Source organism: Chryseobacterium sp. YR221, assembly GCF_900176315.1.
Classification (GTDB): domain Bacteria; phylum Bacteroidota; class Bacteroidia; order Flavobacteriales; family Weeksellaceae; genus Chryseobacterium; species Chryseobacterium rhizosphaerae.
Window position 1 is genome coordinate 57100 of sequence record NZ_FWXM01000004.1, and the last position, 57671, is coordinate 114770.

The window sequence follows — 57671 nt, forward strand, 5'->3', positions numbered from 1 at the left end:
GAAAAACTAGGGTTCAAGCCAGGAAGTCTGATGTATATTGTGATTGGAAATTCTTTCTCATGGATTGATATTTTGTGCTATGCCGTAGGGTGTCTGTTTCTATATGTCCTTGTACAAATAAAGCCTCCAAAAAATTGAAGGCTTTCTATTTAGATTGATGTATTCTATTTTACAGTCTTAAAAATCAGTGGCTGTCTCATTCTGACCCTCACCTTTTCCCCATCTTTTTCTCCGGGAATCCATTTGGTATTTATTTTTTTGAGTGCTTTTATGAATTCATCCCTTATGATTACATTTTTGTAAGATTCTATTTTTATATTAGACATACTGCCATCCTTTTCTACAACAAACATTGCGGTAGCAGAAGCTTCTTGAATACCCAAGGCAAGTAATGGCTGTGTTTGGAACTGACTTACGAATTCCTTTCTAAAAGCCTCTAACCCACCTGGAAATTCAGGATTTTTATCTTTTACTTGCGTGTTGACAGGAGAAACAGAACTCGCTTTCGGACGTGTGCTAGTAAGTGATTCCCGTTGGGCCTTGGCAGAAAATAAGCCTAAAAATACAAGGGATAAAAGCAGATGTTTTTTCATTATTTTAATTTTATCTTCCAAAACTGTCATATTTATCCTCTGCATATTTTGTAAATCGGTTTAGTAAGGCAACATTTTCTTTTTCCAGAGGAGAAAGTTCGTTATCAACGTTATTGGAAACCGGGATATACCAGTCTGTTTGTTCAAAGAAATTTCTGTAGGTTTCTTTTTTGAAAGAATAACCATGTCTGGCAAATACAGAGTTTTTAATGATCTCGAGATCCAGTTTTCTTAGGTTTTTAAGATCTTTTTCTGTCAGTTTCTGCTTAGATGCATTTAGCTCGAATATGGCTTCAGAGGCCACTCTGTTTTTAGAGGTTTTATAGCTTTCTGTTTTTCCGGTCTCCTCATCGGTATATTTTTCTACAAATTCTTTCGGATTAGACCAGTCTACCAGATTAGAATCTTTATCCAGCATGAAATTCGGATTATAAACAAATTCTTTTTTGGTTAATTTAAGTGTTTTAACAGGTGCTTTTACAGCTGTTTTATTGAAAGCGTTCCATTTTCCTGTTAAGCTGTCACCGTTGAGTTTTACTTCAAACCGGCCATCGGTTTTATCATTTCCCGGCTCATCCAGCACAAAGGATTTTGAAGTTTCATTAAAGACCCCTCTGAAAGGACGTTGATTTCCACTTACAATACTTTGTCCATATACGCTGTCCTTTGTTATCCTGTTGATCTTTAAGGAAATTCTCTTATAGGATCCCCCTTCATACTCGGAACCATCCGATTCGTCAATCATTTTTTCCATACCGGCAAATTCACCGGTATACACTCCATAATATTCTTTATAGATTTCCGGGATTACCACAGAATCTTTTTTTGCGGTCAAAGAATCTTTTCCTGATTCACTGGTTTTTCCATCTTTTTTACAGCTTATTAAAGAAACTGCCAATAGAGCGGTAAGGGTGTAATTTAAAATTTTCATATCTGTTTTTTGGTAATTAAGTATTCAATCAAAAGGATATTGGGAACCCAGCCCAGCCATGCAATGACCTGATAGACATCCATAGGATTGGGATGGAATAAATATACGATAATAACTTTCCACATTCGTAGGGTAATCGCAGATAAAGTAAGGGCAAAGCTCCGCCACATCCATTGCTTATGCTCTTTAAACTTTTTCTGCCTTGCAAGCTGATACGCTTTATACGTCGAAAACCACCATAAAAAGCCTAAAATAACAAATGAAACCTTTGAAAAAAGGCCTCCGTTAGCAAAAAATCCCATATAAATACCGGATGGGGCAGCTGTGATGAGAATGAGAAAAATATAAACCTTTCCCATATTTCTATGAAAATTACGGAGTCCGAAATTTTTGCGGATAATAGATAAAAACCCGGAAAGAAGAACAAAAATACTGGTATAAACGTGAGCATAGAAAAAAATGAGATATTCAGGTCTCTGTACTACCTCAGTCTGTTTGATCATTAAAAAACTCACATTAGGATCCAGCGGAATATATTCCAGGGTTATTTTAAGCATCAGCCAAAAGAAATACGTAAATCCGATAATAAAAAGGATTCTAAAGAAAATTGCCGTATTTCTTCTGGTTGAAAGCATTTTAGTTAATCAAAATGGGCAATAAAAGGAACAGTAAACCAATATTTTACAAGATTTTCCTGATAAGAAGCCGGTGTCCATTTGGTTTTCAGTGATGTGATGGCTCTTTCTACTTCTTTGTTAAAAGCTTCATTGCCCCCTGTTGTTGTAAGACTTTCAATTTCTCCTTTCACATTAATGGCAAACTTTGCATAGGATGATAGCTTACCACTTACTCCCCGGATAGACTTGATATTTATATTTTGTGCGATTTCTTTTCGAAATGCATTCATTCCTCCCGGATATTCTGCGGGTTTTTCAGCTGTTGGATCAAGATGTTCGCGGTCAGCTTGATGTACGGTCTCCTGTGTTTGAGAAAAAGCCAAGGTAGCTCCTAAACACAGTATAATTGTCATTAGTTTTTTCATCGTTATAGGGTATTTAAGTCTTGTGCAATCAGCCAGCCTTCGCTCCAGCATGCCTGGAAATTAAAACCTCCTGTTACGGCATCTATATTGAGAACTTCTCCGGCAATATAGAAATTAGAAAGGATTTTTGAAGACATATTTTTGAAGTTAATCTCTTTTAAATCAACACCTCCGGCGGTTACAAATTCATCTTTGAAAGTTGATTTTCCGGTTACCTGCAGCTTTTTTCGGCAAAGACTTTCCAGGATTTTCTGCATTTCCTTTCCGGAAATATTGGCTACCTGCTTATTAAGGTCAATTTTTGAAACCTCCAGTATTTTTTGCCAGAACCTGTTTGTGATATCATAGATCTTAGCTTGTCCAATAGTCTTTTTAGGATTGCTTTCCTTGAAACGCTGAAATATTTCCTCTGCTTCATCCATCGGTTTTGAGATGAAGTTAACTTCAATTTCAATATTGTATTTAAGCTTGGCAAGACTAATAGCTTCCCAGGCAGAAATTTTTAAAACCGCAGGTCCCGAAAGCCCCCAATGTGTAATAAGGAGAGGCCCGCTTTCCTCTGTTTTCAGTTTGGGTATTGAAATCTCTGCATTTTCAAAACTTGTTCCCGGCAAATCTTTCAGCAGTTCGTCTTTGATATTGAACGTAAAAAGAGAAGGAACAAGATCAATAATTTTATGCCCCAGAGTCTCAATAATTTTCAGTGATTTTGGAGAACTTCCGGTAGCATACACAATATAATCTGCCTCAAAATCCCCTAAACTGGTTTTTACAATGTACTTTTCATCTGTTTTTTCAATCTCTTTGACCACACATTTTGTCTTTACAGAGACATTTTTCTTTTGAGTCTCATTCAAAAAAGTATTGATAATAGTCTGTGAAGAATTGCTTTCAGGAAAGGTCCTGTTGTCGTTTTCAATTTTCAGTGGTACGTTGCGCTGATCGAACCACTCCATGGTGTCACCCGGTTGAAATTTGGTAAAAACACTTAATAGCTCTTTATTTCCACGGGGATAAAACTGTACCAGTTCTCGTGGGTCAAAACAGGCGTGGGTCACATTACAGCGTCCACCTCCGGATATTTTCACTTTCTGAAGGACATCCGAGTTCTGTTCCAAAATGGTAATATTATATTTCTTTTCGTCAAGGTTCGATGCACAGAAAAAGCCTGCTGCACCGCCTCCGATAATAATGATCTGTTTCATGTATATGCAATCCTATGCTGAAGATTATTTTTCCAAAAGTACAATTTTTATAAACCATCTTATTTGAGTATTTTTGAAGAATATAATTTTATGATCCTAAAAACGATTTTCAAATGATATTTTACCATAAATTCGAAGTACGTTGGAGTGATCTTGATGCCAACAAGCATTTAGCCAACTCATCATATGTACAATATTGTGCTCAGGCCAGAATGGCCTTTATGACCAAAGAGAAAATGGGAGTTACCCAACTAAGCAGATGGGGAATCGGCCCGGTTATGCTGCACGAAAGATATTCTTTCTTTAAAGAGATCTATGCAGATCAGACGGTTATCGTAAGCCTGGAAATAGACGGTTGTTCAGAGGATTCCTCTATCTACCGTTTTGTTCATAAATTCTATACTCCGGATGGGGCACATTGTGCAACTTCTGAAGCTACAGGGGTATGGATTGATATGATGCTGAGAAAAATGACAACTCCTCCAGATGATGTCGTGGAGGCTATGAATAAATATAAAACCCCGGAAACCGTGGTGCTGTCAAAAGAGGATTTCAAAAAATTCCCTTTCCACCCACATAATATTGATCCGGCGGAATTTAATCAATAAATAAAAGTTCAGCGTTTAATGTCGTTAAAACGATTACTTCATTGAGCTTTGTACAAAAAAGAAATTTTATGTTTGAAGATAAATCACAGGAGCTGACTCCCATTTCAAAATTAGGAGAGTTTGGTCTTATTAAACATCTGACAGAGTATTTTCCACTATCCAATGAATCTTCGGAACTTGGAGTAGGAGATGATGCGGCAGTTATTAATCCCGAAAATAAAAAAGTAGTCCTTACAACAGATGTTCTGGCGGAAGGAGTGCATTTCAATTTGGGCTATGTTCCGTTAAAGCATTTAGGCTATAAAGCTGTTGTAGTAAACCTCAGCGATATTGCAGCCATGAACGCGGTTCCTACTCAGATTCTTGTATCTCTGGCCGTTTCCAGCCGTTTTCCGGTGGAAGCTTTGGAAGAGCTTTATGCAGGAATTCAGGCAGCATGTGCAAGATATAAAGTCGATTTGATTGGAGGTGACACGACGAGCTCCAATTCGGGACTGGTCATGAGTATTACTGCTGTAGGGATTGAAAATGGGGAGAATATTGTCAAAAGAAGCGGTGCAAAAGCCAATGACCTTCTTGTGGTGACAGGTGATTTAGGAGGTGCTTATATGGGACTACAGATTCTGGAAAGAGAGCATGCTGTTTTTCTTGCCGACCCTAATATGCAACCGGAAATGGAAGGCTATGATTATATCCTGGAAAGACAGCTGAAACCTGAAGCAAGAACGGATGTGAAAGCTATTTTGGAACAACTGGAGATTAAACCAACTTCCATGATTGATATTTCAGACGGTCTGGCTTCTGAGATCCTGCATCTTTCAGATCAGTCAAAAGTAGGATTCAGACTTTATGAAGAAAAAATACCTATGGATAATCTTACCATTACGACTGCCGATGAAATGAATCTAAATCCGGTAATGACGGCATTAAGCGGAGGTGAAGATTACGAATTGCTGTTTACGATTTCTCCTAATGACTTTGATAAGATTAAAAATCATCCGGATTTTACGATTATAGGTCATGCTGTGGAAAAAGAAGACGGAAACTTTATGGTAGCAAGAGGATCAAACCAATTGGTGGCCCTTACAGCTCAGGGCTGGGACGCTTTTTTAGGCAACCAGCAGAACGGATAAAATTTATTTAATTGTAAATATTGTAGGAGACCGCAGCTTTTTTCGCTGTGGTTTCCGTTTATATACTCGTTATTTCGCTATGAATTCATCAGAAAAAAATATTCCCGTTCATCATCTGACTTCTGAGAAATTTCAGTTGAGTACCTTACAGACGGGGCATCCGGAAAATTTTAATGATATCCACCGGCATAATTTTTTTGAAATTATATGGTTTAGTAAGGTTCCGGAAAACAGCCGTCTGGAATTGGATTTCGAAAGCCATCTTCTTCGTAACGGACAGATCTGTATCATTGCTCCGGGGCAGGTGTTTAATATGAGGTTACAGGGTGAAAAAGGATATGTCTTGGCGGTGACAAGAGAAATATTTAAAGAAGCCTGTGCTATTGAATCCATACTGACCGGAGGAACAGCTCCTTTTTCTTTAGACCCTCATAGCGAAAAAGCCTGTACTGCCATAATATCACTTATGGAACAGGAATATAAAGGGGCTTCAAGAATTGAACTGCTTAAAACGTATTTAAGAGCATTTTGCATTATCATTGCGGAACAGATCAATTTGCAGGATCCTTTAATGAAAGACAGGCAGCGGATCCAGAAGCTGATCAGTCTGATAGAAGAACATTACACTGTTCATAGGGATACCGGGTTCTATGCAGATAAAATAAAAATCAGTTCCCATCATCTTAATGATATTGTACGGTTGTCAAGAGCAACCACGATTAAGAAAATGGTGGCCCAGCGGCTTCTGCTGGAAGCAAAAAGAGAATTGAGCTTCGGGGCTTTAACGGTTAAGGAAATTGCTTTTAAGCTGGGATTCAGTGATGCGTCTTATTTCTCACGATTTTTTAAAAAGCATACGGGAGATAATCCTGACAGCTTTAGATCCGGAAAAGTCTAATCTTCAGAATGTTACTTTTTTCTTGCTTTAAAATAGCTCTAAAACACAGTGTGTTAAAAATAACCCTCAGTTTGTGCTAGTCTTTCTTCAGTTCCTGTCTTGGGTGTTTCTACTTTTTAAAGCAACTTTGCAGACAGAAAAAAACGCCTGTGAAGGCTTATACTATTTATGAAGAATTTGAATATTGTAGTGTTTATTCTGGCACTGCTGAATACCCTGGAGTCACTGAGTATAGATCTTTATCTTCCTGCTTTTCCAAGCATGGCCCAAATTTTTAACACGGATATTGGACATATACAGATCTCAATTTCTGTTTTCTTTGCCGGATTTGCCTTTGGTCAATTATTATGGGGACCCTTGTCCGATAAAAAAGGACGTAAACCCATGCTGTACTGTGGTCTTTTGCTTTTTATTGTAGGCGCAACAGCTATATTTTTCACATCAGATATTTATGTGTTATGGGCAATGCGTTTTCTGCAGGCCTTTGGAGGAAGTGCCGGGATTGTTATTGGACGGGCTATCATTATTGACCTGTATGATAAGCAGAAATCCGTTACTATTTTCTCCCAACAGTCCCAGATCAGTGGTATTGCTCCCATTGTAGCCCCATTACTGGGTAGTGTATTTCTTAAATTCTGGGGATGGAACAGCTCATTTGCATTTCTAGTTATTATGGGAATCATCACCCTCTTTATGGTATATCGATATGTTCCTGAAACTAATGCTAAAATCAGCCTTCCGGATCAGATTGAGAATGAAAAAGGGTTGAAGGATCAGCTGAAAATGATCATTACAAATAAAGATTTCATCAACAGTACCATGATTGGGAGTATTGCCTTTGCTTCGCTTATTATTTACATTTCTAATGCTCCATTCCTGTTTATGGAGATCCATGGATTTTCCAGCGGAGTTTTCAGTTTCATATTTGCTTTTAATTCATTAGCGTTGATTACTGCCGCTTATATTACTCCAAAGTTGATTAAAAGAATAAGTAATGCAAAGCTTTTATTGATTGCTACACTCGTGCTGTTGTGTGTCTGTGCACTCCATATTCTGATTGCTGCCGGAAACCTTTCTGTAGGATTGGAAATTGCAATGCTGTATTTATCATTATTGGCTATAGGGATTTTATTTCCTATTACCTCAGCACATGCTTTGTCTCCTTTTAAAGAAGGCAGGGGTACCGCTGCTGCTTTACTTGGATTTATGCAGTTGATGGTTACCTTTCTGATGTCAGCATTGATAGGTTTTTTAGAGGCAGATTCTATTATGCCGATGGTGATAGCGCGTACAGGAATTGCGGTGATTGCTGTTTGGTTTGGCTATCGTATTTTTAAAACTCAGAAAAGTGCTGCCTAAAACAATACAGTGATTATTATTTCTCTGCCAGGATAGGACTAAAGAAAGACATAAAATCTTTTTCCTGCTCTTTACCCAGAGAAACGGCGCCATAAGTATTAAGGTGGGAGGCATTATAATACATCAGCGTATCCTTGTAAAAGGGTATGCTTTTGAATATCTCCCCTTTAGACAGATCGTAGAGATAGACATTCTTATAAGTGGCAGCAAATTTTTCCAAAGCCAGCTTATTTTTTTCTTTACCGATGATTTTAAATGAGGCTGAAGTTCTTTTGATATAATCACGGTTTACTTTTACAGGATCCCGGTTGATAGATGGAAAAGTATTGAATACAATCAGCTTTTGATCCGGCCGTAATGATCCCGCAAGTTTTTCCAGAGATTCATAAGCAGACATAGGTTCTATAAAGGAAGAGCTGTTGATCATGATAATCCTGTTCTTTTGAATATTCTGTTGGGTAAAATCCACAAGCTGCTGGGCAGCATCATAAAACTTCACTTCATTGCTGGTGTAGTCCTCTCTTTTTACTCCTTTTAAAGCAAGAACACCATCAGTGGTCACCGTGGAAAAAGAAAAATCATTTCGTTGTCCTATATAGTCTAAATAAGGTTTAATGCTGAGTGCATGGCTGTCACCGATAAGTAAAATGCGATTGTTTTTTGACGTTTTATCTCCAAAAACTTCAATATTTTTTTCATTATGGGAAAGTAGTCCGAAGGTCGGAGAAGTATAGGCTTCCGGAATTTGGTAAACAGCAGTAGCTTTCGGAACTAAAAAAGCCATACAGATCAATAGAACGCCTCCTGAAATAGAGTAGCGGATAAGGGTGGTATTATTCTTTTTTCTAAAGAAATTCTCAATAAACCGGTAGGAAAACCAAGCTGAGATAAAGGTCAGAATACAGGTGAAAACAACTTCACCGGGACTTAGAAAATATTCATCATGATAATATCTTATAAAAGAGATGATGGGCCAGTGCCACAAATAAAGTGAATAAGACAGCTCTCCCAAATAAACGGGGATTTTTTTTGCAAAAAAATCAGAGATAAGATTGTTGCCGGTCACCAATAAGTTTGCTGTGGCGATGGTCGGAATTAACGCGATTACTCCCGGGAAAAAAGAATCTTTACTGATAAAAACAGCAGATAATATCAATACCAAAAGGTTTAGGAAAACAAAGATTGTATTGCCCGATCTGCTGAAATTGATTTTATTTTTAAATGCAAGACTGTAAAAACTTCCGATCAGGAACTCCGGAATTCTGGATACTAATGAAAAATAAGTCGAGGTATTGCTGTTATCTATAAACATCGAAATGCTTGTATAGGTGGTAAGAACAATAATGAGTAATACTATGACCGCAGATAAGTATTTTCTTTTAACCCAAATAAGCAGTAAAGGAAGTAACAAATAAAACTGCATCTCAATGGCTAATGACCATGTATGGAGAAAAGGGTTCTCATTCAATGCTGCTCCGAAATAAGAATCTCCCCTGGAAAATAACAGATTGGAAAGAAAAACAATGGAAGCTCCTGCAGACTTTTGAAGTGTCCAGATATCCCTTGCCAGATAAATAAAAGATCCTGCAAGTGTAGCCGCAATAATAAGAAAAAGATAAGCAGGAAAAATTCTTTTCAGACGCTTCCAGTAAAAATCATAAAAGCTGAAAATATTTTTATCCTTTTGATCAATAATGATAGACGTCATGAGATATCCTGATATGACAAAGAAAACATCTACCCCAATAAAACCACCCTGCAGCCAGGTGTAGTTTATATGAAAAATAAAGACCAAAAAGAAGGCCAGGGCTCTGATTCCCTGTATATCATTTCTAAACTGCATCAGATGATTTTATACTGACAAATATAACAGAATATAAAGACTTCATTTCAATGGTTTGTTGTTTTCTTGATCCTGTTATTTGATCCTCTTGTCATAGCATTCCGGCACTTAATCAAGTAATTTTTGTGAAGAATGGTCAAAGGGCTCTCTTTGTGTAAAATTTAAATTATGAAGAGAAACCTTTTGACGGTTTTCTGCTGTGTATTGCCATTAGGCTATTGGATCAATGCCCAATCCGGAATATCCGGTGAGCTTAAAACAGAATATATTGCTTCCTCCAGCTATATCCGTCCGGAAGACAGTGTAAAAACGGATTCCAAAAGTGACTTTAAAAGAGTAGACCTGAATCTTAGCATTCCTTTGTCCGTAAAAAAAGACACTAATGGTAAAGTAAAGGCCTGGTCCATGCTCCTCGGTGGATCTTATGCAAAGATGACCCATAAAAATTATGAGAAACAGCTATTTCCAGATCAGATGCTGAATGCCCAGATTGGAATACAGCATTTGAGGCCATTAGGAAAAAAGTGGAGTATGATGATGACCGCAACGGTAGGCGTGTATACCGATATGGAAGACATCAGTTTTGATGATGTACTGGGGCAGGGAGGTATATTGTTTATCAGACATTTTAATCCTAATCTGGCACTGGGTGGAGGTCCTGTTCTTACCACAGCATTTGGAGTTCCTATGATTATGCCCTGGATTTATTTTGATTGGAAGACGAATGGGAAAATTAAGTTCAATATCAATTTCCCGGAAGGAATGGAAGCCGGCTATCAGTTTACCGATAAATTTGCATTAAAAGCAGTGGTTAACCTCAGCGGAATGTCCGTAGAAAGGAATAAGGATGGGAAGTCTACCTTGCTGGGTTATCAGCAGATCACCGCCGGAATAAGACCTGAAATAAAACTTAATGACAAGCTGAGTCTTCGCCTTACAGGGGGAACAGCCTTATTGAGAAGTTTCAGTGAAAGTGACAGGAAAATCAAAAGTATCTTCAGGGAGAAGAAGGTTGCCGATCCCAAATTTGCAAGTACATTTTACGTCGCTCTTGCCTTACGCTGGAACTTACCATAACAAGACAGTTGAAGAGGGAAAGTATCCTATCATTCCCTCTTCTTATTTCCAAATTTTTCTATTTACTGATAAGCTTTTTATAGACAACCTGATTGAGCAGTTCTTCTTTTCGGGTACGGGAAATAGGAAGCTCTATTTTATTGATAAACAGGCGGCCTCCGGAAATCATATCAATATGTGTAATATTAATCAGAAACGATTTATGGATCCTGAAAAAATGTTCCGCAGGTAAAGATTCTTCAATGGCTTTCATGGTCTGATGAATGATCAGGGATTTATCTTTAAAATGAAGTTTGGTATAATTCTGCATACTTTCAACATATAGAATATCCACCCAGGAAACTTTGATAAAAGAATCAGACTGTCTTACATACAGAAATGGATCATCCAAAGGCGTGTTTTTTTTCAGTTTTTCACTGATGATAAACTGTTGCTGGGCTTTATTGACGGCCTGATAAAACCGGTTAAAAGCAATAGGTTTTAAAAGATAATCGGCTACCTGCAACCGGAATCCTTCCAGTGCATATTCGGAATACGCGGTGGTAAGGATACATAATGGAGGGTTTTCAAGTTGTTCCAAAAATTCAAGACCACTCAGGTAGGGCATATTGATGTCCAGAAAAAGAAGGTCAATTTCACTTTCTTTTACTTTGGAATCTGCCTCCAATGCCGTTGCACAAGTGCCTTCAACGGATAAAAAATCTATCTGATCTGCCAGTGCTTTAAGATGGAATCTGGCTAATGGTTCATCATCTATGATCAGACATTTCATTTTAGGGATATTATTGCTCATTCAGATAATTCTAGGGTTAAAGTGACTTTATAAACGTGGCCGTCAGATTCTATTTTTAAATCATGAGAATCCGGATATTGTAGTTTTAAACGTTTTTTTACATTTTGAATACCAATTCCTCCGGTTCCATCCTTCTTTTTGTACATTACCTTGTCAGAGTAAGAATTTTCTACATATAATAAAAGACTGTTGTTTTCTTCTTTACATGAAATTCTGATATATCCGGTTTGTCCGGGAAGACGGCAGACATATTTAAAGGCATTTTCAATAAAGGATACCAATAGCAGAGGAGCTATAGAGGCTTTTTTATGATCAATGTGCCAATGTGCCTCAACCTCCAGTTCATTTCCCCATCTTAATTTCTCCACTTCCACCAGGTTTTGCAAATATTCAATTTCTTTATCCAGAGGGACCAGGTTTTGATTACAGTGATAGAGCTGATACCTTAAAATATCTGAAAACTTCATCAGTAAAAAATCAGCGAGCTGAATATCTGTTTTCATCAGTATATGAATATGATTCAGGATATTGAATACCACATGCGGATTGATCTGATCCTGCAGCAGCTTGAGCTGGTTTTCCAGGTGAGCCTGCTGGAGAAGGATATGATCCCGCTCTATTCTTCCGTGTTCCTTATAAAATTTAATACCACAGGCTGATCCGTTAATCAGAAAAGAGGCGGGAAGGGCCATATAAAATCCTTGCCATAAAATAGGGAGATGTCCCCTAAAAGTAGGAGGAAGGTTCGTTTTAGGAGCAACTTCCAGATAAGTGAATATGACAGAATAAATGATACTCAAAAGAAGAATGACAATAGTGGACTGGATTAGAAAGCTTCGCATTTTTTTCGACCGTAAAGCCTTGGGAAGGAGTTTGGTGGTTAAAAAATGAGTGAACATAAATGAACTGAAGGTAATGATCAGGGATTGAATCATGGCCAGGTATTTCTCTGTAGCAATCTGAAAATTGCACCATAATACAACGGCAAAAACAAACCAGAAGAGAAAGGTGAAAATATATTCTTTTGAAAGAAAAGATTTTGTCATGAGAAGAAACGGACTAAGTTTATAAAAAAATAGAAACTGCAGAGACACAGTTTCTAATGGTAAAGATAATTTAAGTTTTTAGAATAAGAAATAACCTATCCCAAGGCTGAAACTGTGGGGCTTGGATTTAAATTCTTTGCTGATGCTTGAAAGTCCTGTTTCATACCTAAGGTCTACGGTGAAATTCTTATAATCTACACCTACACCCCCTGTAAGCCCGATATTGGATTTGTCAAACTTTTTAAAACCCTCCTGAAAAGCCTGGGGAGCTGAAAGGTTATTGTTAAAAGCATAGCTGTACACTCCACCGGCAAATACTCTTAGATTTACATCGTCTGTTTTAATGAGCTTATATCCCACTACCACAGGAATATCAATGGCATTCCATGTCAGCTTTGCTGAGGTTCCGTCTTTGGCTTCGTAAGATGTTTTTCTTTTGTTGAATAATGCTTCTCCTTGTACATAAAGACTGCCGATATCCATTCTTGTCATGATTCCTGCCTGATATCCAAATCCGTATTTTCCTTCCAAGGATGATTCCGTTGAGGTTTTTGTAAAATTTGTACCTCCTTTGACTCCGATGTGAAAAGCCGGGGTCTGTTGCGCCTGAGTATCTATTGAGCACGTAATGCATAATAATAGCGAACCGAAGGCTAAAAGTTGCTGTTTCATAAATTGATTGTTGTTAAAAACTTGGTGCAAAACAACAAATCGGGAGCGTGAGGTGAAACTTTATTTGATGAACGGTAGAAATACGGTGATAAGGCTCATCTTTTGGAAGAAGTAGAAAAGCCAGGGATAAAAAAAAATCGAAAGATTTTTCTTTCGATTGAGATGGTTAATAAGGTTGTTCTTCACAAATGATTGGTGGAAAACATCCACCTCCACCACCTCCTGGATTTCCTCCTCCCACAGCGATACATTGTCCCGGGCTGCCGTCCTCATACATTTCACAGGCTTTTCCATAAGCACATTGGCAGTCACTTTGGCAATTATAAGAATCGCCACCCATATGGCAGTTGTCTATTCCGTTACCAAGAATTGTGGACAGGTCTTTTCTCAAAAGCTTTTTCATGTTTTTCATAATGTAATTTGATGTTAAATGTTAATAGTTTGTTTATGAAAGTAAATATAATGAAAAATCAGATGGGTTTTGCTTTTAAGTATCTGTCAATAAGTATAATGTGGGAATTATGTTTGATATTTTCTGAAAATAATAATAAAAAATAAACCCACTTTGCAGTGGGCCTATATTTTATTTTTTAAATGTTAACGTCAAAGGAATAGAGACTGTAGAAGAGACCGGTTTCCCGTTGCTTTCTGCAGGTTTCCATTTACCTTTATCTCGGATACGGTAGAATGCCGCTTCAATAAAGGCGTTTACATCCTCATTATTACCTTTCACTTGTGGATCAAGCGCATTTCCTTTAGAATCTACTACGAAGCTTATGGTCGCTTTGTAAGAACCTGAAGCAAAATTCAGAAAATCAAGATCAGTTGCATCATGCAGAAGCTGATGAAAAGCTCCTTTCCCCTTTTCATATTCCGCTTCTTTGGTGACCTTGCCTTTTGTAGGCTGATCTAAAGCAATTATTTTCTTGTCTTCCGTGGAAAGCTGATCTAAAGCATTTTTGTATGATGTTATTTTTTCCTCAGTAAGAAGCCACTCCTTCTTGGTTTTTAGATCATTAGGCTTAGGGTATTTTTTATACAAAGCCGTTTTCTTTCTGTCATAGCGAGAGTCTGCTCTCTGAAATTCAGAAATTTGGGCACTGCTGAAAACAAAAACAAAAATGAATGCTAATGCTGAGAGTCTTTTCATCAGTAATTAAGCTTTTACAATATTAATGATTACTTCAGTTGCTTTTTCCATGCTTTCTAAAGCTACGTACTCGTAAGGTCCGTGGAAGTTGATTCCTCCGGCAAAGATATTGGGACATGGAAGCCCCATATAAGAAAGCTGAGCTCCGTCTGTTCCTCCTCTGATCGCTTTGATCTTAGGTTCAATACCTGCTTCTGTCATTGCTTTTGCCGCAAGATCTACAATGTGCATTTTACCTTCAAACTGTTGCTTCATATTTCTGTATTGCTCCTTGATCTCCACTTCAGCAGTTCCTTCACCATGTTTTTGGTTGAATTCAGCTACTTTTTCTTCCATGAATTTCTTTCTGGCTTCAAATTTATCAGCATCATGATCACGGATGATATACTGAAGTTTAGCTTCAGAAATATCAGCAGTGATATCCATTAAATGATAGAACCCGTCAAAACCTTTAGTGGTAGAAGGAGTTTCATTTGCCGGAAGGCTCTGTGCAAATTCGGCAGCTAAAAGCGCTGCGTTGATCATTTTTCCGTAAGCATAACCAGGGTGTACACTTAATCCGTGGATTTTCACTACAGCTCCTGCAGCATTGAAGTTTTCATATTCAAGTTCTCCAACTTCTCCACCATCCATTGTATAAGCCCATTCTGCTCCAAATTTTGCCACATCAAATTTGTGTGCTCCTCTTCCAATTTCTTCATCAGGGGTAAATCCTACAGCAATTCTTCCGTGCTTAATCTCAGGGTGAGCAATCAGATATTCTGCAGCCGTTACAATCTCTGCACATCCTGCTTTATCATCAGCACCCAGAAGGGTATTTCCATCGGTTGTAATTAATGTCTGACCGATATATTTTTTTAAACTTTCAAACTTTGAAGGGGATAAAGTGAATCCTGTAGTCTGGTTCAGCAGAAGATCATTTCCGTCATAATTCTTCCAAACCTGAGGATTTACATTCTCTCCGCTGAAATCCGGTGAAGTATCATAATGTGAAATGAATCCAATAGTAGGTCTGTCATCGTTTTCCAGGTTAGAAGGAATATATCCCATAATATAACCATTCCCATCAATGGAAACATCTTCCAAACCTATGGTCTTCAGTTCTTCAGTAATATAATTGGCAATATCCCACTGTCGTGGAGTAGAAGGTGTTGCTTCACTCTCAGCATCACTGGTTGAATATATTTTTACATAACTAAGAAAACGGTTCAGTAATTTCTCTTTCCACAAAGGGTTGAATTCTATTGTACTCATTAGATTAATCATAAATTTTAACAAAGTTAGCAAATTTGCCGCTCAGAATAGGTTATTTGCGATTGAATATCAGTTATTGAAATTTTACATCGGATATAAATCTTTGAAAATCAAAATAATGTTAGATTTGTATGTATCGTATACGAACTAGTTTAGTTTTATTATATTTGAGAAAATGAAAAGTACCAATGTTTCTAACTGAATGCCCAAGAGATGCCATGCAGGGATGGGGAGAGTTTATCCCTACCGAAAAAAAAATAGATTATATCAACTCTTTAATGGATGTTGGCTTTGATGTATTGGACTGCCTGAGTTTTGTTTCACCAAAAGCAATTCCACAGATGGCAGACTCTGATGAGGTTGCTGAAAATATTGATAAATCCCGTTCCAAAACTAAAGTTTCTGCAATTATCGGAAACTACAGAGGTGCTGAAAAAGCATTAAAACATGCTTCAGTAGATATCCTTGGATTTCCCTTCTCTATTTCTGAAACATTCCAACATAGAAATACAAACAAAAGCCAGGAAGAAGCTTTTGAGGAAATTATCAGAATGCTTGAGCTGACCAGAAGTGAAGGAAAGCAGCTAAACATTTATTTCTCCATGGCCTTTGGAAATCCATATGGAGAAATGTGGAAATGGGAAGATGTAGACCACTGGGCAAAAAGATTTTCGGAAATCGGTGTGAAAGATATTCTGCTTTCTGATACAACAGGAGTAGCGACTCCCGAAACTATTGCTCTTTTATTTGAAAAAATTCCTTCAAAATATCCTGAGATCAATTTCGGAGGACATTTCCATAACCGTTACGAGGATTCTTACTCGAAATTAAAAGCGGCTTACGACCAAGGTTGCAGAAGGTTCGATAGTGCAATTAAAGGAATCGGAGGATGTCCTATGGCTAAAGATGATCTGGTGGGAAATATGCCTACTGAGCAGGTGATCAACTTTATGAGTGTTGAAAAAGCAGATCACAAGCTGAACCTCCTAAACTTTGAAAGTTCTTACAATAAGGCTAAGGATATTTTTCATTTTTAGAATGAATTAAGAACCCAATCTCTCACAGATTCTGAGAGAAGTAAAAATATCAATAGGAGCGGGCTTTAGCCCGCTTTACTATATTCAAATATCAATGGTTTTAACCAAAATCTAATTATAATTAACCCCAAAAATCAACAAAATGTCTCCAATAATTTCACCTTCTGAATTAAAAAAACTAGCCACAGATAACCTTATTATTCTTGATGCGAGAACCGGAAAAGATGTTGTTCAGAACTATCTTGAGAAACATATCAAAGGAGCATTATTCATCGATTTGGATAATGATTTGGCGGAGATAGGAGAGAATGCTGCTTTTGGGGGAAGACACCCGCTTCCTTCCATAGAAAAATTTGCTGAGACCCTTTCAGACCTGGGAATTTCAGAAAATTCTGAGATTGTGGTATATGATGATAAAAACGCTTCCAATGCAGCAGCAAGAGCTTGGTGGATGTTAAAGTCTTTTGGGTTCGAAAAGGTACAGGTACTTGATGGTGGAATGCAGGCCGCGGAAAAGGAAGGCATGGAATTTTCGTCAGGAGAAGAAAGGGTTGAAAAGACTCCACTGATTAAAAAAGATCATTGGTTTCTACCTGTTTCAAAACTGGAAGAAGTTGAAAATGAATTGAAAAATGATTCTGCTACTGTTATTGATGTAAGGGATGCTTACCGATATAGAGGAGAATCGGAACCTATTGATCTGGTTGCCGGGCATATTCCGGGGGCAATCAATATTCCTTTTTCAGAAAATTTGGATGAAAACGGATTCTTTCTGAGCCCGGAAGTTCTTAAGGAAAAATATAAGAAGTTATTGGAAAATAAACCTGAAAACCTGATTATTCACTGTGGTTCAGGGGTTACGGCTTGTCATACGATTTTGGCGTTAGATTATGCCGGATTTACAATTCCTAATCTGTATGTAGGCTCGTGGAGTGAGTGGAGCAGGAGAGAAGGAAAAGAAATTGCAAAAGACCTGTAAAAACATAAACCTCAGATATTTCTGAGGTTTTATATTTTATAATAATTAAAGCATTCCCAGTTCAAACTTAGCTTCCTCGCTCATCATATCCTTGTTCCAGCTCGGTTCAAAAGTAAGCTCTAAATCAACACTTTTTACATGTTCTACTTCTCCAACTTTATCTTTTACTTCTTGTGGAAGCGTTTCGGCCACAGGGCAGTTGGGGGTAGTAAGTGTCATTACAATTTTTACGTCTACATCATCGGAGATCTGTACATCATAAATCAGCCCTAATTCGTAAATATCCACCGGTATTTCAGGGTCATATACGGATTTCAGTACTTTGATGATTTCTTCACCAATGTCAGCAATTTGATCGTCTGTAAATTTCATTTTTTAATCTAGATTGATATTCCTTTTCAACAAATCTTCCTGACGCAAGCGCCGGAAAATATTTGCCAAAGTTAAGACATCTTTTTCACAATAATCAACTATTCGCTGCAAGTCTTTTTCTATGTAGTAGATTGATGAAACCATTGACCCGTCTATATCGTCTTTTGGAGTAGGAATTCCAAAGACATGGGCAAGGAGTTCAAGGGACACAAAACTTTTATAATCTCCGAATTTCCAAAGCTCCATGGTATCGATATGAGGAATCTCCCAGGGCTTTTTTCCGAACATCTGAAACGGAGCCGGAGGCTGCATTCCGTTGATCAGATATCGTCTGGCAATCCACGGAAAATCAAATTCTTTTCCGTTGTGGGCACAGAGAATGACATCCCGGAGCCTTGGGCTGTTGAAAATCTCCCCAAACTCCTGAAGCATTTTTTTCTCATCATGTCCTGAGAAACTTTTGATCTTTAATGTTTCATTCTTTTCTACCATTCCAATGGTAATGCAGATGATTTTTCCGAACTCAGCCATAATGCCGGCTCTCTCGTAAAAGTCTTCTGCGGAAATATCTTCTTTTCTCTGAAACCTTGTTTTTTTGTCCCAGAGGTATTGGTCGGTTTCCGATAATTCATCCCAGGAACCAGCCTGTGGTACGGTCTCGATATCAAGAAACAATATTCTTTCTAAAGGTATGTTCTGTATCATGTGTGTTTTGGTTTGTTATCCTACCTGCATTCCGTTTTTGGTGGGTAAGGAAGGAGCCAGAAGAGTGACATCCTGCTTATCTTCACCATATAGCCCTAGTACAAGGCATTCGCTGAAAAAGTTGGCAATTTGTTTTTTAGGGAAATTAACCACAGCCAGAATCTGTTTTCCTATCAATTCTTCTTTCTGATAAAGACTAGTGATCTGTGCTGATGATTTTCTGATTCCCAAATCTCCAAAGTCTATTTCCAGCTGATAAGAAGGGTTTCTTGCTTTTTCAAAATCATTGACGGAAAGAATGGTTCCGCATCGGATATCTATTTTTTCAAAATCTGCCCAAGTGATGTCTGGTTTTACGGTCATGGTAATACGTTAATTAAATGTTCTACTTCAGTTTTCTGTTCTGCATATTTTTGCTGTAATTCTGAACCTTCTCCCATTCTTCTGTAATATTCAAGAGCTTTGTCTCCAAAGAATTTTTTATGAAAGTCTGAAACTTCAGGTACCTGGGGGAAAACTTTATGAAAAAGCATTTCGTAGTACGCCTGAAATTCCCGCTCATTTTTATCCTCTATTACCTGTCCTGGAGCTTTTTGTCTCACATGGAGCATTTCATGGGCAATCATATTCAAAACAAGGTTCAGATCAAAATCGAATAAATTTTTCGGGATCATGACCATCTGCGGACCTCCCAGTTCTCCTTCTGCCGTAAGAAGCATCGAAGTAGGGGAAAGCTCCTGCCTGAATCCAAACCCTGCAAAGTTCTCATGTTCCAGATGAAAAGAATGGATCAGGTATTTCGCTGCATCCAGGATCTGGTCATGTTCCTTATAAGCTTCAAGGTGGAGGTTGATCTGCTCGAAATTCATGCTGAATAGGTTTTAAACAAATGTATTAAAATATTGAGAATTAAAAAGTATGTTTTGAAGAGTAACAGTGTCAAAAAACTGAGATTTTGTATTGATTAAATTCTTCTCTTTCAATTGTACCCCTTCAAATAAAAAAATCTGTGTCTAATTCCATCCACCTATTCTTTGCAACTTTACTATAAGATAAAATCATAATAACAGACGCATGAAAATCACAGTAGTAGGCTATAAGAAAGAAGCGAGACTTTCACAGGGAGTGGCTAATGATGAAGATACAGAGCTCATTAGCTTTTTAAAAGATAGAGGGTTGGACGTTGTTCCTAGTATTTGGAATGATAAAAATGCAGACTGGAGCAGCTTTGATGTTGCCATTATCAAGTCTCCATGGGATTATCATAACCATCTGAATGAATTCCTAAGCTGGCTGGATCAGCTTGAAAAACTGGGTGTTAAGGTTCTTAACCCCGTGGAAATTATTAAGTGGAATAGCGATAAACATTATCTGGGGGATCTTGTGAAAAAAGAACTACCGGTAATTCCTGCAGAATATCTAAAAAAAGGGTCTTCTTTTGACAAGCGTTTTTTCGATTATTTTAATGCTGATAAACTGGTGGTAAAACCCTGTGTAAGTGCCGGTGCACAAAATACAATCACTGTTGACAGAAACAATTTTAATGAACGTTCTAAAGAAATAGATATGCTTCTGGAGGAACAGGATTATATGGTACAGCCTTTTGTAGAAGAAATCAAAAATGGGGAATGGTCATTCCTGTTTTTCAACGGAAAATATAGCCACTGTTCATTAAAGACTCCTAAGGAAGGGGATTTCAGGGTACAGCATTATCATGGTGGAAGCATCAGCTATCCAACACCTGACCCATTGCATATAGAGCAGGCCGGCACCTATCTGAAAAGCTTACCTCAGCCCACATTATATGCAAGAGTAGATGGAGTACTGATTGATAATAGCTTTAAGCTCATGGAACTGGAGCTGATAGAACCCTATTTGTTCCTGAATGGAGACACCCTTTTACTGGAAAATTACTACCAGGCCTTATTGGCTTTCATTTCTTAAAATATACTAAACCACCTCAGCTGTGAGGTGGTTTTTTTATTTACAGTTTTTCAAACTTTATAACCGGAATAACAGCTTTATCCTGAGGCGGATCAATCGTATTGGAGAAAAATAGTCCTCTTTTGGTCGCTTCCAAAAGAAATTCACCATTAGAAAATGTACCGTCATAATTGTCTGCCATCACAGAATAAATGACTCTTCCGAAAGTAAAATTATCATTCACTGTACAGTTCATATTTTTAATCTGATACACCTGTTCAGATGGAACCTTCTGACCAGATTCCTGCATGATTGTTTTTATGGTAGAACTCAAGGGATCAATAATAATATCTACTTTGACAGGTTTTTCCTGACGGTCTTTTGTGAAAATCATCTTATCAGATATCAATCTGAGCTTCTGTGTACATTGAACAGGATTTCCTTCCTGGCTGTTGATGACCTGGGCAAATGATTGTATATATCCAAAAAATAATAAACACATCATATACCATCGGTAATGAAAATGAATAGATTTCATAATAACTTATTTTGGTGCTTAGATAAAAATACAAATTATATCAAAATAAAAAGAAAGTTTTTAATTTTCAGATAAGATGAGGTGTCAATAAAAACAGGACCGGAGATTTTTCTCCGGTCCTGTTAAACAAGATTAAGTGTAAAATTTAGCCTTTAAAGGCAAAAAGGATAATTCAAATGTGTGCAGATTTTTATTGATTCTTAATCTATGTTTAAGGGAATTGATAATAAGGGGACTTTATTTTTATAAGCCATTATTATCGTTTTGCTTCTATGGAAAAGAGATTCCACAAGATTGTATTTATAAGGAACCATCGTCAGTAAATCCGAATTGGTAAGTTTCACCTCCTCTTCAATGGCCTTGATGATTTCAATAGATTGGATCATTTTAAAACTGTATTTAATATCATCAAGATCATATCCGGAGTTCAGATCAATGTCATGAATGACTTCTGTAAAATCTTCCAGTCTCTCACTTACATTGAACACTTCAATTTCAGCTTTGAATTCGTTGATGAAATTATAAATATCGTTCATGGCAGACCAGGTCATGCTTTTGTGGGTGTCATAGGCAAAAAGAATTTTTCGGATTCCCGTATATTCTATGTGGGCGGGAATGATCAGAATGGGCTTTTTGAGCCGATGGATCGTTTTAGTGACAATATTTCCCAGTAATCTTTGTTCAAGCGTTTTCTCCGCCATACCCATGACCACAAAATCACCACTGTTCAGTTGAATACAGTTTTCAAGTTCCTCAATAAAGTTGCCCGAAGCCAGATAATACTGTGTTTCCAGATTGTATAAACTTTCCAGCTCCGAAGCTTTCTCCGAAATTTTCTTTTGGTTTTTAAGCGTCTGTTCATGAAAAAAATCGGCAGAAGCCTGAGCATTTAATGCATGAATAGAAACGGTCTGTAAATGGAACAGAACAATTTTATACGTATTTTCTTTAGCCATAGAAGCTGCATAATGAGTGGCATTTTCTGCTTCTTTGGAAAAATCTGTGCAGACAATTATTGTTTTCATTGTACCAGAATTGATCCTGCAAAACTATAAGACAAAACCTTTCTATGGTATTAAAAAGATGGTGACATTGCATAAAATGATGATGAAATGTCTTTTTAAGGTGATGAACCGTTACCTTCCAGTTGAAGTCTCCTATTTTACGTTTCAGGTACCGTTTTGGCGGTCTCGTTTGAAATGAAAGATATTCTTATAAAATCTATTTTTATATTTACAGCCGTAAAGCTCCCAATATGAATAGGATTTCTACATTCAGAAAAAATATAGTCCGGAACAAAAAGATTCTTTCCGCAATGAAAAGAAGACTGGCTATATGGGCTGTAGCGGTGATTACCTTTTATGTTTTTTCCTACCTGATTGATCCGTTTGATCCGGCCTGGCAACTCTATTTAAAGGATCCCCTGAAGGTGATCGTGGAGGATATTCTGTGGATATTTCTCTTTTCCGTTGTTATTTCCGAGGTCAGTATATTTATTGACAGAATGCTCAATAAGCTGCTTCCCTGGAGCAACCGAACGGTAAAGCGTTTGCTTCTTCAGTGTATTATCCAGATTGTTGGAAGTGTACTGATTGTTATTATCATTAACTTTATTATTGATTGTACTTCAGTAAGTTTACCGGAAATGGATGCCCGAAAAGAATATACCCTATTGGGACAGTGGATTGCCACCAATATTGTGGTATCCCTTACCATCAGTGCATTTAATACAGTGGATTATTTATTGGAAAACTGGAAAAAAACAGCAGTGGAAGCGGCTCAGCATAAACTGAGGGCTTCAAAACATAAACAGGCGGCGATGGCGGCGGAACTTCAGGCTCTTAAGCTGCAGATAGACCCCCATTTTATTTTTAACAATCTCAGCGTACTTTCTGAACTTATTCTGGAAGACCAGCAGCTTGGGTATGAATATTCTGAGAAGTTTGCTAGGGTGTACCGGTATCTTCTCGTTAACTCTAAAAAAGATATTATAGCCGTAGAAGAAGAGCTGAAATTTTTAGAATCCTATATTTTTCTAATTGAAAAGAGAATTGGAGAAGGAGTTGTCTTTAAAATTGATATTCACGAAGACTACAGATCCATGTACACGCTTCCCCTTTCCCTGCAATTATTGGTTGAAAATGCTATTAAACATAACCAGACCTCAAAAGCGAATCCCCTGGAAATACATGTGTATACAAATTCTAATAAGGAACTCGTGGTTTCCAATACATTTTTGCCATTAATTAATAAGCCGGATTCTTCAGGAGTAGGGCTTGCTAATATTGTTGCCAGATATGAGATCTTAGGGTATATAAAACCCATCATAGAGAAAACAGAAAATCAATTTATTGTAAAACTCCCACTGATATGAAGCTCAATAAAATTTTAATAATAGAGGATGAAAAGCCTAATGCAGACAGGTTAAAAAGGCTATTGCTAAAGCTAAGACCTCATGCGGAAATAGTATCTGTAGAAGATTCTATTATTTCAGCGGTCAACTGGCTTGAAAATAATGCTGCTCCGGATATGATTATGATGGATGTACGGCTGGCGGACGGATTAAGTTTTGAGATATTCAATAAATTTGACATAAGAAGTCCTGTAATTTTTACAACGGCATATGATGAATATGCGGTGCAGGCTTTCAAATACAACAGTATAGACTACCTTCTGAAGCCTATAGAGGAAGAGGAACTTGAGCTGGCTTTAAGGCGTTATGAGACTTTTATAGAAACAGTACCATTTGTGGGAACAGCCATTGAAGGACTGCTGAATTATATCCAGCCTAAAGATTACAGAAAACGTTTTCTTATTCCACATCGGGATGGCTATAAAACAGTTTTGTCTGAAGACGTTTTATACTTTTATACAGAATTGGGGATCAGTAAAGCAATGCTGAATACCGGGAGTGTTGAAAACGTTCCTCAGACATTGGAAGAGCTTGAAAAACAGCTGGATCCGAAGTTCTTTTTCCGGGCTAACAGGCAGTTTATCATTCATATAGACTCTGTGAAACAGATTTTCAACCATTTTAACGGAAAACTGAAGCTGGAATTAAGAAAACAGCCTGAAATAGAAGTGGTTGTGAGCCGGGAAAAAGCCTCTGCATTCAAGTCCTGGCTGGATTACTAGCATATTGATGATTAAAAAATATAAGGTTGCTTTTCAGAAAAAGCAACCTTTTTTTATTGGGTGAAAATGGATGTATTAAGACTTCAGAGTTTTGAAATTATTCCGTTAAAAATATCCATTTTTCGGTTTTGATCAGGCAAAAACCCTCTTTTCTTTTCATTTTTAGTATCATACACTTCACCTGCGATTAATTACGTTTCACTTGATTTCTGCATGAATTCCCTTAGTATATGAACTTATTTTGCCCCTGTAAAATTTAAAATCAAATGTTATGAATTATAGAACAGGATATCTGGTACTTTCACTTACGGCCGCAGCAGTATTGTATTCTTGCGGTTCAGGAAATGGTCAGGAAAATGCCCAGCAGACGCAGGCATTACCTACAGATTTTATTCAGGTAAAGTCCGGAAATGAAGATGTTTCTACAGGATATCCCGGAAGCATAGAAGGACAGGATAATGTAGAGATTAAAGCTCAGGTGACAGGGTATCTGGAAGCAGTATATGTGAAGGAGGGCCAGTATGTCAGCAAAGGACAAACCTTATTTAGGATTAATCCATCTGTGTATAATGAGCAGGTTAATACCAATGCTGCCGCATTAAAATCCGCATTGGCAGCTCAGGAGACAGCGAGATTGGAAGTTGAAAAACTGAGACCTCTTGTAGAAGGAAAAGTAGTTTCTGATATGCAGCTGAAAACGGCTAAGGCGAATGTAAAAGCAGCAGCAGCACAAGTGGCCCAGGCTCAGTCTTCGTTAGGTTCTTCAAAAATCAATGCCAACTTTACATACATCAAAGCTCCGGTGAGTGGATATATAGGAAGAATCCCAAACAGGGTAGGAAACCTCATCAGCCCTTCGGATGCATCACCGCTGACTACTTTATCAAACATTAGCAGTGTAAATGTATATTTTTCAATGAACGAAGCAGACTTTATTGCCCATAGCAGAGCTGCGGCTTCAGGAGAAAATGCTGACAATGTAGAACTTATTTTAGCCGACGGTTCCACCTATGGATTTAAAGGAAGACTGGAAAATGCAAGTGGAAATTTCGACAGAAATACAGGAAGTATCCAGATGAAAGCCGTTTTTCAGAATCCTGATAAATTGTTAAGATCAGGCGGAACAGGAAGAGTGATGATTCACAATGCTTTAGATGGCGTGGTGAAACTTCCTAAAACTTCCGTAAAAGATATTCAGGATAAATTCTTCGTCTATAAACTGGAAGGTAAAGAGAAAGTAAAAATGATGCAGATTGAAGTATCAGGAAGTACTTCTCAGGATTACTTTGTGAAAACAGGGGTGAATGCAGGAGACAAGATCGCCATCAACAGAATAGATGCTCTTACAGACGGAGCACAGGTTGTGGCTAAAGTAACTCCTTCGAAATAGTTGTATAATCATTCTTAGAAAATTCGAAAATGTTAAAAAAGATAATAGACCGTCCGGTACTGGCGACGGTAATATCCCTTATCATTGTCATTTTGGGGATCATTGGATTAAACCAGCTGGCAGTGACCAGATTCCCGGACATTTCTCCACCTACCATTACGGTTTCAGGTTCTTATCCGGGTGGAAACAGTGAAACGGTGATCCGTTCTGTGGTAACTCCTTTGGAAGAGCAGATCAACGGGGTGGAAGACATGAGCTACATGAAATCCACAGCAAGTAATGACGGAACATTTACCATCTCTGTGATATTCAAACAGGGAGTAAATGCCGATCAGGCGGCGGTAAATGTACAGAACAGAGTACAGCAGGCCACACCGATCCTGCCTCAGGAAGTAGTGAGAATGGGTCTTACTACCTCAAAACAACAGAACAGTATGGTGTTGATTTTCAATATCTATACTGAAGATAATAAGCAATATGATGAAACCTTTCTTCAGAATTTTGCCAATATCAACCTTATTCCACAGATTAAAAGGGTAAAAGGAGTAGGGCAGGCACAGATCTTTGGAATTAAGGATTATTCCATGAGGATTTGGCTTAATCCACAGAAGATGTCTTCCTATGGATTGGAACCTTCTGATATTTCCAATGCCATTGCAGATCACAGTTTAGAATCTGCACCGGGTAAATTGGGAGAAGAATCAAATGCAGCCTTGGAATATGTTATCAGATACAAAGGAAAAAAGAATAAGCCGGAACAATACGAAAATATGGTGGTTAAAAATGACGGAACCAATGTGATCAGGCTTAAAGATGTGGCCCGGGTAGAATTTGGATCCATCAACAATACCGGAGATAACCTTTCCAATGGTAAGAATGCAGTGACTGTAGCCATTATGCAGACGACAGGATCTAATGCCAATGAAATTGAGATAGGAGTCAATAAAGCGATTGATCAGCTTTCAAAATCATTCCCTCCGGGTATAAAATATACCAAGGTGATGAGTACTAAAGAAAGATTGGATGAAGCAACAGGACAGGTGAAATCTACCCTGATAGAAGCCTTTATCCTTGTATTTATTGTAGTATTTATCTTTTTACAGGATTTCAGGTCTACCATTATTCCGGCCATTGCAGTTCCGGTAGCCATTATTGGTACATTTTTCTTCCTTTTGGTATTAGGGTTTACGATTAATGTGTTGACACTGTTTGCCCTTGTACTGGCGATCGGTATTGTAGTGGATGATGCCATTGTAGTGGTAGAAGCCGTTCACAGTAATATGGAAGGGACTAATCTCTCGGGAAGAGAGGCTACGCACAAAGCGATGGGTGAAATTACAGGAGCTGTTATTTCCATTACATTGGTGATGTCTGCCGTATTTATTCCGATTGGATTTATGTCAGGTTCTGCAGGATTATTCTATAAGCAGTTTGCCTATACATTAGCCATTGCGATTATTATTTCTGCAGTGAACGCTCTTACTTTGACACCAGCTTTATGTGCGGTATTCTTGAAAAACCACCATGCAGAAGAAGGCGGAAAACCAAAAGGCTTCGGACAGAGATTCGCAGTTGCCTTTAATGCAGGGTTCAACAATATGACGGAACGCTATGCAAAGGGAGTAAGATTTTTAATCGGGAAAAAATGGATCGCAGCAGGATTGGTAGCCGGAATTATAGGGCTTTCAGCATGGTTGATGTCAAGCACTACCAAAAGTTTTGTTCCGATGGAAGATGATGGATTCTTCATCTATTCATTGAGCATGCCACCGGGAACAGGTTTGACAAAAACAACTGAAGTATCCAATAAAATCAATGCGATTTTAAAAACAGTAGACGCTGTTCAGGAGAATACTTCCATTACAGGATTTAACTTGTTAAGTAACAGTGCCGGACCTGCATATGCAATGGGGTTTGTAAAATTAAAACCTAAAAAAGAAAGAGGTGCTGTTCAGGATATTGATGAGATCATGAATATTGTTAACGGAAAGCTATCTGTCATCAAAGAAGGAAGTGTCATGAGTTTCAGAATGCCGCCGGTAGAAGGGTATGGAGTCACCAATGATGCAGAGATTGTCCTTCAGGACCGTATGGGTAGAGATCCTCAGGTTCTTAAGTCTAAGGCAGATGATGTGATCGGACAGTTGATGAAGGTGCCGGAAGTGGCTTATGCGTATACCATGTTTAGAGCAGATTATCCACAGCTTGAACTGGAAGTGAATGAAGATAAAGCGAAGCAGCTGGGAGTAAGTATTGCCAATTTATTAGGAACAGTACAAACGTATTTCTCTGGAGATCAGTCTCAGAATTTCTCCAGATTCGGGAAGTTCTACAGAGTAAATATCAAAGCCGACGGTGTTTTCAGAATGGATGAGCAGGCGTTTAATGATATTTTTGTGAAAAATAATAAAGGAGAGATGGTTCCTGCCAATACCCTAATCACTTTGAAAAAAGTATATGGTCCGGAATCCGTTCAGCGGTATAACCTTTATAATTCATTGAACATTAACGTAGTACCGAAGCCGGGAATCAGTAATGGAGCCCTGATGGATAAAATTGAACCAACCTTGAATAAACTTCCATCTGACTACAGTTATGAATGGACCGGTTTAAGTTTGGAAGAAAAATCAGCTGGAAATCAGACTGCTGTCATCCTTGGATTGTGTTTACTTTTCGTGTACCTGCTTCTTGCAGCACAATACGAAAGTTACATTCTCCCGTTAGCAGTAATGCTTTCCATTCCAACGGGAATTGTAGGAGCATTCCTTGGAATTAAAGCCATTGGACTGGATAATAACATCTATGTACAGGTAGGATTGATTATGCTTATTGGTCTACTGGCAAAAAATGCAATCCTTATCGTGGAATTTGCGATTCAGAGAAGGAAAGCAGGACTTTCTATTCTGGATTCTGCACTGGAAGGAGCGAAAGCAAGACTGCGTCCGATCATCATGACCTCATTAGCCTTTATTGTGGGAATGATTCCACTGATGATTTCCACCGGAGGAATGGCTTCAGGAAATAAATCGATCAGTGTGAGTGCTGCGATAGGAATGTTAAGTGGAGTCGTTTTAGGAGTATTTGTAATTCCTGTGCTGTATATGTTCTTCCAATATCTGGACGAGAAATTTTCATCCAAAAAGAAGTATCCTGTAATCCAAAATCAATTGACAAATGAGAATATTTAATATAAAGAATTTCCTTATTTCAGGCGCAATGGCATCGGTACTGGTGTCCTGCGCCGTGGGGAAACCCTATGCAAGAACAGATCTTCAGATACCGGAAACTTATAAAGAATCCGTACAGGTAACAGGAGATACGGTGGTGCTTCCGTGGAAGACGTTCTTTAAGGATCCTAAACTGATCGGTTTAATAGATAAAGCCTTAACCAGAAATAATGAAGTAAATGTTGCGCTAAAGAATATAGAGCAGCTAGACCTGATCTACAAGCAGGCTAAATTATCTCTTCTTCCAACACTGGATCTCAGTGCAGGGGCCAACAGAAGCTGGGCTTCTACCAATACCCTGAACGGATCACTTAATGAACAGTTTGCGGGAACAACGCATATGGATGATTTCAGTGCCAGTCTGAGGCTTTCCTGGGAAGTTGATATCTGGGGCAAGGCAAAAATGCAGAAGGAATCTGCTGCTGCCGAATATTTTGCCCAAAAGGAAAATCTGAATGCTGTAAAAAGCCGGATCGTTGTCCAGGTGGCGCAGGCTTACTATAATCTGATAAGTTTAGATGAACAGTTAAAAATAGCTGAGCAGAATATTGAACTAAGCAACAGTACCCTAAAAATGATGGATCTCCAGTTTAAAGCAGGACAGATCAATTCTTTGGCGGTGCAGCAATCGGAAGCACAAAAGAAAACGGCAGAGCTGCTGATCCCCTTGGCAAAACAGAATATTGCTATCCAGGAAAATGCATTGAGCATTCTTTGTGGAGGCTATCCGGATAGAGTAGAAAGGCAGGGAACATTGAAAACCATGATTCCTGAAAATAAACTGTCAGAAGGGTTACCGGCGCAGTTATTAAGTAGAAGACCGGATTTGAAAATGGCAGAACTCAATGTTGTCAGCCTGAATTCAAAAACAGGATTGGCGAAAGCAGCCATGTATCCCAGTATAAGTTTATCTCCTCAAATAGGTATAAACTCTAATAAGTTCAGCTCATGGTTTGATATTCCCGGTTCTATCACCAAGGCTATTGCTGCTAATCTTGCTGCTCCTATTTTTCAGAAAAAGCAGCTAAAGACAGCATATGAAACAGCCTTGATAGAACAGGAGAAAGCTGCCATCAATTTTAAACAGTCGGTAATGACTGCCGTTGGAGAAGTTTCTGATGCTATGGCAAAATCTAAAGGATCTTCTGAAAGATTAGAGCTTTTAGAGCAGCGAACAGCCATTTTAGATAAAGGAATTAATGATGCACTTAAGCTGTATAAAAGTGGTATGGCAACGTATTTAGAGGTAATAACGGCCCAAAATAATAAACTTCAGAATGATCTTGAAGCTATTAACGTTACCCTTGAAAAGTTAAATGCTGAGGTTGATCTATACAGAGCACTGGGCGGAGGAGTAGAGTAGAAGGTAAATAAGTGATCAATAAGAGAGGAAGCTATATCATATAGCTTCCTTTTATTTTGTAGAATCTGTAATTGTAAATATTTGACTCTGTTAATCAGTGTTTTATGAAAAGATTCATTCTTTTTTTGAAATTCTGTGCAAGATTTTAAAAGAATGGGGTTTATATAAGTGAGTACTCAGAATAAGAAATGTTTAATGTAAAAAAATAATGTAATGAAGAAATTTACAGTACCCAAAATTTTTATGGCTGTTTTAGTTGTATTGGCAGGCCTCACTTTATTTTCATGCCTTGATAATGATAGTCCGGAGATCCCTCCTGTAAAGTTGGAAGACCTTAAAGGGAATTATAAAGGAAGATTGATCACAGTACAGGGCAATTCCAGAGCAGAGAAAATAGTAGATTTTAAAGTAAAAAAAGATACCATCTCATTTGCTGAATTTCCTATCAAAGAAATTGTAAAGTCTGTAGTGAAAGACCCGGCGAAAGCAGAAACGGCTCTCAACGCAATCGGAAAAGTGAAATATGATCTGCAGTATACGGCAACGGTAAATACGGCAAATAATGTTATAGAGTTGGTTTTTACGCCTAAGGTATTGGAATTTAAAATTCCGGTAGATGGTGTAAATAAGAATACAACAGTTGTTTTGACTGCCAAGCAGAAAGGATTTTTTGTAGGAATGGATCACTCATTAAGATATGCTTTGGCTGCGGAAAAGATTACTGTAGACGGGGTCATATTAGATCCTTTTGAAACAATCAATTATAATTTTCCACTCTGTATAAAGAACTAAATAATAAATATTACCAAAAATGGATTGTGTTTTATATGATGCAATCTATTTTTGCTTAAAAATTTTAATCAATATTCAATCGGATACGGTAGCTCTACATGGAGGAAAATAAAGAACAGATTTTGGTAAGACACCTTCTTTTGAAGGAGGAAGCCGCATGGAAAGAGCTTTTCGGAGCCTACTCCGGTAATCTGACCTATATCTGTTCCCGTTATCTGACTGAAAAGGAGGATGTTCATGATGTGCTGCAGAACAGTTTTATCAAAATGTTTCGTTCAATAGACTCTTTTGAATATAGGGGAAACGGTTCTTTAAAAGCATGGATGACCCGGATTGTGGTCAATGAATCTTTAAAGCATATTAAGCAGAATACAGATACAAAATCAACCGTGGAAATAGAAGATCTCCCGGATCTTCCTAATGATGAAGAACCTGATTTTGAGGAAATTCCAAAGGCTGTTATTATGGAAATGATACAGTCGCTTCCGGATGGATATAGAACGGTATTTAACCTGTATGTATTTGAAACAAAAAGCCATAAAGAAATCTCCGGGCTTTTGGGAATTGCAGAGAATTCTTCTGCTTCACAGTTTCATCGGGCAAAAGGATTGCTTGTTCAGAAAATAAAGGAGTTTAAAATGTCAAAAAAAGCACAATATGAATAATGAATGGTTAAATAACCTGCGAAGCAGAATGGACGACCATGAAGAGGATGTTCCGGAAGGATTGTGGGATGACATCAGAGATGAATTATTCTCTGAAGAAGATAAAGATAAGATGATTACCGGTTTTATTCCTGAAGAACAACATGAGATAGGAAATAATAATGGGCATAAAGTAGTTGACAAGCGTTTATTTTACCGTATTGGTGGTGCCGCCGCTGCCGCCGTATTGCTGTTTTTTGTACTGCAGATTGACTCTCATACAGATAGACCTGAAACCATTTCACAGAATGCAGATGGCCTTAAAGAAAAGGTAAAAAAGAATATAGGGATAGAAAACCCGCAAGACCGGGGCAGCTCTGCTGCTGAAGATCAGATGAGTACCGGGGCTTCATTGGCAGAAACAACAATAGAAAGAACGTTAAGAAAAATAAATGATATACAGCTTTTCAGTAAGGAAACAAAGAATGATGCAGAGGTCGTTCAGGATATAGCCACAGTTCCGGAAACAAAAGTAGAGACCCGGCAAGAGACTGAAATTTCTCAAAAACCTCTTCTGGTTGAGAAGGCCGAAGATGAGCCAATGAAAAGGAAGGAAGCTGAGGAAGCTCTTTTTACACCGGAAAAGAAGAAGGAAAAATATGCTGAAAACAAAAAATCTAAGTCTGAGAAATCCTGGATGTTGAGCATGCTCACAGGAAACGCATCATCAAATGTTGCAGAACAACAGTTTCCAGGGTATGCTTCTATGAGTGGAAAACCGATGAATATTGAACAGGTGTGGACTACTTCCACCTATGATGATAACCCGCTTACCGAAGTATTGCTTGCCAACCAAAGCCAGCCTGTGGAAGCGAAGATCCGTCATAAAATACCGGTTACTCTGGGACTGTCCCTTTATTATAATTTAGGGAAAAGATGGGGAATCGGGACAGGATTGAATTATACGAAACTGACATCGGAACTTCATTCCGGAAGCCATACCAATTATATAAAGGGAGTGCAGACGGTCCATTATATAGGAATTCCTGTTCAGGTTAATTATAACGTAGTTCAGAAAGGAAGGTTTACAGGATATGTTACAGGAGGGGCGCTCGTAGAAAAACCTGTTGGGGGAAATCTTACCACGAACTATGTAGTAGATGACGAAATAAAGGAGACGACAAAAGAAAGCCTGGATAATAAATCCCTGCAGTTTTCAGTAAATACAGCGGTTGGACTTCAGCTGAAAGTCATCGACAGATTCGGAGTGTATGCAGAACCCGGAATTGGATATCATTTCAAAGAAAATAACGCGCTGAATACAGTCTATAAAGAGAAACCTTTACAGTTTAATGTAAAGTTCGGGATCAGATTGCTGCTCGATTGAATATAAATTATTGATCACACCTACACTCACATTAAATGTATAAATATGAAAACAAGACTAATTTTTTTAACATTTTTAGTATTCAGTGTACTGAGTATCAAAGCACAATGTAATCCTACCATTACCAGCCCCAGGCTTGGAGTAAAATTTCCGGACAAGATTTTATTCTGTAATGTGGAAGATGAAATACTTTCTACACAGGCATTTGGCAGTTACCAGTGGTATAAGCAGGCATGGACGTGGCAGACTCCCAATAATAATCCGTGGGTAGCAATTCCCGGAGCCACATCACAGCAGCTCACGATTAATGGAAATGACCAGCTGTATTATTTTAAAGTAGCCGTTATACAGGGAGACTGTACTGCGGAAAGCCCTGCAATTATGGCAGATGGATTTGTGTATGGGCTTCCGGCGATGATGTCTACCTATACACCGGGAACTTATGAGGAAGTGGATCTTGGAGTAGTGAATGTATGTAATGGAGCTTCTGTAAAGTTTGATGATATATTTCCTGTTGTATATGGCAATCATACCTGGTTTAAATGCGTTCCAGGCAGCAATCCTCCGGTTGCGGGAGACCCTTGTATCATCGCTGGAGTGAATGGAGATTCTTTTACCGCTACAGAAACCGGAAAATATGGATTCTATGCCTGTACTGAGTACTGCCCGGACCAATGTGAAATGCTGGATCCTTTTTCATTCGTACAGCTCAATTTCGGAAACTGGGAATTCTGCGAAAATTTAGGAACAGGAGAAACAAAGCAGAAAGATAATAACCTGAAAATTTATCCGAATCCTACAGCTCAGTTCCTTTATATCGGAAAAGAATCTGATAAAGTTTATAAGGAAGTTACAATTATAGATATGTCCGGAAAACTTGTGTTGCAGAAAAACGATCACAAGTACAACCAGGCCATTGATGTAAGTCATCTTGTTCCAGGTAACTATATTATTGTTTCTAAAGGTTCAAACGGCAACGTTTATAAAAATAAATTCATAAAAAAGTAGAAGATTAAATAATCTTTTTTGTTAGTTTTAAAGTGGAGGATCGGTACAATTTATTTGTACCGATTTTTTTTAGCGATCATACAATCTACAGCAATACACGGGAAGGCATTATATTTGTGCATATATCCATCATTACAAACCCTTACCTGTGTTGAGTTCTGCTACTATTTTCTCTGAGGGGAACAATGTTTTTTCTTATTCCAAATCACATTCTTTAATGATTTTTTTGATTAAAAAGATTATGTACTGATGATGTGTTTTTCTAACGCAAAGCTTTAGCTTCATGATCTATATTTTCAGAGAGCAAAGGATAGAATCAACGAAGTTGATTCGTCTAAGCGTATGGATAGGCATACATCTTCATCAGCGACAAGGTCGCATCACTTTGCCCATTTAAAATAAAGCGGAATTATTCATAAGCTTTGCGTTCATCTTTTTAATCAAAAAATAATTTCAAACTCTTTTCATTTCTTTTCTCCGGGATAATAGGGACCGCACTTCTTGCATTTTTTGGCTGTGCGGCATTGTAATGCCAGCCGCAAAGTATATTCCAGAATAATAAAATACAGATCAACCTGTTTCATTGTACTCACAATTTAGTTCGTTATTGTAAATGATAAAATACTTATGGAATTTTGATTGATCTAAATTTGACTTAGCGATGAAAAAATTAAGAGCAAGAGATTTAGGAATTCCATTTGAGGGAATTCCGGGAGAATATAATTCAATAACGGATGTTAAAGGTGTAGAAGTAGGGTACAGTACTATTATTTCAGATGACATCAGTTTTTCAGCCAGCAAGAATCCCATAAAAATAAGAACGGGTGTGACGGCAATATTTCCGGTAGGAAAAGAAAAGAAATTCAGCCCTGTTTACGCAAATTGGTATAGCCTGAATGGGAATGGTGAAATGACGGGGACAACCTGGATTACAGAATCTGGTTTTTTAGAATCTCCCATCATGCTTACCAATACCAATAGTGTGGGGACTGTTTTAGACAGTGTTTTAAAGTGGTATGTAGATATCAATTGGTATAAGACAGATGACTGGTGGTATACCTATCCTGTTGTTGGAGAAACTTTCGATGGATTCCTCAATGATATATATGGATTTCATGTAAAAGAAAAACATGTATTGGAGGCCATTAACAATGCTTCTTCCGGAGTTTTGGAAGAGGGAAATGTGGGGGGCGGAACAGGAATGATGAGCTTCGGATTCAAAGGGGGAACGGGAACTTCATCAAGAATAGCCCGGATAAAAGACACTTCCTATACTGTGGGAGCTCTTGTACAATCTAATTTTGGGATTAAAAAGAATCTTACGATCGCCGGAGTTCCTATAGGGCTGGAACTTAAGGATTTTGAAAGCTCTATTTTTAATGGACCGCCTACATCAAGAAGACAGGAAGGAGATGGCTCCATTATCGTTGTAATAGCTACAGATGCACCACTTTTACCTCATCAGTTAAAAAGAATTGCCCAAAGGGTAACGATAGGCATAGGAATGGTCGGAGGACGTGGAGCAAATGGCTCCGGGGAAATATTCCTGGCGTTTTCTACTGCCAATAAAGATGCTTTTAACCGAAATGAAAATACACAGGTAGAAACGATTTCGAATGATCAGATGACACCGCTCTTCGAAGCAACAGCTCAGGTCGTTGAAGAATCTATAATTAATGCTATGGTAGCTGCGAGAACAATGGAAGGGGTAAATGGTAATACAGCTGTTGCACTGCCCCATGATTTACTTATTGATGCCTTACAAAAGTATAACCGGCTGAATATAGAATAGCGATCGGCTTATGGTAAGGAATGATTGTGACTGCTATTTTTTAGACGTAATTGCGGATCCTATACTGGCTATAATTACGGAGAGTACAGCTAATGTTTGAATTAGATTTAAACGCTCTCCCAGGAATATAAACCCTGATAGTGCTGCCAGAGCCGGATGAAGGCTCATAAGGATGCTATAGGTTTTTGAAGATAAGTTTTTGAAAGCCCTCATATCCAAACTAAAAGGAATTGCACTGGATAATAATGCGACACATATCCCCAATAATAACCATTTGATATTTAATTTTTCAACAAAACCATCATTTAATCCAAATGGTAATACCAGTAAAAATGCAAACCCCATCCCTAAAGCAACGGCATCAATAGATTTCATTTTTTGGGACACCAGCTTTCCACATAGAATATATCCTACCCAAAATGTGCCCGCTAAGGCTGCAAGTGCTATACCTCCTAGATGAATGCCATTTGTATTGCTCCAGGGAGTAATTAAAGCAATACCTAAACCCGCAAGACCCGCCCAAATAAAATCCTGGTATTTTCTTGATAGAATGATCGCTAAGGCTAAGGGACCTGTAAATTCTATAGTAGTTCCTAATGCCATCGGAATGAATTTAATGGCATAATAGAAAGACAAATTCATTCCTGCCAAACAAAGTCCGTATAATAAACACCAGGCATAGTCAAATCTGTTTCTGCCAACTATTTTTACTTTAAAAATGACCAAGAGCAATAACGATGCAATTCCCAATCTTAAGCTTACAGTTCCGGCAGGACCCAAAACAGGGAATAAAAATTTGGCTATTGCAGTTCCTGACTGCACACATGCCATTGCTAAAATGACCAGATAAATGCCTAGTGAATGCTGATTTATTTTTTTTATCATTATTTATAACTTTGTATCAAAGTTGCTACAATGATTAACAATGGGCAATAACGAACAAAATTGTTAGTAGAATGAAAAAGGAAAATTCAACAAATAGCATAAATAGCCAATACTTGCTAAATACCTGTGATTTTAATTATGTCCTTCAGTTAATTAGCGGCCGATGGAAATCGCAGATTATTTTTTCTATTGCCCATGGAAATAACCGGTTTAGTCTGATAAAAACCGATTTGGAAAATATCTCTGACCAGGTTCTGGGCAGACAATTAAAAATGTTAGAGAAGGAGGGGATTATTGAGAAAGCTGAAATTTCTGAAACCATACCGAAAGGAATTAAATACTCCTTTACGCAAAAGGCAGATTCGTTAATTCCTTTATTGCGCCAGCTTTGTTATTGGGGAGGTCAGAATAGATTGACAGAATAAAATTGTATTTCATACTCATATCAAGACTATTCTGAGAGCATATTTCGTTGATATGTTTTTAGTTATCCCTATTTTTCATAGAATATTATCAAGGCAAAATTCAATTTTCTAAAATAGCTTATTGGTTATATTTACTTGAAAAAACACACCCATGCTGATAAAAATTTATGGAAGTGCCATTCACGGAGTTGCCGCTCAGACGATTACTATTGAAGTGAATGTAGATACGGGAGGAGTGGGATATCATCTGGTAGGTCTTCCCGATAATGCGATCAAAGAAAGCAGCTACAGGATATCTGCGGCCCTTAAAAATGTGGGTTACAAAATTCCCGGAAAGAAAATTACAATTAATATGGCGCCTGCGGATCTCAGAAAAGAGGGATCTGCTTATGATCTGAGCATTGCTATCGGTATTTTGGCGGCTTCAGATCAGATTTTGGCTGAAGAAATCCAGCATTACATCATTATGGGTGAGCTTTCTTTAGATGGAAGCCTTCAGCCGATAAAAGGAGTTCTTCCTATTGCAATCCAGGCCAGAGAAGAAGGCTTTAAAGGGATTATTCTTCCGGTTCAGAATGCCCGCGAGGCAGCAATTGTTAATGACCTGGAGGTATATGGAGTGGAAAATATCAAAGAAGTCATTGATTTTTTTAATGAGGGAAAGGCACTTAAAAAATTGACATTAGATACCCAAAAAGAATTTCAGGATAAAATCAATGATTTCCCTTTTGATTTTTCTGAAGTGAAAGGACAGGAAGCCGCAAAAAGAGCTATGGAAGTTGCCGCAGCCGGAGGGCATAACATCATTATTATCGGTCCTCCGGGAAGTGGAAAAACCATGCTGGCTAAAAGAGTTCCCAGTATTTTGCCTCCGTTGACCTTGAAAGAGGCATTGGAAACCACAAAGATTCATTCTGTAGCAGGAAAAATAGGAACCGAAGCTTCATTAATGACTGTGCGCCCCTTCAGATCTCCACACCACACGATTTCTGATGTTGCTTTGGTGGGAGGAGGAAGCTACCCTCAGCCGGGAGAAATTTCTCTTGCTCATAATGGAGTATTATTTCTTGATGAAATGCCGGAATTTAAGCGGACCGTGCTGGAAGTGATGAGACAGCCATTGGAAGATCGTGAGGTCACCATCTCAAGAGCCAGATTTACGGTCAATTATCCCGCAAGTTTTATGCTGGTTGCCTCAATGAATCCCAGTCCAAGTGGCTTCTTTCCGGATGACCCCAGTAATACATCTTCTGTTTATGAAATGCAGCGGTATATGAATAAACTTTCCGGACCGCTTTTAGACAGAATTGATATCCATATAGAAGTGCAGAAGGTGGAATTCGAGCAGCTTTCCGAAAAAAGGAAGGGCGAAAAAAGCAAAGAGATAAGAGATCGGGTAGTAAAGGCAAGGAATATTCAGAATAAAAGGTATGAAAATCTGAATATCAGCTGTAATGCACAGATAGGTCCTAAAGAAATTGAAGCATTTTGTGAATTAGACGAAGCCTCTTTCAGCCTTATCAAATTAGCTATGGAAAAATTAAATCTCTCCGCCAGAGCATATGACAGAATCCTAAAAGTAGCCCGAACTATAGCCGATCTTGAAGAAGCTGAGAAAATCCTGTCCTATCATATTTCCGAAGCTATACAGTACAGAAGTTTGGATAGAGAATTTTGGAACGGATAGTTCCAAAATTCTGCTTTCTATTTATATTGCATTATAAATTCTTTCTCGATGTGATTGTTGAGCGCTTTGAGTTCCCGTTGTTTTTCTAATGTCATCTGTCTGTAGTCGTAAGCCTCTTCATTTCCATTCTCGTCAGTATACGATGTTATCTTGTTATTGATCATATCTTCAAAAGGATTGTTGTATCCTGTTTGCTTGAGCTTAATGTATTTTTGCTTATCGATGAGTAAGGGCTTTTCCCCAAAATGGGTTTCTACAATCCCTGAAGTATCATATTCTTTATCTAGCCTTTTATTTTTGACCAATGTAAAATGAAAATAATTATTGCTGTCATATATTTCTAGGATCATACCCGGAAGCCCCCGAAATTTATAAGGACCCTCGGGAATTGGGATAGTGTCTGTAAACCATGCTGTCCATTGCCTGCCTCCAAAGTTGGTTGCAGCTGCCTGTACTTTTAGCTTATCCAGCATTTTTGTTTGAGGTAGAATGATCCATTTCATTTCATCATTGGTTTTCATTTGGGCAGTTATATTGCCAACTATGAAATAATTTGTGTTATTGAAACTGTTTCTTTCTCTACTGATATAGTGATACAATTTCGTTCTTTCATATTCTGAATCTGAGCTTGGATTTTTCATTATACTGTCATTTTTCTGATCAATTAATGAATAGTATTTTATCGATTTAGGGTTGATGTCGGTAATGAAAAATTCCTTTACTTCATAAGCTGCAATGGTGTCAGGCTTAAATTTTAATTCGTAGTAGAACCTGTTACTTTGAGCATTTACACCTACGCCTATACCTAATAACAATAAAAAAAAGAATCTATACATTATGTGTTGATTTGTAGTAATTCAACCAAAAATCAAACCTCTTTTTTCTTATTTTATTTCTTTTAAGAGAAAGATGACGAATAAAATTAAATGTCTTGTTTTTTAACACGTTTTAGTTTAAAAATTACCAAAAAAAGTGGAGTTTATCTGTTTTTGCTTTCATAAGTTTCATTCTGCAATGTGGGGTCTAAGTTGTAATTATATAACAGTCAATAGATTTTATTATGTTAAATTTGATTATTGAATTGTTAATCATAATAAATTATAAAATAATTAAAGTTGTATTATTTGGTTCTTTAGTGAAATATATAAAATAAATACGCCCATTTATTTTATATATTATTTTCGATAGTAATAAATAACGCAAAAGCTTTATTTATAGTTCTGCATACCACATATGCAGATCGCTTGGATCACTGTTATATCTTCTCCATTACAAAGCTTCCCGTACACAACCATTTATTTATGAAATGCGTTATACGCATTGTTTCTGTTGAGAAAACAGGTATACAGAGTAAGATGGTTTTGTATCAGGTTTTGATAGGTCTTTACAGATGATAAGAGCTGTGAATACAATAAACTTTTAACCAAATCAATTTAAAATGTTAAACACAACATCCACAATAGCGGAGCTGTCAACAGGCTCTGCTGTATTACTCTCCTCTGAACAAAGAGAAAAAATTCTGTATAGATTTAATAAAACCGGTTGGGATTACTATGATGAAGAGACGCTGGTATCTCTTTTTCTAAAACAGGTGGAGCTTCATCCTGAAAATACAGCTGTTGTTTGCAAAGAAAGGCACATCACTTATGAAGAACTAAACCGGAGAAGTAATCAGCTTGCCAATGCGCTGCTGGAAAAAGGGATAAAAGAGGGAATGTATGTTCCAGTATGGCTGGACCGATCCCTGGAATGGGCTGTCGCAATTCTGGGAATTCTTAAAACAGGAGCGGCATATGTTCCTATAGATCCTGCTTATCCTGTAAAAAGAATAGAATATATGCTGGCAGACACTGCTGCTCAGGTCATTATTACCAATCATTCATTAGGGATACTTTTGTCAGAAAATGAAAACGTTGCGGTTTTTGATCTGGATCAAATGGAAAATCTGGATTATTTACCTTCCCAACAGCCGGATATTAAAATTCATCGGGATACTCTTGCATATACCATCTATACTTCGGGATCTACAGGAAAACCAAAAGGGGTAATGGTAAGCCATCAGGCTATTCAGCATCTTGTGACCTGGCATAATCACCATTTTCATGTGGATTATACTTCAAAGTTAACCGTTGTAGCTGGGTTAGCATTTGACATATCAGTATGGGAAGTATGGTCAGCGCTTACTTCAGGGGCGACGGTTTTTATAGCTGATCATGAAGAAAGGACAAATGCAGCTGCTCTGGTTGGTTTTTACCATAGAAATAGGATTACACACGGTTTTGTGCCTACCATTTTAGCACCTGAAGTTTTGGAAGAAACCAAAAAAAATAATGATCTGTCATTAAAGTACCTTTTTACAGGAGGAGAGAAACTAAAGCCTGTTCTAACCTCTGAATTAAGCTATGAGCTGGTTGATTATTACGGCCCTACTGAATGTACCGTATTTGCTACATTCAAAAAAGTAAAGGATACAAAGGGGCAATATCGGTCTTCAATAGGTAAGCCGATAGCTAATGCAAAAGCTTATATTTTAAACGAACAGATGGAGCCACTGCCTATAGGAGCGGTAGGAGAATTATATATGGGAGGCACTCTATTGGCAAAAGGTTATCTCAATAACGAAGAACTTACCGCAGCAAAATTTATTGTTAATCCGTTTAATGAAATTGAAAGGCTTTATCGCACCGGAGATTTAGCAAGATGGCATGAGGATGGTGAGATTGAGTTTTTAGGAAGGATAGACAGTCAGGTAAAAATCCGTGGATTTCGGGTTGAGTTAGGCGAAATAGAGAGAACTCTTACTCAGCAGGAAAATATCCGGGAAGCGGTAGTGATCATAAAAGAAACGGATGGCAGTAATAATAAATACCTTGTTGCCTTTATCGTACAGGAATCTGCTATAGAAAAGGATATTACCTTGATTAGAAATCAGCTGAAAGAAGAGCTGCCAGGGTATATGATTCCCTCCCAGATTATTTTTATTGATAAACTTCCCATAACAACAAATGGAAAAACAGATACTCATGTTTTAAAAGAGTTGGCAGCCAAGGAAGCCAGAGAATTCGTTTCTTTTGAACCACCTACAAGCGAAACAGAAAGAATAATTGCTGATATCTGGTCTGTGGAGCTGGAAAGACCAGTCATTAATATCTCAGATGATTTCTTTGATATTGGAGGTAACTCACTGCTGGTGGCTGTGGTAGCAGTAGCATTAGAGAAAAGGCTTAACGTAAAAGTATATTTGAGAGATATCTATCAATATCCTGTATTACAGCAGCTTTCTAAAGTTTTAATCAATAGGTCCAAAGAGGTAAAGGAAACGGCTCCTGTAGAAGATATGGAGCCTTATGTAGAGCTTCAAAAAGATGTTTATCTTGCACCCGGGACGGTGTTTGCAGGAGATTTTGATACTGAACAGCTGGAAAATCCCTCTGTAATATTTTTAACAGGTGTGACCGGATTTGTAGGCATCCACTTGCTGCAGGAACTTTTGGATACTACAAAAGCTGATATCTACTGCCTGGTAAGAGCACAGGATGGGTTTCATGCGATGGAAAAGATAGACCGTTGCATCAAGCAGTTTCATATTTCTCAAAAACTGGAACAGAAATCAAGGATTATTCCCATCATTGGAGATCTCTCGTTACCTTCATTAGGACTATCGGATGATATATTTACAATGCTGGCAAAGAAAGTGGATCTTATTTATCATTCAGGAAGCTCCGTGAATTTTATCGAACCGTACTCCTATATGAAAGCCCCTAATGTAGAGGGCTTACGGGAGATTATAAAATTTGCAGGAGCAGTAAGAACCAAATGTCTTGCTTTATTATCTACTATTTCGGTGTACAGTTGGGGACATGTGTTTACCGGTAAAATGGTAATGCTGGAAGCTGATGATATTGCGCAAAACCTAATGTCTGTAAGCAAAGATATAGGGTATGTAAGAAGCAAATGGGTAATGGAAGCGGTAGCCGACCTGGCAGCAAAAGAAGGACTGCCGTTAATAACATATCGTCTGGGATATGCAATGTGTCATAGTGAGACCGGTGCAAGCGCTCCTTATCAGTGGTGGTCGGGATTAGTGAAAAATTGTGTGGAGTTTCAATCCTATCCGGCACTTAAAGAACTGAGGGAGGGGCTTATCACGGTAGATTATATGACGAAATCCATGGCTCATATCACTAAAAATAAAGAGGCCATAGGTAAAAAGTTCAATCTGATTGCCAGCCCGGAAACCAACCTGACTCTGGAGGATTTCTTTGGTTTAATGAAGGAATATTATTCCTTTACACTAAAGGCACTTCCTTATAAAGAATGGAGAAAGCAATGGGAAGATAACAGTAAAAACCGTCTATATCCTTTAACCAGTCTTTTCAAGGACAATATGCATGAAGGGCTATCCACGGTAGAGCTTTATCAGGATACCTATATCTGGGATTGCTCGAATGTTATTCAGTTTCTGGAAGGATCGGGTATTCAAGAACCTGTATTTGATAAAAATATGCTGGATTCTTATTTAAAATATCTTGAGCTTCCTGTAACATAACTTTTTAATTTAAAAAAAGGAAGCTACTATCTTAGTATGGGTAATCATTTTCTTACCATAACAAAATATATGTTTGGTTTAATTCTGATTTGGTTCCGGTTCCTGAAACCAACTATTCAATGTATACATATGATTTTAAATTATATAATAGGTTGGCTTTGAGTGGCGGTGTATATATGATGTACATGTGATGTAGGTTTTTTTTGGCAATGGTTATCTTCATAATTAACTTTGTTTTCATTAAAACACAAAGGTTATATAAAAACAAAATCTTCACAGTATTGATAGACCTGGAAAGATTGATAGTAAGTAGATTACTCTGTATTTTTTAAGAGAGATTACTATTGAATAATTGGTAATCTCTCTGCTTTTATTATTATGCTTTTAAAATCAATGTTGTGATTGAATTTTAATTGACGTTCCACTTCTTATTAAACATCTAAATATTACTTATGAAAAACAATCAGTATTTTAAAAAGATTGGTAAGTTTTACCATTTTTTATTCTTTTCCGTATTTTCATTATTGGTTCTGGCTTCTTGTTCAAAGGATAACCTGACTGAAGAGAATATTTCAAACCCACCAGAATCCGGTAATCTTAAAAAAATGGGAGACCTTACCGTGCAAAAAAATGTAATGATCCTTAATGATCAATCCGTAGCATCAATTTCTAATTTGAATAATCAGGGAATTACATTCAGTAGTGTCACTGCTCAGACAGATAGTATTAAAGTAGGAACAGTCATTGTAGGAACAAAAGTAGAAGGAGATCACGTGAATACGATTCTTTCCAAAGTAACTTCTATATCCAAAACGAATAATCAGTTGAGTGTACAGACCTCGAGTGCAAAGCTTGAAGAGTTTATCTACAGCGGTACAATCAGCGGTATTTATGATCCATCTGGTAAAGCTCCAATTCAAGTGGATGGCAAAATGGTCAACTATATCCCCATAGAAAACTTTATTTCTGAGGACATGAATACTAAAATTACTGCCATAGAATCCAAAAACAGAAGTAGCCAAAAAAGCATTATTCTTAATCGTTTTAATTTTGATAAAACTTTCCCCATTCCTACTCAGCAGGTTGGCCCTGTAACTATAGCTTCTGATATTAAAGTAAATGGTGGGTTTACTCCTATAATAGATTATAATATTACTTTCTCCTGGGGACATTTATCCGATTTTAAAGTGAACTTTATAATGGATGACATAAGTCTTCAGTCGTGGGCTAATATTCAGTCTTCAGCAGGATATACAGTGAGTGTAACAGATTATTTAAATATTCCTATTGCTCCAATTGTTCTGGGTCCTACAGGACTTATTTTGAGTCCCACTATTGCCGCTGGTCCTTATTTGGGGGCTGCTGCAACTGGAAAAGTTCAGGCCAGGTTATTTGATATTGGGGGTAAGGCCAATTTTCTTGTAGGAATAAATCCTGACCTTAATCATGATCTGATATATAAGGGAGGTCCTGATCTTAATAAGCTAGAGGGTGATTTAACTGCCGAAGTAGGCATAGAAGCCAAGGGTGCTGTAGGCTTACTTTTTGTAACAGCCCCTATAGCCAATTCGGGATTAAGAGGAAGAGTCTCTGCTTTATCTGCTTTAGGCTTGCAATTAATTCCTGATAGGAAAGGAACTTTTGATGTAAAAGGTAAAATTCAGGCTGATATGTTTTATGGATTTGGAGTTTCTCCATTCAGATATGAAGGAACATTCCCTCTTTTTAAGAAGGAGTATTCAATATACCATAAGGAGCTTAATTTTTAGCAATCATAATTTTATGACATCCTAAAAGGATGAGAAAGCAGTGAAAATGAAAGTTTTTACTGCTTTTTTATATGCTTAAACTAATGTTTTTTGAAAATTTGACTATCAGCTTTACGGATACAATGGGTGACAATTTGTTTCACGAACATCACTATTTCGTTGAAACAGTATGAAGAAAAATAAACATTTTTATGTTAATAAAAGTTAACGTTTTTTTATTATTAGGTATTGGTTATGTTAATATTTATTTTGAAAAAAAGATTAAATTGCATTCAATAAGATATTAAAACATTAAATATTACTGTAAAAAATACATGAAATATATGTTTTTAATAGGTATTAACATTTGTATGAATATCATGTGATAGATTGTTTTATTTATCAATCTATATTGAATAAGTAGGGATAGAATCAATAGTGTTTACAAGATAAATAATTTTTAGAATATCATTAGAAGTGTTAAAAGTGGGATATAAAAAACAGTATCAAATTTTTTTTCTGATTTTACTTTTTTTGGGTGGCTGTAATAAAAAAAAGGATATTGCTTATCTAAATGAGGCATTGGATAGAAGCGAAAGATTAAGACTGGAGGGTAAAAAAGATGAGATGGTTGCTTTAAATAAAAAAATAATCAGCATCTCAAAAAGAGAAGGATTTGAAAAAGAAGAAGCCTTGGCATATGTCAATCTTTCCTTTATATACAGAACAGTGGGGAATTATAAATTGTGCCAGTATTATCTGGAATTGGCTGGAAAAATAGCAGTTCATGTTAAAGATAACTTTCTTTATACCAAACTCTATCATGAATATGGAGAGATGAATTATGCCATAGGGTTAACTTATAGAGCTTTAGACTATAATTCTAAAGCTATTTATTATGGGAAAAAACTAAATCAGAGAGGTTGGCTGTTGGGAAATATTTATGAAAAAAGAGCTGAGTTTATTCTCAGTAAAAATAGTGACTCGGCTTTTATCTATTATCATAAAGGCTTTGATGTAGATCCTTCAGCTTTTAATAGTTCTTTAATTGGCTACTATCATCTTCAGCAAACCAAGAATCTTGATTCGGCTTCCTTTTATATCAACAAAGCCATTTTACTTTTAAAAAAGAAAGACTACTGGACATCCAAATGTGGAGTGGTGTATTCTCACTATGCACAATTGCTTTTCGAACAAAAAGATTACCCCAAAGCATTACAGTTTTATGAGAAATCTTTGCAGATCTTACAAAGGACAAAACGGATAAATAAGCTTCCGGATTTGTACCGTCAGATAGCATTAACCTACAAAAAGCTTAATAATACTGAAAAGGAAAACGAATATCTTCTAAAATGCATGAAGCTAAGTAATCATTTAAAACAGTCTGGAAATGATGCATTAGATCTTTCGGTGAGTAAAACAATAGAAAAAAAGGAGACCAGTCCTGAAATAATCTTTTTTTCAATATCTATAGGAATATTGTTTTTGCTTGAAGGTGCCCATTTTTTATTTTTTAAATATCAGACCGCCGGAAATATAGATATAACAATTCCTCCCAATGAAGCTCCCGATAAAAAAGTGGTAATATCTAATGACCATTTCTCGGAATTGTATGATTTATTAAAAACGAATGATGTTAAATTTCTCAATAGATTTGAGGAAATTCATCCTGCTTTTTTTCAAAAACTTTTGAAAATCAATGCCCAGCTGACACAGTCAGAATTATCTTTATGCGCAATGATCTGGCTGGGATTTTCTTCAAAAGACATTGCCGATTTATCCTTTATGCAGCACCGATCAGTACAAACTAAAAAGGGCAGATTAAGAAAAAAACTCAATATTTCTTCCGAAACAGATCTTTATAATTTCTTTAAAAATCTTTAATGATTTGTTCGTTTGCGTAGTTAAGTAAAAAGAGCTTCCCCCTAAAAATATTGTAGGATTTCTGGTTTAGAATTATATAAAAAATCCGGAAGATTTCTTCCGGATTTTTTATATAATATGATATTTAATTCACTGTTACTTTGATCACATTTTGTACAGGAGGAACCGGATATGATGTTCCCACTTTGGAAATCACCATATTTTCACTCTGTGGAGTTCCTCCAAATAAAGCCTGATGGTTTCCTGCTCCCGGATATTGATCAATGCCGGTCCCGGAATCAAATAAAGCTGTTCCGGACGTAACATCTCCTTTTATATTGGCATCAATATTCTGTTCATTGGCGTAGAACCAGTCATTGGAGAATCCAAACATGGTAACATAAGCAATTTTGTCGCCCGGATCTGCCTTAAAGCTGGCAGTAACCTTATTTCCTGGTGATACAGGTGCATTTCCGGCAATGAAGACCCCTTTTACGTTCGGTGAAGATTGTAAACTGTTCTGAAGTTTGGCAACATTTCCCATTTGTGCAATCTCCTTTAACCCCATTCCGCTATCCTTTTTTCCTAATTCGTAGATCGGGTTCTTATCACCTCGATAAACAACTACCAGGGCAGGGGAGAGCCCTGTCATAATTCCCGTATTCGCATTTAGTTTTGTCATCATTTTTGTGATGCTTCCCATTTGTGCAATATCGGTAATCTCGGGGTTGGATAATGTGTTAGGCATAAAGAACGGAGTGCTGTTTAATAGCTGAGAGCCATTATAATTGGAAACAGCCCAGACTCCGGGAGAAAAAGGTGTTTCATGAGCGGTTCCACCGGAAGTATTGGTAATGGTTAGGGTAAACTCAGACGTTACATCATTATAAGCAAGATTCAGCTTCATCAGTTGTGATGCAATGACATTAGGAACCTGCATAATAGGTTTGCTTTCCACTAATCCCGTCATATTGTCTTTGGTTCCATTATCCCACAAAAGTACTTCTGACGAAACATTACCAGTTATGGCATTCCCATTATTATCAAATAATTGTATTCCGGGTTGCTTAGAGGCAAAGAACCAGTCTTTGGAAGCACCATACATAGTTGAAAACATTAAAGACTGAGCTTTTCCAGCGCTGAATTTAATAGAAACCGATTGTCCCGGTAAGATCACCGGCTGTCCCGTTCCCTGAAAGCTGCCACTTTCTACAAAGTCCTTAGGGGTGACAACATTCTCAAAAGTAATACTTCTCTGAAAGGACATATTTCCCATCATGTCATCATCAGAATCGTTACATGAATAAAGACTAAATGCAGCGATAAGACCTGCTGCTGTACATTTTAAAAAGTTCTTTTTCATAAGATAATTTTTTATAGTTATAACTGTGCTAAAACTATAGTCGAAGACTTTCTAACATCCTGACAAAAAAATAATTATTTTCTTATGAGTTGACCCTTAGTAAATAATACGTCGAGTTTTGTCGTTAGGCAGGACAATATTTGCAGCAGGACAAAATAGATGTATGAATGCACCTCTTGACCTAAGAATTAACTTATAATCAAAAAAATATTAAATGGATAATTTTATTGTTTTAACTAAAGATTTTGTAGCCAATGAAAGTGCGGTGGTAGATATTAAATCATTCGGATTGGGAAGTACGTTGGGCTCATTGGTATTTCAGAATAAAAAGGGCCAGTCTGCCACATTTTTATGGCAAAAAAATATAATGCCCGACAATACAGAAAAAACGGGATACTTCAAAGAAGTTACCAATGAACTGGGGGTGAGAATTGCTCATTATGACGGATTCATCACCGTTACCAATGGTGGGGGAGTTCAGTATCTGGAAGCAGAATTAAAAATTTGAGACAAAGAAAAGGAGGCGTATGCTATATTCCCTTTTTACCGTCTAAGATCATCTGTATCATTTTGATCTTTCTATTTTCTCTTGTTTCAGGCTTCTTAGCTTCTTCAATCCAGCGGATGTATTCCTTCTTGTGAGTGTAGCTCATGCTGTCGAATATTGTTTTGGCTTTAGGGTTTTCATTAAAGATAAAAGCAATATCTTCTGCAATGGCTATAATTCTTTCCTCCTTATCTTCCATAAGAGAAACGGAAACCTCATCTCCAAAAGTTTTTCCAAGCTGCTTCCTTACTTCCTGGGTTAGTCCTAAGAGGTGGCAGTCGGTTTTCATTTTGGCAAGGCTTCCCCGGTATTCTACCTGACCGTCAAAAACAGCCTTGATCCTGACCAGTCCTTTTTTTCCAAATATATCTTCAGTAGAAAAAGGAAACTCTACATAGGCGGCATTCATTTCTCCATTTTGTTGAATGGTGGCTGTAAACTCTATTGTTTTAGGAATCATGATGAAAGATTTATTATTCAAAAATAAAAAAACCGCGAAAACTAAATTTCACGGTTTTAAAAATAAATCAAAAGAGATTATTTTTTCTTTATTTTCTTAGGTGCTGTAGTTGTACCTGAGTTTTTAGATTTTGTATCAGCAGGAGTGTTTTCACTTCTTACAAGCTTTAGCTCATCCACTAATCTTCTGGCACCAGCATATTTGTCAATTGTCCAAAGAACAAAACGAACATCTACGTTGATTGTTTTCTGCCATTCCTGTTCAAATACGATATCTCCGCTTAATGCCTCGCTGTTTCCGTCGAAAGCAATACCGATAAGGTTTCCGTCACCGTCAATTACCGGAGAACCAGAGTTACCTCCTGTAATATCGTTGTTAGAAAGGAAGTTTACAGGCATATAACCTGCAGCATCTGCATACTGTCCGAAATCCTTAAGGTTATAAAGGTCGATCACTCTTTGAGGAAGATCAAACTCTTCATCGCCTTTCTTGTATTTTCCTACAAGACCAGTCATGTCTGTATAATAGTTATCTGTAATACCGAAATAATTTCTGTCATTTCTGATAGGAAGTTTATCTACAGTACCATAAGTTAATCTCATAGTAGAGTTAGCATCCGGATAGAATTTTTTCTCAGGCATAGCCTTCATTAATCCAGCTAAGAACAGACGGTTATTTTTTGCAAAATTATCATCTACCTTAACATATCTTTCAGTGCTCATTTTTTGATCTGCCATGATTCCGTTAGCTGTTTTCCAAAGTGGATCAGCATCAAGCTTTAATGCATCCGGATTCAATAAGAAGTTCGTAGCAGAAGTTTTGTTAGCAAAAATTGAAGAATAAGCCAGGTTAGAAACTGTTTTAGCGTCTAATCCTAAAATAGTAGCAGAAGCTACATCTTTATTTTTAACTCTTGCCTGGTAAAGACTTGTCATAGCGGCAAGCATCTCTCCTTCCAAAGAAGGATTGAAGTTTTCATAAGCACCTTTGATTGCAGCTTCTGTTTTAGCTTTCATGGCTAATCTTCCCTGCATATCCTGAGCAGCATAAGCCTTAAGAGCAGAACCTACCTGTAAAGCAAGAGAGATATATTTTGTGTTTCTTGCAAACTGTGAAGCATAGTTTCTCTCAACATTTCTGTCTGAAACCTGCGTGTAATAAGCACCAATGTCCTCCAGAACACCATCATAAGCATCGTTTCCTGGCATTGCAGCCCATTTTTTATAAGTATCTTCAATCTTCTGTTTGTCAGAGATGGTTCCGTTTTTATCTACTGCATCAATAGTTCCCTGTCTGTTTTTCCAGTAGTTCGCTACAGAAGCATATTGAGAAGCATAGTTAAGCTGAGTCGCCTTATCCTTATCCATATACTTTTTCATTACGTCCATAGCCACTTTAGAAGCCTCTACCCATGCCGGATAGTCTTTGTTTACCATTTGCTGAATTCCGTAAGAAGTCAGGTAACGGTTAGTTCTACCAGGGTATCCTAAGATCATTGAGAAATCCCCAGGCTTAATTCCCTTAAGAGAAACCGGAAGGAAATGCTTAGGCTTCAAAGGAGTGTTGCTTGGAGAATATTCAGCAGGATTTCCTGCAGCATCAGCATATACTCTGAAGACTGTGAAGTCAGCAGTATGTCTTGGCCACTCCCAGTTATCCGTATCACCACCGAATTTTCCTAATGAGGAAGGTGGAGCACCTACTAATCTGATATCTTTATAATCCTGATATACGAAATAATAAAATTCATTTCCGTTAAAGAAATCTCTTACCACTACAGTATATTTTCCGTTTTCAGAGTTTTCTGTCTGGATTGCTTTTGTTTCAGCATCAATAACAGCTTTTCTCTCTGCTCCGGTCATATTGTTGTTTAGTTTAGAATTGATTCTCTGCGTAGCATCATCCATTCTTACTAAAAATCTTACATAAAGATCCTTTGCATTAAATTCGTCTTTTTGTTTCATTGCCCAGAAACCATTCTTCAAATAGTCTTTTTCTGGTGTAGAAGCAGCCGCCACAGCGCCATAACCACAGTGGTGATTGGTAAATATCAGTCCTTTGTCAGAAACAATTTCACCAGTACAGAAACCTCCAAAGCTTACAATAGCATCTTTTAAGCTTGAATTATTTACTGAATAAATTTCTTCAGGCGTCAGGTGTAGACCTTCTTTTTGCATATCAACACCGTTAAGTCTTTTGATGAGCATTAGCAGCCACATCCCCTCATCCGCCCTCATCTGAGCAAAGCTCAGCAAGAAAGTGAATAGTAGAAATAGTCTTTTCATTTTATAATATAATTTTTGTGTCGCTAATTTACTAATTTTTACGATATTCAGTCCCAGATTGGTATGAAAATGGAATGATAATGCGCATGAAAAAAATACTAGTATCACTTTTTACCGTTTTATTTCTGGGTCTTGTCTTAAATTGCTCTGCTCTGCCGGATAAAAATCCTGCCCTTCAGAGACAATGGATGCTGATTTCTTTAGATGGTTTTTCTAAAGATCAGCTGATTGCCAATAAAGCGGAAATCAACCTCACCGGGAAGATGGAAGATGGTAAAATTCAGGGAAGTGCTTACATGGGATGCAACAGAATGTCTTTTGCTTTAGAATTTAAAAAAGGAGGGAAAGTAAAAATATCAAATGGAGCGAGTACCATGATGGCTTGTCAGAATATGGAGCTGGAAACTTCTTTTCAAAAGAAATTTGATACGATGACCAAATACACTGTAGAAGGGCATTTCCTGACACTTTCTGATGAGAAAGGAAATACAATGAAGTTTGTAGCTGCTGATTGGGATTAATCTTAATTATCATTACCAATATATAAAAGTCCGCCGGATTGGCGGACTTCTTTTGTTTGAAAAATCTAGATAGGTTATTAGCTTTTAAGTTATCAGTTTTTTGGAATTGTTTTTTTTATTTGCTCCAGCGTTGCGGTATTGGGTAATCCTGTTGTATTATTTGTGTTCCTAGAATTCGTTGTATTACGGGATGCCTGTCTGTTGGGAATTGTCGTTTTTATTTCTTCAAGGCTTGCTGTATTGGGAAGTAACTTCCCGGAACCAGATGGCGCCTTAGGTTTTGCTTCCTGTTTTTTCACTTCCAGTCCCTGATCTGAAACCAGAGCCGTTGAGGAAGTTTTTTTCTCTGTTTTTTCCTGATTGTCTTTTACTGTCTTTGCTTCCTGTTCCTTTGCTTGTTTTAAAACCTGAGCCTGATCTTCTGTCGGTGCTGCTTGTTTATTTTCCTGGGCATAGATAACGGAGCTTAAGAATAATAACAATGTGATATATACTATTTTCATGACGGTTTATTTTATGTTGACTAATACCTGAATTTTTCCAATTTCTTTCTGATCATAATCCTGAAGGGATTTTCCAATCACTTGCCCTATTTTTACCTTTTTAAGGCTGGCTTTCATGGCTACTCCCGGTGTTGAAGAAGTCACCAAAAGATCTCCTCTTTTTATCTTTCCGTTTTCCAGGCATACTTTAGTGGGGATTACCCCGATTACACCCATAGGAACTTTATCTGAGATATCGGTATCAATATGCTCTTCCGTAAGAAGTACTCCCGGTTTGGTAGCATATACACCGGCAACAAGGTTAGAGTAGGGTTTTGATGATTTTTCTACGGTTCTGTCAGAATTTACTGAGATCACTAAAATATCTCCGGTTTCATATTCGGAAATTTTTCCCTCCACATCAAATGCTTCGGCAACGTCAGCCCCACTGGCTTGTGTTCCTCCGTTAAAAAATCCTCTTCCGGCTTTGTTGATTCTGGCTACATTGGTTGAAGCACTCTGGTAGACGGCAATATCACCGGATGGTCCCTGATGATTGACAAGTAAGGTAGAGCCCGTCCCCGTAGTGGTTACATGTACTACCGGCTGGCCGTTACTGTTATTGAAGTTCGCAAATCTCCCTGCTTTACCTGTACCAAAATTGGGTATAAAACCTGAGATCGCATTACCATTTCCATCACAAGAGGCTTCAATACCATCACCCGTTCCACCGGCATTGGCCGTAATCCCATTTCCGTTTCCTTCTGTTAAGGCTAGTAAAGCGGGACCATTTCCTGAAGCGTTTGATGAGTAAAATAAACCTCCGTATCCTCCGGTTCCGGATGATAAACCATAAATACCGGCTGTCCCGAAATTGGCGAATATCGAATTGACCTCCCCTTTGACTGCCGGAGAAGTTCCCTGAGTTTTATCCACTTTGAAGTTTCCTGCAGTACCATTTCCTACTGTGGTTACCGTAATTACATCACTGGTGTTGGCATCATTAAAAATATTGAACCGTCCGGCACGTCCGGTTGCAAAAGATGGAACCCAGGCATACAATGCATTTCCGTTACCATCAATATTGGTTTCAACACCATTACCGTTTTTGCTCGCATTAGCGGTAATTGCATTTCCGTTACCATCCGTAATAGCAACCAGTGCGGCTCCGTTACCTGAAGGATTAGAAGCATGAAATAAACCGGCAAAACCTCCTGTTCCGGAAGAAATACCGAAAACACCTGCTGCTCCAAAGTTTCCGAAAATAGTGTTGACTTGTCCTCTTACTGCCGCTCCAACGCTATTGGTGTTGTTGACAAGAAAAGAGGCTGCATTCCCCTGTGTATTGTCAGGGATGTTTCCATTGCCATTAGTTTCTACCTCAAACGTATTATTGGTTGTATTGGTTTGGTTCAGATTTTCAAATCGGCCTGCACGGCCTGTACTGTTATTTAAACCTACCTGTCCATAAACTCCTATACCGGTTCCCGTGGCATTGGTGGCAATAAATCCTCTTACCCCATATCCACCTCCGTCATTTCTACCCACTACAGCTCCGGCAATATCACTGGTTGTTCTTCCTACCACTGCTTCACCGGCTCCGCTATTATCTCCTATAATCCCTGCAGAAGTTTGGGCAGACGTGATACCGTGTACTGCAAAGCCACTTCCTGTTGAACTGAAAACACCGGTTCCGTTTCCGGAAGTCGTCACATTGATGACCGTTCCATTTCCTAGAGTAGAAGCATTAAGAACATTATTGTTATTCGCATTATTGAAGATCGCAATGTTAGCAGGAATTCCGTTGTTACTGGTCGCAGAAAGTCCCGTTCCTGTATTGCTGTTTGCATATACCCCATATCCATTTCCACTGGAATTTCCATACACCCCTAATCCATTGGGAGTAACACCATAAACACCCCATCCGCTTCCGTTTTGGCTTCCCCAAACTCCTACTCCAAGGCCTCCGGTTCCGTTATTGATCCCGCGTACCCCTGAAGAAAAACCTCCGGGACCCGTACTGGTCACAATTCCTCTTACTGCAGCAATACTTGAAGTGGCTGTATTATTAGTCCCTTCTAAAGAAGTTCCATCTCCATCATTCGTTAATGAAAACAAAGTAGAAGCATTATTTACCGTATTGGTATAAGGAATGGTAAAGGTACCGCCACTGTTTCCTGCGGTCTTGGCATACATAGCGTACGGAACACTTAGCAGTTGGCTGGTTCCTGTAATGGTATAATTGGTTCCTCCCGCAGGGTCGGTTTCAGTTTTTAAATAATAGTTTCCTGATGACCAGTTGATCGAAGCAAATGTTCCTGTAATAATGGTTCCTGTTCCTATTTCAAGGCTGATAAGACCATTGGTATTGGTATTTCCGGTAAGTCGTTCAGAATAAACCTCTGCTCCGGCAGGAGAACCCTGCAGTATACTTACCTTGACAGCGATGGCCTGATTGCTTAGCAGTTGTCCGACGCCATTTCTCATGACGGCCTGATAACTCATTTTTTCAGGAGCCTGTGAAAGCCCCATAAAGAAGCCTAAGAGAATCCAGGACAGTAGTAATATTTTTTTCATGGCATTTATTTTTTAATGATTTTAAAAGTTTTAATGTTTTCTCCATTCCTGCTAATTCTGATAATATACATGGCAGAAGGCAGAGCAGAGAAATTAAGCTCAGATTTTGATTGTAAAATCATATCTTTTTTGATCAGTTTGCCCTGAGAATCGAATAACTGATATTCTGAATTCTTATAATCGTTTGTGGTAAAATCCAGATACAAATATTCTTTAAAAGGATTAGGGTAAATAAGAATGTCTTTCTGATCTTTTTGATCTGATGAAGCTTCCTGGGAGGAAAGTGTGGTGATTTCGAACCCCTGCTGTACCCCTTCAAGAAGCTGAATGGGAGTGCCTTTATTGAGGTATGCAGTCTGGCCTATACTGTAAGATACAGAACCATTGCCTGATGACGCATCCGCTCCGGTAGCCAAAAGTGCTGACTGGGCCCGAAAGATGACGACAGAAAATACAAGCAAGGTGAGGCAATAAATAGATTTTTTTTTCATGAATAGCAGTTTTTAGGTGATTAGTAAAAAGTTTTTTTAAGGGCAAATTTGGGAAGACTAAATTACCACCTATGCACATCGGATTATAGAAAAATAGACCAACGGCAGAAATAATCGACCAATGGCGTTTTGTGAATTATTGTTGAAGAAAGTCTGTGTTTTTAGGGCTCGAAAAAGGAGAGGTTATTTTTATAAGCCCTGCCTATCGGAAGCTTGATGTGGTGGGTTAATTCTATTTCATGGCAGCTTTTTCCCCGGATAAGATGTCTGGGTACGGCATAGCTGCGGTGTATTCTCACAAAAGAATCAAAGAAGTTTTTAAGAAGCAGGTTTCCTAAAGAATCGAGGATACAGTGATTTTTTTCCAGTGTGATAATCCGGGTATAGTCTTTCAAGGCTTCCAGATACAAAACATCTGTTTTTCTGATCTGAGAAATATGGCCACCTTCTTTTATCTTAATAAAATTTTCCCCAAATAGGGCATCATAGCAATCGCACTTTTCTTTTACTTTGAAAAAATCAAAAAGCCTCTGCATGGAGTAATGAAACCGTTCTGCTGTTAGGGGTTTGGTTATAAAGTCCAGGGTGTCGATTTCAAAAACAGTAGCGGCCAGCTCAGGATGGGAGCTCACAAAAATACAGGCAGGTATTTTATGGGCCAGTTTTCTGAATTCCGGACCACTCATTCCCTTTAAGTTGGTTTCGATAATAAGAAGGTCAATGGGAAGGTCGAGATAGGGAATTGCTTTTTCTGCCGAATCGAAAGAAGCGACAATTTCTATATTTTCATACGGTCTGATATAATGCTGAAGAACCAGCTTATCCAGTTCATCATCATCAATAATCATACACTTAATTTGTGTAATCATGATCTTCTGGCAATTAGTCTAACTATTTTAAATTTAAGATTTTAAAATCTTAAAATTATCACATAAAGTTATTGATTTTTATGAAACAATACTATAGCGGACTTAAAATTATATTAAAAAGTGTTATTAAATAAAATTTGATTTTGTTTTTTTTCTGAAAAATATTATCTTGTAAAAATCATAAACATAGATAGAATTTCATGTTAGAAAAGAAAGAACATAATTATGAGAAAGCAGTCTTGGTGGGTCTTATTACACAGCACCAGGATGAAGAAAAACTACTGGAGTATATGGACGAACTGGAGTTTTTGGCTTTCACAGCAGGAGCAACCGTACAGAAACGCTTCACTCAAAAATTAACCCAACCTGATTCCAAAACCTTCATCGGAAGCGGAAAAGCAATTGAGATAAAAGAATACGTAAAAGAAAATGAAATAGGAACTGTCATTTTTGATGATGAACTTTCTCCTTCCCAGCTTAAAAACCTGGAAAGAGAGATGGAAGTTAAAATTTTGGACCGTACCAACCTTATTCTTGATATTTTTGCTCAGCGGGCACAAACCTCGTACGCAAGAACTCAGGTGGAATTGGCACAGTATCAGTATCTTTTGCCCCGTTTGACAAGAATGTGGACTCACCTTGAGCGTCAAAAAGGAGGTATCGGGATGAGAGGTCCCGGTGAAACGGAAATTGAAACTGACCGTCGTATCATCCGTGACAGGATTACCTTATTGAAAGATAAGCTGAAAACGATTGATAGGCAAATGGCTACCCAGCGTAATAACCGTGGAAAAGTAGTTCGTGCAGCTTTAGTGGGATACACCAATGTGGGAAAGTCTACCCTGATGAATTCCCTGTCAAAATCTGAAGTTTTTGCTGAAAATAAATTATTTGCAACGCTGGATACTACCGTACGAAAGGTTGTGATTGGCAATTTACCGTTTTTACTTACCGATACCGTAGGGTTTATCAGAAAACTACCCACTCAGCTGGTAGAATCGTTCAAATCCACATTGGATGAGG

At 37.8% G+C, this 57671-nt stretch carries 54 protein-coding genes (2 of these 54 only partly in view); 27 read left to right on the forward strand and 27 right to left on the reverse strand.

Annotated elements, in window-relative coordinates:
• Positions 1-138, forward strand: partial view of a ribosomal maturation YjgA family protein gene (locus tag B8967_RS12670; RefSeq protein ID WP_084086344.1) — the 3' end only. Its footprint begins 246 nt before the window's first position; 138 of the gene's 384 nt are visible here — the last part of the coding sequence; the start codon falls outside the window, past its left edge; the stop codon is at positions 136-138.
• A 26-nt stretch (positions 139-164) separates the two neighbouring features.
• Here B8967_RS12670 and B8967_RS12675 read toward each other — a convergent pair whose 3' ends face one another.
• From B8967_RS12675 to B8967_RS12695, 5 genes are read right to left on the reverse strand one after another with little or no spacing between them, the layout of a single operon-like run.
• Positions 165-623: an energy transducer TonB gene (locus tag B8967_RS12675; protein WP_052188449.1), complete on the reverse strand. Its 459-nt coding sequence runs from the start codon at positions 621-623 to the stop codon at positions 165-167.
• Entirely contained in the window at positions 604-1524 is a 921-nt protein-coding gene (locus tag B8967_RS12680; RefSeq protein ID WP_084086345.1) for a YARHG domain-containing protein, read from the reverse strand. Before B8967_RS12680 ends, B8967_RS12675 begins: the two co-directional genes overlap by 20 nt.
• Positions 1521-2159, reverse strand: coding sequence for a DUF2306 domain-containing protein (locus tag B8967_RS12685; protein WP_084086346.1), 639 nt, complete (start codon positions 2157-2159; stop codon positions 1521-1523). The genes B8967_RS12680 and B8967_RS12685 overlap by 4 nt, the downstream gene beginning before the upstream one ends.
• A 5-nt stretch (positions 2160-2164) precedes the next feature.
• Positions 2165-2554, reverse strand: a complete 390-nt coding sequence (locus B8967_RS12690; RefSeq protein ID WP_179140063.1) for a TonB C-terminal domain-containing protein — start codon at positions 2552-2554, stop codon at positions 2165-2167.
• Between the two features lie 14 nt (positions 2555-2568).
• Positions 2569-3771, reverse strand: coding sequence for a BaiN/RdsA family NAD(P)/FAD-dependent oxidoreductase (locus B8967_RS12695; protein WP_084086348.1), 1203 nt, complete (start codon positions 3769-3771; stop codon positions 2569-2571).
• A 113-nt stretch (positions 3772-3884) separates the two neighbouring features.
• Between B8967_RS12695 and B8967_RS12700 the strand changes: the two genes are divergently transcribed.
• From B8967_RS12700 to B8967_RS12715, 4 genes are all read left to right on the forward strand, one after another.
• Positions 3885-4379, forward strand: a complete 495-nt coding sequence (locus B8967_RS12700; RefSeq protein ID WP_047484497.1) for an acyl-CoA thioesterase — start codon at positions 3885-3887, stop codon at positions 4377-4379.
• Between the two features lie 68 nt (positions 4380-4447).
• Complete coding sequence (thiL, locus tag B8967_RS12705) at positions 4448-5512, forward strand: thiamine-phosphate kinase (protein WP_047484499.1); 1065 nt, start codon at positions 4448-4450, stop codon at positions 5510-5512.
• A gap of 79 nt (positions 5513-5591) precedes the next feature.
• A complete protein-coding gene (locus B8967_RS12710) occupies positions 5592-6410 on the forward strand; it encodes a helix-turn-helix domain-containing protein (protein WP_084086349.1) in 819 nt (272 codons plus the stop codon).
• 168 nt (positions 6411-6578) lie between these two features.
• Entirely contained in the window at positions 6579-7769 is a 1191-nt protein-coding gene (locus B8967_RS12715) for a multidrug effflux MFS transporter (RefSeq protein ID WP_084086350.1), read from the forward strand.
• 16 nt (positions 7770-7785) lie between these two features.
• Here B8967_RS12715 and B8967_RS12720 read toward each other — a convergent pair whose 3' ends face one another.
• Positions 7786-9612, reverse strand: a complete 1827-nt coding sequence (locus B8967_RS12720) for an acyltransferase family protein (RefSeq protein ID WP_084086351.1) — start codon at positions 9610-9612, stop codon at positions 7786-7788.
• 168 nt (positions 9613-9780) lie between these two features.
• Here B8967_RS12720 and B8967_RS12725 point away from each other — a divergent pair, with 168 nt between their 5' ends.
• Positions 9781-10689, forward strand: a complete 909-nt coding sequence (locus B8967_RS12725) for a DUF6268 family outer membrane beta-barrel protein (protein WP_047484507.1) — start codon at positions 9781-9783, stop codon at positions 10687-10689.
• A gap of 58 nt (positions 10690-10747) precedes the next feature.
• On the opposite strand, the gene B8967_RS12730 is transcribed toward B8967_RS12725, so the two are convergent.
• The 6 genes from B8967_RS12730 to pepT form a co-directional block, all read right to left on the reverse strand.
• Complete coding sequence (locus B8967_RS12730) at positions 10748-11482, reverse strand: LytR/AlgR family response regulator transcription factor (RefSeq protein WP_047484509.1); 735 nt, start codon at positions 11480-11482, stop codon at positions 10748-10750.
• Complete coding sequence (locus tag B8967_RS12735; protein WP_084086352.1) at positions 11479-12528, reverse strand: sensor histidine kinase; 1050 nt, start codon at positions 12526-12528, stop codon at positions 11479-11481. The genes B8967_RS12730 and B8967_RS12735 overlap by 4 nt, the downstream gene beginning before the upstream one ends.
• 78 nt (positions 12529-12606) lie before the next feature.
• Entirely contained in the window at positions 12607-13200 is a 594-nt protein-coding gene (locus tag B8967_RS12740; protein ID WP_047484512.1) for a porin family protein, read from the reverse strand.
• Between the two features lie 166 nt (positions 13201-13366).
• Positions 13367-13612: a hypothetical protein gene (locus B8967_RS12745; protein ID WP_084086353.1), complete on the reverse strand. Its 246-nt coding sequence runs from the start codon at positions 13610-13612 to the stop codon at positions 13367-13369.
• A gap of 171 nt (positions 13613-13783) precedes the next feature.
• The gene (locus tag B8967_RS12750; RefSeq protein WP_047484516.1) at positions 13784-14350 is read right to left on the reverse strand and encodes an energy transducer TonB; all 567 of its coding nucleotides are present in this window, start codon (positions 14348-14350) and stop codon (positions 13784-13786) included.
• A gap of 6 nt (positions 14351-14356) precedes the next feature.
• On the reverse strand, positions 14357-15604 hold the full coding sequence (gene pepT / locus B8967_RS12755) for a peptidase T (RefSeq protein ID WP_084086354.1): 1248 nt from the start codon (positions 15602-15604) through the stop codon (positions 14357-14359).
• Positions 15605-15792: 188 nt separating this feature from the next.
• Between pepT and B8967_RS12760 the strand changes: the two genes are divergently transcribed.
• Both B8967_RS12760 and B8967_RS12765 read left to right on the forward strand, forming a co-directional pair.
• Positions 15793-16641, forward strand: a complete 849-nt coding sequence (locus B8967_RS12760; RefSeq protein ID WP_047484519.1) for a hydroxymethylglutaryl-CoA lyase — start codon at positions 15793-15795, stop codon at positions 16639-16641.
• A 142-nt stretch (positions 16642-16783) separates the two neighbouring features.
• On the forward strand, positions 16784-17620 hold the full coding sequence (locus B8967_RS12765; protein WP_084086355.1) for a sulfurtransferase: 837 nt from the start codon (positions 16784-16786) through the stop codon (positions 17618-17620).
• Positions 17621-17665: 45 nt separating this feature from the next.
• Here B8967_RS12765 and B8967_RS12770 read toward each other — a convergent pair whose 3' ends face one another.
• From B8967_RS12770 to B8967_RS12785, 4 genes are read right to left on the reverse strand one after another with little or no spacing between them, the layout of a single operon-like run.
• A complete protein-coding gene (locus B8967_RS12770) occupies positions 17666-17992 on the reverse strand; it encodes an SUF system Fe-S cluster assembly protein (protein WP_047484523.1) in 327 nt (108 codons plus the stop codon).
• A 3-nt stretch (positions 17993-17995) separates the two neighbouring features.
• Positions 17996-18697, reverse strand: a complete 702-nt coding sequence (locus tag B8967_RS12775; RefSeq protein WP_084086356.1) for a 3'-5' exonuclease — start codon at positions 18695-18697, stop codon at positions 17996-17998.
• A gap of 15 nt (positions 18698-18712) precedes the next feature.
• Positions 18713-19060, reverse strand: coding sequence for a tRNA-binding protein (locus tag B8967_RS12780; protein WP_084086357.1), 348 nt, complete (start codon positions 19058-19060; stop codon positions 18713-18715).
• The gene (locus B8967_RS12785; RefSeq protein ID WP_084086358.1) at positions 19057-19566 is read right to left on the reverse strand and encodes a hypothetical protein; all 510 of its coding nucleotides are present in this window, start codon (positions 19564-19566) and stop codon (positions 19057-19059) included. The genes B8967_RS12780 and B8967_RS12785 overlap by 4 nt, the downstream gene beginning before the upstream one ends.
• A gap of 205 nt (positions 19567-19771) precedes the next feature.
• On the opposite strand from B8967_RS12785, the gene B8967_RS12790 reads away from it, so the two are divergent.
• Positions 19772-20641: an ATP-grasp domain-containing protein gene (locus B8967_RS12790; RefSeq protein WP_084086359.1), complete on the forward strand. Its 870-nt coding sequence runs from the start codon at positions 19772-19774 to the stop codon at positions 20639-20641.
• Between the two features lie 40 nt (positions 20642-20681).
• Here B8967_RS12790 and B8967_RS12795 read toward each other — a convergent pair whose 3' ends face one another.
• Both B8967_RS12795 and B8967_RS12800 read right to left on the reverse strand, forming a co-directional pair.
• A complete protein-coding gene (locus tag B8967_RS12795; protein ID WP_143330519.1) occupies positions 20682-21158 on the reverse strand; it encodes a hypothetical protein in 477 nt (158 codons plus the stop codon).
• A 200-nt stretch (positions 21159-21358) separates the two neighbouring features.
• Positions 21359-22183, reverse strand: a complete 825-nt coding sequence (locus B8967_RS12800; protein ID WP_084086361.1) for a universal stress protein — start codon at positions 22181-22183, stop codon at positions 21359-21361.
• A gap of 290 nt (positions 22184-22473) precedes the next feature.
• Here B8967_RS12800 and B8967_RS12805 point away from each other — a divergent pair, with 290 nt between their 5' ends.
• The 10 genes from B8967_RS12805 to B8967_RS12850 all read left to right on the forward strand — a co-directional run bounded on the left by B8967_RS12805 (position 22474) and on the right by B8967_RS12850 (position 35896).
• Positions 22474-23532, forward strand: a complete 1059-nt coding sequence (locus tag B8967_RS12805) for a sensor histidine kinase (protein WP_228406164.1) — start codon at positions 22474-22476, stop codon at positions 23530-23532.
• The gene (locus B8967_RS12810; RefSeq protein WP_047484539.1) at positions 23529-24293 is read left to right on the forward strand and encodes a LytR/AlgR family response regulator transcription factor; all 765 of its coding nucleotides are present in this window, start codon (positions 23529-23531) and stop codon (positions 24291-24293) included. Before B8967_RS12805 ends, B8967_RS12810 begins: the two co-directional genes overlap by 4 nt.
• A gap of 271 nt (positions 24294-24564) precedes the next feature.
• The gene (locus B8967_RS12815; RefSeq protein ID WP_084086362.1) at positions 24565-25683 is read left to right on the forward strand and encodes an efflux RND transporter periplasmic adaptor subunit; all 1119 of its coding nucleotides are present in this window, start codon (positions 24565-24567) and stop codon (positions 25681-25683) included.
• A 29-nt stretch (positions 25684-25712) separates the two neighbouring features.
• Positions 25713-28871, forward strand: a complete 3159-nt coding sequence (locus B8967_RS12820; protein ID WP_047484544.1) for an efflux RND transporter permease subunit — start codon at positions 25713-25715, stop codon at positions 28869-28871.
• Positions 28858-30273, forward strand: a complete 1416-nt coding sequence (locus tag B8967_RS12825; protein WP_084086363.1) for an efflux transporter outer membrane subunit — start codon at positions 28858-28860, stop codon at positions 30271-30273. The genes B8967_RS12820 and B8967_RS12825 overlap by 14 nt, the downstream gene beginning before the upstream one ends.
• A gap of 213 nt (positions 30274-30486) precedes the next feature.
• Complete coding sequence (locus B8967_RS12830) at positions 30487-31065, forward strand: DUF4840 domain-containing protein (protein WP_084086364.1); 579 nt, start codon at positions 30487-30489, stop codon at positions 31063-31065.
• Between the two features lie 98 nt (positions 31066-31163).
• On the forward strand, positions 31164-31730 hold the full coding sequence (locus tag B8967_RS12835) for an RNA polymerase sigma factor (protein WP_084086365.1): 567 nt from the start codon (positions 31164-31166) through the stop codon (positions 31728-31730).
• On the forward strand, positions 31723-33096 hold the full coding sequence (locus B8967_RS12840; protein ID WP_084086366.1) for a porin family protein: 1374 nt from the start codon (positions 31723-31725) through the stop codon (positions 33094-33096). The genes B8967_RS12835 and B8967_RS12840 overlap by 8 nt, the downstream gene beginning before the upstream one ends.
• A 45-nt stretch (positions 33097-33141) precedes the next feature.
• Positions 33142-34104 carry a T9SS type A sorting domain-containing protein gene (locus B8967_RS12845; protein WP_084086367.1) on the forward strand — a complete coding sequence of 321 codons (963 nt, stop codon included), beginning with the start codon at positions 33142-33144 and terminating at the stop codon, positions 34102-34104.
• A gap of 661 nt (positions 34105-34765) precedes the next feature.
• Positions 34766-35896, forward strand: coding sequence for a DmpA family aminopeptidase (locus tag B8967_RS12850; protein WP_084086368.1), 1131 nt, complete (start codon positions 34766-34768; stop codon positions 35894-35896).
• A gap of 33 nt (positions 35897-35929) precedes the next feature.
• On the opposite strand, the gene B8967_RS12855 is transcribed toward B8967_RS12850, so the two are convergent.
• The gene (locus B8967_RS12855) at positions 35930-36781 is read right to left on the reverse strand and encodes an EamA family transporter (RefSeq protein ID WP_084086369.1); all 852 of its coding nucleotides are present in this window, start codon (positions 36779-36781) and stop codon (positions 35930-35932) included.
• 71 nt (positions 36782-36852) lie between these two features.
• Here B8967_RS12855 and B8967_RS12860 point away from each other — a divergent pair, with 71 nt between their 5' ends.
• Together B8967_RS12860 and B8967_RS12865 are read left to right on the forward strand one after the other, a co-directional pair.
• The gene (locus B8967_RS12860; RefSeq protein ID WP_084086370.1) at positions 36853-37206 is read left to right on the forward strand and encodes a winged helix-turn-helix transcriptional regulator; all 354 of its coding nucleotides are present in this window, start codon (positions 36853-36855) and stop codon (positions 37204-37206) included.
• A 151-nt stretch (positions 37207-37357) separates the two neighbouring features.
• Entirely contained in the window at positions 37358-38893 is a 1536-nt protein-coding gene (locus B8967_RS12865) for a YifB family Mg chelatase-like AAA ATPase (RefSeq protein WP_084086371.1), read from the forward strand.
• A 17-nt stretch (positions 38894-38910) separates the two neighbouring features.
• On the opposite strand, the gene B8967_RS12870 is transcribed toward B8967_RS12865, so the two are convergent.
• The gene (locus B8967_RS12870; RefSeq protein WP_084086372.1) at positions 38911-39729 is read right to left on the reverse strand and encodes a GLPGLI family protein; all 819 of its coding nucleotides are present in this window, start codon (positions 39727-39729) and stop codon (positions 38911-38913) included.
• Between the two features lie 602 nt (positions 39730-40331).
• Here B8967_RS12870 and B8967_RS12875 point away from each other — a divergent pair.
• From B8967_RS12875 to B8967_RS12885, 3 genes are all read left to right on the forward strand, one after another.
• On the forward strand, positions 40332-43442 hold the full coding sequence (locus B8967_RS12875) for a non-ribosomal peptide synthetase family protein (RefSeq protein WP_084086373.1): 3111 nt from the start codon (positions 40332-40334) through the stop codon (positions 43440-43442).
• A 452-nt stretch (positions 43443-43894) separates the two neighbouring features.
• On the forward strand, positions 43895-45211 hold the full coding sequence (locus B8967_RS12880) for a hypothetical protein (RefSeq protein ID WP_084086374.1): 1317 nt from the start codon (positions 43895-43897) through the stop codon (positions 45209-45211).
• Positions 45212-45772: 561 nt separating this feature from the next.
• Positions 45773-47074, forward strand: a complete 1302-nt coding sequence (locus tag B8967_RS12885; RefSeq protein WP_143330520.1) for a tetratricopeptide repeat protein — start codon at positions 45773-45775, stop codon at positions 47072-47074.
• A 124-nt stretch (positions 47075-47198) separates the two neighbouring features.
• On the opposite strand, the gene B8967_RS12890 is transcribed toward B8967_RS12885, so the two are convergent.
• Positions 47199-48416 (reverse strand): spondin domain-containing protein, encoded by a 1218-nt coding sequence (locus tag B8967_RS12890; protein ID WP_084086376.1) that lies wholly within the window; start codon positions 48414-48416, stop codon positions 47199-47201.
• 214 nt (positions 48417-48630) lie between these two features.
• On the opposite strand from B8967_RS12890, the gene B8967_RS12895 reads away from it, so the two are divergent.
• Positions 48631-48924 (forward strand): hypothetical protein, encoded by a 294-nt coding sequence (locus B8967_RS12895; RefSeq protein WP_084086377.1) that lies wholly within the window; start codon positions 48631-48633, stop codon positions 48922-48924.
• 22 nt (positions 48925-48946) lie between these two features.
• Here B8967_RS12895 and B8967_RS12900 read toward each other — a convergent pair whose 3' ends face one another.
• Together B8967_RS12900 and B8967_RS12905 are read right to left on the reverse strand one after the other, a co-directional pair.
• On the reverse strand, positions 48947-49423 hold the full coding sequence (locus B8967_RS12900; RefSeq protein WP_084086378.1) for a YdeI/OmpD-associated family protein: 477 nt from the start codon (positions 49421-49423) through the stop codon (positions 48947-48949).
• 77 nt (positions 49424-49500) lie between these two features.
• Positions 49501-51708 carry a S46 family peptidase gene (locus tag B8967_RS12905; RefSeq protein ID WP_084086379.1) on the reverse strand — a complete coding sequence of 736 codons (2208 nt, stop codon included), beginning with the start codon at positions 51706-51708 and terminating at the stop codon, positions 49501-49503.
• An 86-nt stretch (positions 51709-51794) separates the two neighbouring features.
• Here B8967_RS12905 and B8967_RS12910 point away from each other — a divergent pair, with 86 nt between their 5' ends.
• Positions 51795-52229, forward strand: a complete 435-nt coding sequence (locus B8967_RS12910) for an META domain-containing protein (protein ID WP_228406166.1) — start codon at positions 51795-51797, stop codon at positions 52227-52229.
• A 92-nt stretch (positions 52230-52321) separates the two neighbouring features.
• Here the strand turns inward: B8967_RS12910 and B8967_RS12915 are convergent, their stop codons facing one another.
• The 4 genes from B8967_RS12915 to B8967_RS12930 form a co-directional block, all read right to left on the reverse strand.
• Positions 52322-52732 carry a hypothetical protein gene (locus B8967_RS12915; RefSeq protein WP_084086380.1) on the reverse strand — a complete coding sequence of 137 codons (411 nt, stop codon included), beginning with the start codon at positions 52730-52732 and terminating at the stop codon, positions 52322-52324.
• A 6-nt stretch (positions 52733-52738) separates the two neighbouring features.
• A complete protein-coding gene (locus B8967_RS12920) occupies positions 52739-55288 on the reverse strand; it encodes a beta strand repeat-containing protein (RefSeq protein WP_084086381.1) in 2550 nt (849 codons plus the stop codon).
• A gap of 5 nt (positions 55289-55293) precedes the next feature.
• Complete coding sequence (locus B8967_RS12925) at positions 55294-55779, reverse strand: T9SS type A sorting domain-containing protein (protein WP_084086382.1); 486 nt, start codon at positions 55777-55779, stop codon at positions 55294-55296.
• A gap of 161 nt (positions 55780-55940) precedes the next feature.
• Complete coding sequence (locus tag B8967_RS12930; RefSeq protein ID WP_228406168.1) at positions 55941-56648, reverse strand: LytR/AlgR family response regulator transcription factor; 708 nt, start codon at positions 56646-56648, stop codon at positions 55941-55943.
• A gap of 200 nt (positions 56649-56848) precedes the next feature.
• Between B8967_RS12930 and hflX the strand changes: the two genes are divergently transcribed.
• Positions 56849-57671, forward strand: the 5' portion of a protein-coding gene (hflX, locus tag B8967_RS12935; protein ID WP_047484572.1) for a GTPase HflX. The gene runs 401 nt beyond the window's last position; 823 of the gene's 1224 nt are visible here — the first part of the coding sequence; it begins with the start codon at positions 56849-56851; its stop codon lies off the right edge, out of view.

Excerpts from the sequence above, each read along its gene's own strand:
- B8967_RS12675 (WP_052188449.1), bottom strand. The coding sequence starts at position 623 with ATGACAGTTTTGGAAGATAAAATTAAAATAATGAAAAAACATCTGCTT.
- B8967_RS12680 (WP_084086345.1), bottom strand. The coding sequence starts at position 1,524 with ATGAAAATTTTAAATTACACCCTTACCGCTCTATTGGCAGTTTCTTTA.
- B8967_RS12685 (WP_084086346.1), bottom strand. The coding sequence starts at position 2,159 with ATGCTTTCAACCAGAAGAAATACGGCAATTTTCTTTAGAATCCTTTTT.
- B8967_RS12690 (WP_179140063.1), bottom strand. The coding sequence starts at position 2,554 with ATGACAATTATACTGTGTTTAGGAGCTACCTTGGCTTTTTCTCAAACA.
- B8967_RS12695 (WP_084086348.1), bottom strand. The coding sequence starts at position 3,771 with ATGAAACAGATCATTATTATCGGAGGCGGTGCAGCAGGCTTTTTCTGT.
- B8967_RS12700 (WP_047484497.1), top strand. The coding sequence starts at position 3,885 with ATGATATTTTACCATAAATTCGAAGTACGTTGGAGTGATCTTGATGCC.
- thiL (WP_047484499.1), top strand. The coding sequence starts at position 4,448 with ATGTTTGAAGATAAATCACAGGAGCTGACTCCCATTTCAAAATTAGGA.
- B8967_RS12710 (WP_084086349.1), top strand. The coding sequence starts at position 5,592 with ATGAATTCATCAGAAAAAAATATTCCCGTTCATCATCTGACTTCTGAG.
- B8967_RS12715 (WP_084086350.1), top strand. The coding sequence starts at position 6,579 with ATGAAGAATTTGAATATTGTAGTGTTTATTCTGGCACTGCTGAATACC.
- B8967_RS12720 (WP_084086351.1), bottom strand. The coding sequence starts at position 9,612 with ATGCAGTTTAGAAATGATATACAGGGAATCAGAGCCCTGGCCTTCTTT.
- B8967_RS12725 (WP_047484507.1), top strand. The coding sequence starts at position 9,781 with ATGAAGAGAAACCTTTTGACGGTTTTCTGCTGTGTATTGCCATTAGGC.
- B8967_RS12730 (WP_047484509.1), bottom strand. The coding sequence starts at position 11,482 with ATGAGCAATAATATCCCTAAAATGAAATGTCTGATCATAGATGATGAA.
- B8967_RS12735 (WP_084086352.1), bottom strand. The coding sequence starts at position 12,528 with ATGACAAAATCTTTTCTTTCAAAAGAATATATTTTCACCTTTCTCTTC.
- B8967_RS12740 (WP_047484512.1), bottom strand. The coding sequence starts at position 13,200 with ATGAAACAGCAACTTTTAGCCTTCGGTTCGCTATTATTATGCATTACG.
- B8967_RS12745 (WP_084086353.1), bottom strand. The coding sequence starts at position 13,612 with ATGAAAAACATGAAAAAGCTTTTGAGAAAAGACCTGTCCACAATTCTT.
- B8967_RS12750 (WP_047484516.1), bottom strand. The coding sequence starts at position 14,350 with ATGAAAAGACTCTCAGCATTAGCATTCATTTTTGTTTTTGTTTTCAGC.
- pepT (WP_084086354.1), bottom strand. The coding sequence starts at position 15,604 with ATGAGTACAATAGAATTCAACCCTTTGTGGAAAGAGAAATTACTGAAC.
- B8967_RS12760 (WP_047484519.1), top strand. The coding sequence starts at position 15,793 with ATGTTTCTAACTGAATGCCCAAGAGATGCCATGCAGGGATGGGGAGAG.
- B8967_RS12765 (WP_084086355.1), top strand. The coding sequence starts at position 16,784 with ATGTCTCCAATAATTTCACCTTCTGAATTAAAAAAACTAGCCACAGAT.
- B8967_RS12770 (WP_047484523.1), bottom strand. The coding sequence starts at position 17,992 with ATGAAATTTACAGACGATCAAATTGCTGACATTGGTGAAGAAATCATC.
- B8967_RS12775 (WP_084086356.1), bottom strand. The coding sequence starts at position 18,697 with ATGATACAGAACATACCTTTAGAAAGAATATTGTTTCTTGATATCGAG.
- B8967_RS12780 (WP_084086357.1), bottom strand. The coding sequence starts at position 19,060 with ATGACCGTAAAACCAGACATCACTTGGGCAGATTTTGAAAAAATAGAT.
- B8967_RS12785 (WP_084086358.1), bottom strand. The coding sequence starts at position 19,566 with ATGAATTTCGAGCAGATCAACCTCCACCTTGAAGCTTATAAGGAACAT.
- B8967_RS12790 (WP_084086359.1), top strand. The coding sequence starts at position 19,772 with ATGAAAATCACAGTAGTAGGCTATAAGAAAGAAGCGAGACTTTCACAG.
- B8967_RS12795 (WP_143330519.1), bottom strand. The coding sequence starts at position 21,158 with ATGAAATCTATTCATTTTCATTACCGATGGTATATGATGTGTTTATTA.
- B8967_RS12800 (WP_084086361.1), bottom strand. The coding sequence starts at position 22,183 with ATGAAAACAATAATTGTCTGCACAGATTTTTCCAAAGAAGCAGAAAAT.
- B8967_RS12805 (WP_228406164.1), top strand. The coding sequence starts at position 22,474 with ATGAAAAGAAGACTGGCTATATGGGCTGTAGCGGTGATTACCTTTTAT.
- B8967_RS12810 (WP_047484539.1), top strand. The coding sequence starts at position 23,529 with ATGAAGCTCAATAAAATTTTAATAATAGAGGATGAAAAGCCTAATGCA.
- B8967_RS12815 (WP_084086362.1), top strand. The coding sequence starts at position 24,565 with ATGAATTATAGAACAGGATATCTGGTACTTTCACTTACGGCCGCAGCA.
- B8967_RS12820 (WP_047484544.1), top strand. The coding sequence starts at position 25,713 with ATGTTAAAAAAGATAATAGACCGTCCGGTACTGGCGACGGTAATATCC.
- B8967_RS12825 (WP_084086363.1), top strand. The coding sequence starts at position 28,858 with ATGAGAATATTTAATATAAAGAATTTCCTTATTTCAGGCGCAATGGCA.
- B8967_RS12830 (WP_084086364.1), top strand. The coding sequence starts at position 30,487 with ATGAAGAAATTTACAGTACCCAAAATTTTTATGGCTGTTTTAGTTGTA.
- B8967_RS12835 (WP_084086365.1), top strand. The coding sequence starts at position 31,164 with ATGGAGGAAAATAAAGAACAGATTTTGGTAAGACACCTTCTTTTGAAG.
- B8967_RS12840 (WP_084086366.1), top strand. The coding sequence starts at position 31,723 with ATGAATAATGAATGGTTAAATAACCTGCGAAGCAGAATGGACGACCAT.
- B8967_RS12845 (WP_084086367.1), top strand. The coding sequence starts at position 33,142 with ATGAAAACAAGACTAATTTTTTTAACATTTTTAGTATTCAGTGTACTG.
- B8967_RS12850 (WP_084086368.1), top strand. The coding sequence starts at position 34,766 with ATGAAAAAATTAAGAGCAAGAGATTTAGGAATTCCATTTGAGGGAATT.
- B8967_RS12855 (WP_084086369.1), bottom strand. The coding sequence starts at position 36,781 with ATGATAAAAAAAATAAATCAGCATTCACTAGGCATTTATCTGGTCATT.
- B8967_RS12860 (WP_084086370.1), top strand. The coding sequence starts at position 36,853 with ATGAAAAAGGAAAATTCAACAAATAGCATAAATAGCCAATACTTGCTA.
- B8967_RS12865 (WP_084086371.1), top strand. The coding sequence starts at position 37,358 with ATGCTGATAAAAATTTATGGAAGTGCCATTCACGGAGTTGCCGCTCAG.
- B8967_RS12870 (WP_084086372.1), bottom strand. The coding sequence starts at position 39,729 with ATGTATAGATTCTTTTTTTTATTGTTATTAGGTATAGGCGTAGGTGTA.
- B8967_RS12875 (WP_084086373.1), top strand. The coding sequence starts at position 40,332 with ATGTTAAACACAACATCCACAATAGCGGAGCTGTCAACAGGCTCTGCT.
- B8967_RS12880 (WP_084086374.1), top strand. The coding sequence starts at position 43,895 with ATGAAAAACAATCAGTATTTTAAAAAGATTGGTAAGTTTTACCATTTT.
- B8967_RS12890 (WP_084086376.1), bottom strand. The coding sequence starts at position 48,416 with ATGAAAAAGAACTTTTTAAAATGTACAGCAGCAGGTCTTATCGCTGCA.
- B8967_RS12895 (WP_084086377.1), top strand. The coding sequence starts at position 48,631 with ATGGATAATTTTATTGTTTTAACTAAAGATTTTGTAGCCAATGAAAGT.
- B8967_RS12900 (WP_084086378.1), bottom strand. The coding sequence starts at position 49,423 with ATGATTCCTAAAACAATAGAGTTTACAGCCACCATTCAACAAAATGGA.
- B8967_RS12905 (WP_084086379.1), bottom strand. The coding sequence starts at position 51,708 with ATGAAAAGACTATTTCTACTATTCACTTTCTTGCTGAGCTTTGCTCAG.
- B8967_RS12910 (WP_228406166.1), top strand. The coding sequence starts at position 51,795 with ATGAAAAAAATACTAGTATCACTTTTTACCGTTTTATTTCTGGGTCTT.
- B8967_RS12915 (WP_084086380.1), bottom strand. The coding sequence starts at position 52,732 with ATGAAAATAGTATATATCACATTGTTATTATTCTTAAGCTCCGTTATC.
- B8967_RS12920 (WP_084086381.1), bottom strand. The coding sequence starts at position 55,288 with ATGAAAAAAATATTACTACTGTCCTGGATTCTCTTAGGCTTCTTTATG.
- B8967_RS12925 (WP_084086382.1), bottom strand. The coding sequence starts at position 55,779 with ATGAAAAAAAAATCTATTTATTGCCTCACCTTGCTTGTATTTTCTGTC.
- B8967_RS12930 (WP_228406168.1), bottom strand. The coding sequence starts at position 56,648 with ATGATTACACAAATTAAGTGTATGATTATTGATGATGATGAACTGGAT.